Source organism: Deinococcus frigens DSM 12807, assembly GCF_000701425.1.
In the GTDB taxonomy this organism is placed as follows: domain Bacteria; phylum Deinococcota; class Deinococci; order Deinococcales; family Deinococcaceae; genus Deinococcus; species Deinococcus frigens.
In genome coordinates this window covers 1-50,450 of record NZ_JNIW01000028.1, presented here as the reverse complement: position 1 = coordinate 50,450, position 50,450 = coordinate 1, and the positions used below count along the sequence as shown (strand labels likewise).

The window sequence follows — 50,450 nt, the reverse complement described above, 5'->3', positions numbered from 1 at the left end:
CCTGGGCTACACACGTGCTACAATGGATGGTACAACGCGCAGCCAACTCGCGAGAGTGAGCGAATCGCCAAAAGCCATCCCCAGTTCAGATCGGAGTCTGCAACTCGACTCCGTGAAGTTGGAATCGCTAGTAATCGCGGGTCAGCATACCGCGGTGAATACGTTCCCGGGCCTTGTACACACCGCCCGTCACACCACGGGAGTATATTGCAGCTCAAACCGCCGGGAGCTTTACGGCAGGCGTCTAGGCTGTGGTACATGACTGGGGTGAAGTCGTAACAAGGTAACTGTACCGGAAGGTGCGGTTGGATCACCTCCTTTACACGGTTCCGCACTGCGTTCATCATGATTCGTGAGAATCTTTATCTCATCTGCCCCAGCGCCCCCAACGAAAGTTGGGGGCGCTTCCTTGTGTGTGCTGGTGTCAGTTGTGTGGGTTCTCATTCCAGGCACGGTCAAGAAAGTGCTGGACCGCCCTGGCATTCTGATCGGTCAGGCCGCCCACCTCCTGCTCCAGGAGTTTGATGGCGCGCCGGAAAGCTTGTCGGTCCAGGTCGGGCAGGCCGCGTTTTATGTTCCAGCGCCGCAACTCGCAGGTGAGGACCGCCAGCTCCAGGGGTCTGCCGCTGGCGATGATCTCGGTGACCAGGCGTTGCCGGGCGGCCCACTGGCGCGGCAGATCTAGACTGCTGTCCTGAAGCTGAGCCAGCAGTTCGGGCAGGTCGCTCTCGGTCAGGGCGGCGCGCATGCCAGCGTTTTGTGGGGCGGCTACCGGGACGTAGGCGCGGCTGGCCGTATGGGCAAATTGTAACTCATAATAGGCGTGGGTTTGCTGGCCCACCGGACGCTGGCAGGTGCCGCTGATTACATCGATGCCGTACGGGGGCAGGACCACGCGGTCGCCAGGTTCAAAAGCCATCTGATTCAAGGTTTCACCCCTTAATCTGCTGCCCGGCCAAGGTCTGTCGAGCACTGCCAGGCGTCCTGTCCAGAAAGCCGGGTCCAGCAAGTCGGGGCCACGCCGCAGATCAACCACGCCGCAAGTTGTCCTGGAAAGTTGCCCTGGACAAAACCCAGTGGTGGTGCATGAATCCAAGATTATCCGAAAACGGTTAGAAATGCACATTGGGGTCTTGGCGCGAGGGGTCGCCTGGGGCGTTCAGTGGCAGGGCAGCGAGCAGGAGACAACGTAAGCCGTTAGAGAATTAAAAAATCCAGCCGACGCCATCGCTGGGCCGGCTGGAAGTTTGAGTTTGCAGCTCTGGGCGCGGCACCTGGCTCAGAGGGTGCCCTTGAGGGTGCTGGCCACCTTGTAGCGAATTTTCTTGCCTGCGGGAATGGTGATCTTCTGGCTGGTGCCAGGGCGCACGCCGGTCCGGGCCGCCGTCTGGGTGACGCTCAGGGTGCCCAGGCCAGGCAGGCCCACGCTCTTGCCGCCCTGTAGTGCGTTCACTACGCTGCTCAGCATCGCGGCCACAGCTTCGCCCGCCTGCTTTTTATTCAGGCTGGTCTTCTCGGCCACCATGTCGATGATCTGGGTTTTGGCGATCTTGTGACTCGCGGCTTTCGCGGGCGAAGCCTTGGCGACAGATTTCTTCGCGGCGGGTTTGGTGCTCTTGGCCATGTGCAAACCTCCAGAATTTGAATTGAGCGGACTGCAGCTCAAATGAACGTTAACATACATTTACTTGTCGTCAAGACCTGGAATCTGCGCTGCCAACTGCTTCTCTAAAGTCATGTGCTGTTCCTCTCAGGACAAAAAAGCTACAATAATGAAAAGAATACCGTCCTGGACATCTTTCTATATGAATATTACATGAGCATTTAATCAAGAAGAGGTCAGGACTACTGACTTGAGGGTCAGCAGGCGAACGCGTCCAGGCAGGGCTTCATAGATCCACAATCGGCCCCGCAAGGGTTCACCCACACCTCCCAAAACCTTGAGCGCTTCCTGGGCCATCACGCCGCCCACCACCTGTGGTAGCGGACCCAGCACGCCGGTCTCGTCGCAGGAGGGCGCGTCGCCGGGAGTGGGAAACAGGTCACGCAGGCCCAGGTGGGGACCGAACACGCTGACCATGCCGCTGCTGCCGCTGGCCGCGCCCCAGACCCATTCGTGCCCAGTCTTCTGGCAGGCGTCGGCAATCGCGTACCGCGTCTCAAAATTGTCGGTGGCGTCTACGACGAGCGTCATTCCGTCTATGGCGCGTTGCAGCGCCTCCGGTTGCTCCAATCTGGGCGCAGTCTGAACGTGCACGAAAGGATTGATCGCCTGCGCCCGCGCCGCCGCCACCTCAGCCTTGGCACGGCCCACGTCGGCAGAGGTGAAGTGCGTCTGGCGGTGAAGGTTGCTGGGGCTGACCGTGTCACCGTCTGCAACGACCAGTCGGCCCACCCCGGCCCCCGCCAGCAGCATGACCACCGGGCCGCCCAGCCCGCCCGCGCCCACCACCAGCACGCTTGAACGCCGCAGCCGCTCCTGCGCCCCGGCGTCCAGCCATTCCGGAACCAGCAGTTGCCGCGAGTAGCGCCGCAATTCTTCGTGGGACAGGTCCTCATGGGAGCGGTCCTCATTTGTCTCCCGCGCCTGCCCCCTGCCTTGACTGGTGATCATCGTTCCGAGTGTAGAGGAGGGCCGTGGCGAGAGTTCCCGATCAATCCACAGTCCTCCATTCCAGGGCCGTTGGCGGGCCTCTGGCGCCGACCATCCAGCGGCCCCTGGCATCACAGCGGGCCGTGACCGTTCCACAGGCGATACGCCTATCCAGCCCGGTGGCCCCGGAACCCGCTTCCCCCTCTTTCACAGCGGCCCTGCCCTACAATGCGGCGCGTATGCTGCCCCTGCTGGTCGCCCTTCTCTCCTACCTGCTGGGATCACTGGTCACGGGCGTGCTGTATTCGCGGGCGCGTGGGGCGGACATCCGGGGGCGCGATCTGCCGGGGGGCAGCGGCACCTACCGGCAGTTTGGGCGGAGCGCCGCCATGCTGGTGACCGCCGGAGACATCCTGAAGGGGATGCTGGCCGTGCTGCTGGCCCGCGCGCTGACGCCGGAGCTGACCTGGCTGGCCACCCTGGCGGTGGTGCTGGGGCACTGCTACCCGGTGTTCTTCCGTTTTCGGGGCGGCAGCGGCATCGCGCCGTTTATGGGGGCCTTGCTGGTGGCGGCCCCACTGGCGTTGCTGGGCACGCTGGCCGTCGCGCTGGCCCTGATCCCGCTGTACCGGGCCACGCTGCAACCCCGCCTGAAACTGAACGCCGTGCCCTTCGCCACTGCCGTCGCCATGCCGCTGGCCCTGCTGCTGGGCCTGCGCTACGGTGGCCTGAGCGATGTGCTGGCGGGCGGCGCGGCGATGGCGCTGCGGGCCGTTCACCTGCTGGCTGTTCCGGTGGGGCCGGAGAGCCAGGCGTGAGGCAGGGCCAACGTGTGAGGCAGGGCCAAGGTGTGATGCGGGGCAAATCCGTCCTCCTGCGTCCTGTCCTCGCCCTCGCGCTGGCCCTGGCCTGGAGTGCCCCGGCGGGGGCCGCGCCGGTGCTGGAAGGCCGCACCCTGCGCTATGAGAACGGCCCGGAGCTGGTGTGGCAGCGCAGTTTCCCGGCGGCGCTGGGCGAGCTGAGCGGTCCGCTGGAGGTGGGCGGCGTGACGTATCTGGGTGTGGGGCCGGAGGTTTATGCCTACACCACGCGGGGCCGGGTGCTGGGCCGCGCCGATCTGCCGGGGCCAGTCAGCTCGCTGGACGCCTCCGGGGGTGTGGTGCGTGTGACCACTGGGGGAGACGGCTACGCCGAGCGCTTCACACTGGCCACGGGTGCGTCTGGTCCCAGCGTGCAGGAACGGGTGGTCTTTCCGCCGGACCCCGCCGTGACCGGCTGGCTGCTGCGCGCCGCCCAGGCGGTACCGGAGGCCGATGTTCAGGCGGCAGCGAGCGAGGACCCCACCAATCCCTTTTTGCTGCTCCGGCTGGCCGAGCAGCGCCGGGCGGCGGGCGACAGCTACGCGGCCCTGAGCACCGTGCGGCGGGCGCTGGGGACCACGCTGCCGTTTCCGGCGTGGGTGCAACTGGCCGCGCGGCTGGACACGGCGGGGTACCCGGCAGCCGCCGATCTGGCGCTGGACCGCGCCCGCCGCGACGCCGCCGGGCGCGGGCTGGACCCCGACGTGCCGGTCAGCCGCACGGCCCTGCGCGCCTACGGCAACCCCAGCGCCTATCTGGGCACCCTGCTGGCGCAAAATCGCCTGGCCCGTGCCGAGTCTTGGATGGCCTACCTGCGCGAACTGCACCCCCGGTTCAAGGGCGGCCCGGCGCTGTACGCGCGCTACGCGGGCATCCTGGACGCCCAGGGCCGCGCGGGCGAGGCCGAGGAGTGGCGGCAGTTCGCGCGCTCGCTGCGGGCCGGAACCCTGTACAACCTGGGGCCGAGCGGTCTGAACAGCGTGCGCGACGCCGCGCGGCTGTCCACGCTGGCGCTGGCGCTGAGTCTTGTGGCGGCGGCGCTGGTTCTGATCGCCCGGGCGTGGCGGGCGCAGGGCCAGGCCACCCGGCCCCTGGGGGGGCGCTTTGGGTCGTGGCTGCGCCGTCCACTGGCGCGGGCGCGTTTCAGCTCGGTGGCCTACGCGTCCCTGAGCGAGCGCTTTTTGCTGACCCTGCTGCTGGCCGGGCTGCTGGCCTCGTTGGGCGGGTGGCAGTGGGCCAACCGGGCGGGCGCGGCGCTCCGGGATCCGGCGCTGAACATGGGCACCTACGGCGGGGGCTGGGGTGGGGCGGGCCTGGGTGACCTGAACCTGCGCCCCGGTCCCGACAGCGTCCTGCTGATCGGTCTGGCCTCGCAACTGGACGGCGACGATTCGGCAGCCCGCCAGATCTACACGTCGGCGCTGCCCGACGCCTGCGCCCTGAACAACCTGGGCGTGATCTCGCAGGCCCGCGGCGACGAGGCCCAGGCCCGCGAGCAGTACCGCGCCGCGCTGTCTGCCCGCCCCGATCTGAGCGCCGCCGCCTTCAATCTGGGCCTGAATCCTGCTGGCCCCGACGCTAGCTTCCAGCGGACCTACCGCCCCGGTCAGCCCCGGCTGTGCTACCCGGACCAGCGCAGCCTGACCCGCGCCGTGACCGGTGACCTGAGCGTGACCCTGCGGGGGTCGCTGCTGAACCCGGTCCAGGTGCTGAGCGCCGCGCCGGGCCGCAGCCCGCGCCTGGGCTGGGCGCTGCTGGGCACGGCGCTGCTGGGCGCGCTGCTGCTGCTCTCGCTGCTGCTGCCGCGCGCGGCCCAGACCCCGGCCCAGGCGCGCACGCTGCTGGTGCGGGCACTGACCGTGCTGCTGCCCGGCACTGGCCTGATGAACAGCCCCTGGGGCGGCATGCTGCTGCTGTCCTGGGCGGCGGCCCTCGCGGCGCTGACCCCCCGCAGCGGCCTGGTCAATTTTCCAGAGCTGTCCCTGCTGGCCTCCGGCACCCTGCAAACCGGACTGCAAACCAGCCTGATCGCCGCGCTGGCCGTGATCTACATTCTCAACGCGGTCATTTTGCTGACCGCCGGGTTCCGTCAGGTCCGCCAGCAACGCTGGGAGGAGCGGGCCGAGAGCTGAGGGTGGGGGGCTGAGGGTAGGGGAGGGGTTCCGCCCATGTCCCGCCTCTCCGATAAAGTGACCGCTGAAGTGACCGCACTCGGTTCAAGCCGTGTGGTTGGCCACAAGAGGGTCTCTGCTCACCGCGCTCCACCGCCCGTGCGGACTTCTGATAAAAGCCGTGCTGGCCAACGTTTCGATCCTCCTGGCCGCCAATGAGGGGAGCAGATTGAGGGGTTGGCCGCGCGTCCATTGCCGTGACGCCGACCTCGCGGTCACCCTGCGCCTTTCTGCCTATCACTGCGCCGTTTTACGAGATGCGTTAGACTCGGGGGCGTGTTTTTCTCTGCGGTGAATGTGGTGGTCCTCTGGTCAGCGGCGCTGTGGCGGGTGGGGGGATGAAGCTCAGTCGCCTGCCGCCGGGCTTTGGGCTGGATACGGCGGCGCAGGGGCTGGCGCTGCGCCAGGAGGCCGTTCAGAATGTGCGGCGCGACTGGACCGAGGCGGGCTGGCGGGCGCAGGGCACCGTGAGCGAGGGCGGGGTGGACTACGAGGCGTCGGTGGAACTGCTGCCCCCCCCGGACCCGCAACTGCGCGCGTCGTCGTGTACCTGCGGGCGCTACCGCTGCCGCCATGTGGCCGCGCTGGTGCTGGCCACCGATCCGCCCGAGGGGCCGCGCCCGCACACCTCTCCCGCCGCCGGACCGGTGCAGGCCGAGGAAGCCCTGGACGCCCGCACCCAGCAGTGGCTGGCGGGCTTCGGCGCGTGCGGGCGCAGCGCGTCGCGTGGGCGGCAGTTCGAGCTGCGCTACGTGCTGCGGCGGCTGCCGCCGTCCAATGGCACGTCCTCGGCGCGGCGGGTGGCCCTGCGGGTGGTCCGCCTGCCGGTGCGCGGCGAGGTGCCCGACCTACGGGCTGCCGAAACCTACGCCGCGCCGCGCAGCCTGTCCACCGCGCCCGCCTTCGTGCGCCGCGACGCCGATCTGCTGCGCCTGCTGGACCTGGCCACCGACTCCGCCCGCGAACCGGGCCGCTACGCCGAGGAGCTGCACGCGCTGGGCGGCCACCCGGCGGGAGACCTGCTGATCGAATCGCTGCTGGACAGCGGGCGGCTGTGCTGGGAGCGCCCCGAACACCCCCTGACGCGCGGCCCGGACCTGGGCGGCTCGCTGACCTGGACCTCCGACGAGCGCGGGGCGCAGTCGCCGTCGCTGGCGATCACGGACGCGCCAGACGCCGTGCTGCTGCCCACGCCCAAACCCTGGGCGGTGCAGCCCGCATCCGGCCTGCTGTCGCGGGTGGTGGCCGACGCCCCGCCCGAACAGGCCGCCCGCTTTCTGTCTGGCCCCACGCTGCAACCCGCCCAGGCCACGGCGTTGGCGCACGCGATTACCGCCTCGGGCCTGGGCCTGCCGATCCCACAGACCGTCAAGGTGCGCGAGGAAACCCTGCCATACACGCCGCAACTGCACCTGCTGGCCCGCGTAGGCACCGTCTACGTCCCGGACCGCTGGATGGTGCGCGAGGAGGAGCAAACCCTGGCGGTGGCCGAGCTGAAACACGCCTACGGCGGCCTGCTGGTTCCCGACTCGCCCGGCACCCTGTCCGAGACGCCCAATCCCACCGTCTACCGCGACGGCGTGCTGACCCGCATTCCGCGTGACCGGGTGCTGGAGCGCGAGGCCGAACGTGCCCTGCACCGGGCAGGCTTCGACACCCTGAACGAGACCTTTGGCGACTACGCCTTTTCCCCCGAGATGCGGGACCTGCTGACCCTGGGTGACGAGGAATCGTGGATGGACTTCATGCGCGGCGGGCGCGCGGCCCTGGAGGAGCGCGGCTTCACCCTGCACATCCACCCCGATTTTCCCCTGAATTTTGCCGAGATCAGCGACTGGTACGGCGAGGCCGACGACTCTTTTGGTGGCTGGTTCACCCTGGACCTGGGCATCGTGGTGGACGGCGAACGCGTCAGCCTGATCCCCGTGCTGGCGGACCTGATCGCCCGCCAGCCCGAGCTGTTCTCCCCGGAGGCGCTGGCCGCGCTGGAGGACGATGAAACGCTGTTCGCCGCGCTGGGTGATGGCCGCCGCGTGGCCCTGCCCGCCGGACGCATCCGCGCCATTCTGGGCGTGCTGGTGGAGCTGAATCTGCGCGATCTGCCCGCCGGACCGCTGCGCCTGCCCCTGCTGGACGCCGCCCGCCTGGCCGAACTGGAAAGCGCGTTGCGTGCCCGCTGGGTGGGTGCGGAAAGATTGCTGGAGCTGGGGCGCAAGCTGCGCGACTTCGGCGGTATCCAGCCGGTAGAGCCGCCCGCTGGCCTGAACGCCGAGCTGCGCCCGTACCAGTTGCAGGGCCTGGCCTGGCTGCAATTCCTGCGCGAGTACGAGCTGGGCGGCATTCTGGCCGACGACATGGGGCTGGGTAAAGCGCAACCGCTGGACGCTGGTGTGCTGACCCCAGACGGCTGGCGAACGATGGGTGAGCTGGAGGTGGGCGATCATGTAATGGGCCGTGACGGATTACCCACCCATGTGATCGGCGTCTATCCGCAAGGCCAGCGCCCGATCTACTGCGTCACCCTGACCGACGGCGCGAGTGTGGAAGTGGACGGGGAACATCTGTGGGCCGTGAACACCCCGGTTCGCAAGCGTCGCGGTCTGTCAGAGCGGGTGCTGACCACCGCGCAGATCATGACCGATCTGGCGGACGCCGCAGGAAATCTCAAGCACTATCTGCCCGTTGTAGACGCTGTGCAGTTCGCGCCGCGTGAGCTGCCCGTTGACCCTTACACGCTGGGCGCGCTGCTAGGCGACGGCGGAATGAAGCACGGCATCAACATCACATCCGAAGATGAGCTGGTGGGAGCATTGGCGCTGCCCGCGCCCGTTTACGCTCAGCACGCCGAACGCCTCAATCCTAAAGTCAGCACCTGCCGTCTGGTTTCGCCGGGACAGTGGACGGCCAATCCGCTCAAGGACGCATTACGGACTCTGGGTCTGCACGGGCTGGGCGGACACGACAAATTTATTCCTGCTGCCTACCTGCTGGGCAGCCCCGAACAGCGCCTCGCCGTGTTACAGGGCTTGCTGGACACCGACGGACACGCGGGCGTGGTGGTGGAATACACCAGTGTCTCGGAGGCCCTGGCGCGTGGCGTCGTGGAGCTAGTGCAGTCGCTGGGCGGCACGGCCCGCATCCGGCGCAAGCTGACCACGCATGTCTATCAGGGGGAGCGCCGCTATGGAGCAACCTGGCGCGTCCCCCTCAAGTTGCCGCCGCATCTCGATCCGTTCAGGCTCTCGGAGAAGCTGGCAGCGTACCGTCGGCCCACCAACTGTGTTGTTGAAAACGGGCTGCCGAGTCGGGGGATCAAACAGATCGAATACGTCGGGATGAAGCCCGCGCAGTGCATTGCTGTGGCCGCCTCAGACCGCCTGTATGTCACCGAGCAATACATCGTCACGCACAACACCGTGCAGACCCTGGCCCACCTCCTGATTGAAAAGGATGCGGGCCGCGCGGACCGTCCCAGCCTGGTCATCGCTCCCACCTCCGTGATCGGCAACTGGCAGGCCGAGGCGGCGAAATTTGCGCCCAGCCTGAAAGTGCTGACCCTGCACGGCAAGGAGCGGCGCGAGCTGTTCAGCGAGATCGAGGAGCATGACCTGATTCTCAGCACCTACCCCTTGTTGCCACGCGATCTGGATGAACTCCGCAAATTTCAGTACCACATGCTGATCCTGGACGAGGCGCAGAACATCAAGAACAACAAGACGGCGGCGGCCAAGGCGGCGGGCAGCGTGGACGCCCGCCACCGATTGTGCCTGACCGGCACGCCGCTGGAAAACCACCTGGGCGAGCTGTGGTCCCAGTTTAATTTCCTGTCGCCGGGCCTGCTGCACGATGAAAAGACCTTCCGCGAGCTGTACCGCACCCCCATCGAGAAACGCGGGGACGCGGGCCGCCGCGCCGCGCTGGCCGCCCGCGTGCGCCCCTTTATCCTGCGCCGCGAGAAACGCGACGTGGCCCGCGAGCTGCCCCCTAAGACCGAGATTCCGGTGCGCGTGACCCTGGACGGCGATCAGCGTGACCTGTACGAAACCGTGCGCGTGACGATGGAAAGCCGGGTGCGCGAGGAATTGCAGGCGCGTGGACTGGCCCGCAGCACCATTGCCATCCTCGACGCCCTGCTAAAGCTGCGCCAGGCCGTCACCGATCCGCGTCTGGTCAAGCTGGAGGCGGCCAAGAAGGTGCAGGGCAACGCCAAGTTCGACTGGCTTCAGGGCCACCTGCCGCAGATGATCGAGGAGGGCCGCCGGGTGCTGATCTTCAGCGGTTTTGCCACGCTGCTGGGGCATCTGGAGACGTGGGTGGAGGAGCAGGGCATCCCGTATTCGATGATCACCGGCCAGACCCAGGACCGCCAGTCGCAGATCGACGCCTTCCAGCGCGGCGATACCCACGTCTTTTTAATCACCCTGAAGGCCGGGGGCGTGGGCCTGAACCTGACGGCTGCCGATACCGTGATCCATTACGATCCGTGGTGGAACCCTGCCGCCGAGGACCAGGCCACCGACCGCGCCTACCGCATCGGGCAGGACAAGCCGGTGTTCGTGTACAAGCTGATCGCGGCGGGCAGCGTGGAGGAACGCATTCTGGAGTTGCAGGCCCGCAAGGCCAGCCTGGCGCGCGGCATCCTGGACGGCGGCCTCAGCGAGGCGACCCAGCTCACGGCGCACGATCTGGACCGCCTGTTCGCCCCGCTGGAAAACGAGGAGGAAGAGGAAGGGGTGGGGGCGTGAGACAGGCGCAGGGGTGAACCCACGGGCAGCTTTCGCCGCTCTCTTTTCCTTGAACGTGAGTCTGGTGCCGCTGGGCAGGCCGGGCAGAGTGGAAGTGAACCGTTTGGCTTCGGCGTCACACCTGTGGCCCTGTCTGGGGAGCGTCAGCTCTATCCTGAACTCTTGCCCCTTCCATTCTGAGGCTGCTCGATGCCCATTTTGAGGCTGCTCAATGCCCCGTCATATCCATGTCCATCTGCGGCGCGGGCAGCGGCTCAGCCTCCCGCTCGCTCAGCATGTCGGTCATCACCCGGATCTCGGCCCCCTGCGTGGCCTCGATCTGACGGGCCAGCGCCTGCACCTCGGGGCGCACGCCTGCGCCCAGGGCGGGCTTGGCCATGATTAGCGCGCCCTGGTGGTGGCGGGTCATCAGTTGCAGGAAGGTCACCCCGGCCTGTGCGGGGGGCAGGGTGTCCAAGCTGGCCATCTGCTGCGGGGTGGCCATGCCCATGCTGACTGCGTGTTCCCCGGTCATGCCCGCACCCCCCCACGGACGCCCCCAGAGGGTCAGCCAGCCGTGCATCTGCCCGATCTGCTCCTGCTGCGACAGCATGATGTCCAGCGCCAGCGTGCGGACGGCGGGCGTCGTGCCGCGCTCGCGGATGCGGGTTGCCAGGTCCACCGCCTGCGCGTGGTGCTGGATCATCTGGCGCACGAAGCGGACCTCGGGGCCGCCCTCGGCGGGGCCGCTGCCCCCTCCCAGGCCCAGGCGGGGCAGGATCAGCAGCGCGGCGAGGGCCACGGCCAGCAGCAGTAAAACGGTGGACAGGACCGTCCGGCGGTTGGTGTTGCTGGGGGCGTTCAGGCGGCGCATGCCGGGCAGTATACGGACGCCCCGGTGTCCCGCCGTAAACTGTGCGCGATGGCAAATGAAGTCGATACCTTCCGCCTACTGGGCGTGGACACCATCTCCAGCACCGTGGGCAAAGCCTGGGCCGATGTGGCGCGGACCGCCGCGCAGTACGGCCCGACGCTGCTGCTGGCGCTGGCGCTGGTGGCGCTGTATTCGGTGGTGTTCTGGGGAATCTCGCGGTTGCTGCACGGCGCGGTGAGGCGCGTCGTGCCGCCCGAGGCCCGCCCCATCACGCACCGCAGTCTGCGGCTGGTGCTGCGGCTGACCTTGCTGATGCTGGTGCTGGTGTCGGTCACGGCGCTGTTTTCGCCGCTGGCAAAGTATGGCCCGGCCATCTTCCGGGTGTACGCCCTGCTGCTGCTGCTGTACGTGGGCTGGAACGTGCTGGACTTCCTGCTGCACCGCCAGACCGTGCGCTGGGGCCTGGACGCCAGCCTGGAACTGCTGTTGAAGAACGTCGTCCGGGTGGTCTGGGCCATGAGCGGCATCTATCTGGTGTTCGAGCAGTTCAACGTGAACTTGCTGCCGATCCTGGGCGGGCTGGGCGTGCTGGGACTGGCGGTGGGTTTTGCCGCGCAGGACATCCTGGCCAACTTGATCAGCGGCGTGACCCTGCTGCTGGACCGGCCCTTTCGCATCGGCGACTGGATCCGGGTGGAGGACCAGGAAGGCCAGGTCAGCGGCCTGACCCTGCGGACCACCCGCATCCGCACCCGCGACAACGAATTCGTGTCCATTCCCAACAAGGACGTGGCCGGGGCGGTGGTGGTCAACCTCTCGGCGGGCGGCCCACTCCGGTTGAACGTGATGATCGGCGTGGAGTACAGGGAGCGGGTAGACGACGTGCGCCGCGTGTTGCTGGAGGTGATGGCCGCGCATCCCAAAGTCGAGAAGCAGCCTGCTCCACTGCTGCTGGTCCAGGAGTTAAACGCGTCCAGCGTGGACGTGATCATGCGGTTCTGGGTCAGCGAGGCCAACATCGCCTCCTACCCGGTGATTTCCATGCAGGTGACCGAGGCGGCCAAGGAGGCCTTACAGGCCAGCGGCATGGACATTCCCTTTCCGCACCTGCAACTGCATATCGACGGCGCGAAGGGGCTGGAAGCAATTCTGCCTGCCGCCCTAGACCGTCCGGCACTGCCCCGGCGTGAGGAGCATTGACCCGGCTCATCCCGGCCCGCGCCCGCCCCGGCTCCCGGTCTGTCTGGCCCGGAGTGCTGGGCGGCGCGGCCACCGGCGCGGCGCTGGGCGTTCTGGCCGCCTTTCTCGGTCAGGTCCGTGCGCCCGGGAGTCTGCTCTTGCTGCTGGTTGTGGCCGGCGGGCTGGCCGGAGCCTTTGCCCTGAGCCGCCGAATTCTCCAGCTCGGTGCTGGAGTCGTGAGCCTGCTGCTTGCTCTTTGCCTGATCACGCCCGTGTTGCGCGGGCCGCTGAACGCGCTGACGCTCTCGCAACCGCCGCAGAAAGCCGACGCCATCGTGATCCTGGGCGGCGGCGTGCAGTGCGGCACATCGGCGCTGGAAGCGGCCAGCGTGAGTCGGCTGCTGGCGGGCCTGCGGCTGTGGCGGGCCGGCTACGCGCCCGTCGTGACCGTCTCCGAGCAGTCCGATGTCTTCTCGGCCACCTGTCCCAAGATGAGCGCCATCGAGCGCGAGACCGTTCGGGCGCTGTATCCGCAGGGCGGCCCGGAAGTCGTGACCCTCGCCAACGTCACCACCACCCGCGACGAGGCCGCCCGCGTGCGCGATCTGGCGGCAGCGCGAGGCTGGACACAGATTCTGCTCGTCACCAGTCCCAGCCATTCGCGCCGCGCGGCAGAGATTTTCGCCTCGCAGGGTATGAAAGTCATCAGCGTGCCCGCCCCCGAGACGCGCTTCGATTTCACGCTGCCGCTGCCCTCGGACCGGCTGCTGGCCCTTCAGGTGGTGCTGTACGAGTGGCTCTCGCGCGTCAAGCAGGACGTGGGCGGCACGCCGGAGCGGTAAGTATTGGTTTCTTTGACAGGGCGGGCAACCCCTTCAGCCGCCGCGCCCGGCCACAAAGACCATGACCCGGCTCTCTGAAGTCACCGGGCCGCGCTGCCAGTCGCCATAAACGTCTGTGATGGTGAAGCCCACCTCCTCCAGAGAATCAGCGATCTCGCGCTGACTGTGAAAGCGCAGTTCGCTGTCCACCACCACATTCTCGCCCGTCTGAAGAAAGACGTTGTGACCGACAAAATGCACCCGGCCCGGCTGCACGTCCACCACCTCCAGCCAGCTTTCCAGCGGGCCGTGGATGGAATCGCCGCGCTCGTGGGTGGCCGCGCGGGTCCAGCCCTCCCAGGCCCGCGCCTCCGGGCGGCGGCTATCGAAAGCCAGATGGCCGCCGGGACGCAGCGCCGCGTGCAGGTGACGCAGGGTGCCGTTCCACTCTGCGTCGTCGAGAAAAACCTGGGCGACATTGCCGGTCATGACCGCCAGATCGGCCCCCGGCGTGCCGAGAGCGCTCGAATTCCCCTCTACCCAGCGCACGCGCTCCGCTCCCGGTTGCTGCCGGGCATGGGCGAGCATGGAGGGCGCGGGGTCCACGCCGCTCACCTGCCTCCCTGCCACTGCCGCCAGTTTGCGGGTCAGAACGCCCGTGCCACAGCCCAGATCGAGGATGCAACTGGCCTCCAGATCAGCCGCCAGTTGCAGGTAAAATTCGGTGTCCTCGGCGCCGGGGTTGTTGCCGTCGTACAGCGCCACCAGGCGCGGATCGACGTAGTGCTGATCGAGTTTCATGCGGTCAATCTAGCCGGCAAGTGGAGTGGCTTCCTTCCATCACCCTTTCGCAACCAGCCCTCCCCTAAACTGCCTTCCATGACCACTTCTCCCATAATCACCGTGATCGGCGCGGGCCTGGCCGGGTCCGAGGCCGCGCTGGCCGCCGCCAGCCAGGGCGTGCGCGTGCGCCTGCATGAGATGCGGCCCGTGAAAATGACCCCCGCCCACCGTTCGGGCGGTTTTGCCGAACTGGTGTGCAGCAACTCGCTGGGCGGCGAGGGCGAACGCCAGAGCAAGGGCCTGCTGCAAGCCGAACTGAGAAGCGTGGGCGGCGGCATCGTCACGGCGGCGGACGCCTCCAGGCTGCCTGCCGGGAACGCCCTGGCCGTCGAGCGCGACGAATTCAGCGCGCGCGTGACGAAAGCGGTGCGCGAACATCCCCTGATTGAGGTGATCGAGGGCGAGGTGGAGGCCGTGCCCGAGGGCGTCACCGTGATCGCCTCCGGCCCGCTGACCAGCGACGCGCTGGCCGCCGATGTAGCGCGGCTGACCGGCAGCGAGCGCCTGAGCTTCTACGACGCTGCCGCCCCGGTGATCGCCTTCGAGAGCATCGACATGGAGGTGTGCTGGCGGGCCGGGCGCTATGACCAGAGCGCGGATTACATCAACTGCCCGTTGACTAAAGACGAGTACCTGACCTTTTTCGCTGCGCTGGAACAGGCCCGCGCCCATACGCCGCACGACTGGGAAAAGCTGGAATTCTTCGAGGGCTGCATGCCCATCGAGGAAATTGCGCGCCGGGGCGTGGATACCCCGCGCTTCGGCCCGATGTCGCCCAAGGGTCTGGACGATCCGCGCACCGGGCGCTGGCCCTACGCGGCGGCGCAGCTTCGCCAGGAGGACCGCGAGGGCCGCCTGTGGTCCCTGGTGGGCTTCCAGACCGGCCTGAAGTGGGGTGATCAGAAGGCGGTCGTTCAGCTCATTCCCGGCCTCCAGGGTGCCGAGATCGTCCGCTACGGCGTGATGCACCGCAACACCTATCTGAACGCGCCGCAGGTGCTGGACTCGACGTTGCAACTGCGCGCCGACCCGCACAAGTTGGTGGCGGGCGTGCTGGCCGGAACCGAGGGTTATCTGGAATCGGCGGCCACCGGCTGGCTGGCCGGGACCAACGCGGCGCGGCTGGCGCTGGGGTCGACGCCGCTCACGCCGCCCGCTGAATCCATGCTGGGCGGGCTGGTGCGCTACCTCGCCAGCGCCAACCCCAGGAATTTCCAGCCCATGAACGTCAACTGGGCGCTGGTCCCCGAACTGCCTGCGTCCCAGCCGGGGCCAAACGGCAAGGTCCGCAAGCTGGGCAAGCACGAGAAACGCCCGGTGCTGTTCCGGCGCGGCCTGAACGCCTTCATGGCCTGGGCCGGGGAGGAAGCCGGATTGCAGGTCACGCCGCCGCCGGTTCCTCATCAGCAGGAGAGTGCGGAAGCGCAGGCCCAGCCGGTGCTGCGCTAGCGACTATTTTCTCTCTACTCCTGTGCGAGAGGTCCGGGGTGAGGGGGCGCGTGATCAGCGCCTCTGACCAGTGGCGAGGATGAATGCCCTTTTCTAGAGTGTTTGTCAGGAGAGCTGTTCTGCCCAAGACCGTGAGTGGATTTGGCCGAGGATGTGGGACTGGCACAACTCCGCAGGCGAGAATGGAAACATCAGAGGTCTCCCTTCCCGACGCTGTCATTCGGACACATGCTTCAGATCGTCGTGCGAATGCGCGCCGCCAGCATGTCCAGCGCGGGTTCGTTCATGCCGCCGTGGGGGATGATCACGTCCGCGTAACGCTTGGTGGGTTCCACGAAACTGAGGTGCATGGGGCGCACGAACTCCAGATACTGCGAGATCACGCTCTCGGGGGTGCGTCCACGCTCGCCGGTATCGCGCAGCAGCCGCCGAATAAAGCGCACGTCGGCGTCGGCGTCCACGAAGACTTTCAGGTGCATGCGCTTCCTGAGTTCCTCGTCGTACAGCGCAAAAAAGCCCTCCAGCACCACCACGCTGCCGGGCAGGACGGTGGTGGTCCGCGCCGAGCGGGTGTGCTGCGTGAAGTCGTATTCGGGCATGTCGATGGGCACCCCTGCCAGCAGCGCGTCCACATGCGAGCGCAACAGCGCCCAGTCGAAGGCCGCCGGGTGATCGTAATTGGTCGTCAGCCGCGTCTCGAAAGGAATCTCGTCCTGGCTGCGGTAATAGTTGTCCTGCGCCAGCACCGCCACGCCCTGCTCGCCCACCGTTTCCATCACCCGCCGCGTCACGGTGGTCTTGCCGCTGCCCGAGCCGCCCGCCACGCCGATGACAAAGGGGGAGGTCATGGGGTGCCTCTTGGGATGCCCCTGACCGGGTGGTCTGAAGGTCTGAAGGTCTGGCGGTCTGAAAGACGCGGGAGGCCAATTTCTAACATCATGACCCTCACGCGCGTCCCAGGCTGCCGATCAGTTCAATCCGGCGCTCGGCCATGCGGCGGGCGACGACGCTGGGGGGTTTGCTGTACTGCTCGGCCACATGGGTAATGCGGCTGACGGTCTGGTAGACCTGCTCGGCTGCCGCGTTCATGTCCGCCCCGGTGGCGGCGGCGATGAGTCCCGCCGAGTTGATGGCGAAGTCGGGCATGTACACGATTCCGGCTTCCTTGACGGCCTCCTCGCCCCGGCGTGACAGCGGGTGGTGCTCGCCCCCGGCGATCAGGCGGCATTGCAGGCGGGGCACGTCGGCGCTGTGGACGCTGTGGCCAAAACCGCAGGGAGCGAGAATGTCGCCGGGCACGTCCAGCGCGCTGCCGCAGGTCACGACGTCCACGCCGCTGAGGCTCTCGGCCAGCGCCTGGGCGCGCTCCGGGCGCTCGTCGGCCACGGTCAGTTTCGCGCCCTCGCGGTGCAGGTGTCCGGCCAGCGCGCGGCCCACGGCTCCAACGCCGATGATCACCACCCGCACGCCGCGCATGCTCTCCGCGCCCAGCGCGAAGCGGGCGGCGGCCTTCATGCCCCGGTAGACGCCGTAGCCGGTGACGCTACTGGTGTCGGTGTTCATGCCCAGCGTGGCCGGAGTTTCCTGCGCCACAAAGGCGATATCGGTGGGCGTGACCCCGATGTCCTCGGTCAGCACCGCGCGTGACGCCAGCGGCCTGACCTGACGGCCCAGCGCCCGGAACAGCGCCTCGCGGGTGTGCGGGTCGTCCACCCCGGCCTCGGGCATCATGATCACGCAGGCCCCGCCGCCGTAATTCAGCCCGGCCAGCGCCGCTTTCAGGGTCAGGCTCTCGGACAGGGCCAGCGCGCCGCGCACGGCCAGTTCTTCATCCTGCTCGCGCAGCCGCACGCCCGCGATGGCTGGTCCCAGCACCGTGGAATGCACCGCCAGCGCCGCGCGCAAACCGCTGGGGGCGTGCTGGAGCAGCGTCAGGCTCTCGTGGCCGCGGGCCTGCATCTCTTCGAGTATCAACATGGCAGCTCCTGTGGCCGCGCCCTGCGGGCGCTCGTGGCCCACCCTGGCCCACCTCTGCCGGGCCAACATCTGTCCCACGGGGGCGGCGACACGGGCCGTAGCCTAGCACCCTGCCCTGCCTTTCCCCCATTGTGTGCCCGCGCGCCACGGGGACCGTGCAGGACGGCTTTTGCCGTGTGCCGGGGCGGGGAAGGCCGCGCCCGGGTGGAGGCCCGCACGCCAACGGTCTGGCCGGGAACGAACGCTGGTAGACTGGGCGCGCCACCCTGCGTCCATGACCCTGCCCGCGCCTGTCCTGCCTTTTCCCCTGGACGGGGGGGACGGGGCGAGCGGGCGGCACGGACGCCCATGAACCTTGACATGGGCGCGCAAAGGGGGACGGATATGGAACAAATCACTCCGCTCGCCAGGATCCTGGCAGAGGCGAACGGCATCGACTGGCAGCAGTTGCGGGGGTCCGGTTCGGGCAGCACGGTCGTCGAGCAGGACATCCTGAATTACCTGTCGCGTGTCATGAGCGGCGAGGAGGAGCCGCCCGCCCCCCCGGTCGACGAGATGCCCGGAGGCTGGGCCGACGATGGGCAGCCCCCCGCCGGGATGTTCAGCGCTGGCATGCTCAGTCAGGCCGGAATCGACAGCGGCATCGCCGATCTTGTCATGCCGCCCCGCGCGCCGGAGGCCCCGGCTGCCAGCGCCGCCCACGGCAGCATGGAATTCGGGCCAGGCGACGACCTGGCCGATCTGAACGCCCCGCCGGTCGCCGAGCCGCAGCCCAGCGCCACCGACTGGTCCTTCGCCCCGCCCCAGACCCACGCGGCCCAGATTCCTGAGATCCAGGCCCCTGAAATTCAGGACGCCCCGCAGCCCAGCCCCAGCCATCCCCCCAGCCACAGCGATATCGCGGCGGACGGGGGCCTGAGCGGCCTGCTCGCGCGCCTGTACCGCAAGGACAGGAGGGATGAGGCCACGCCTATTCCTGAGACCATGCCTCAAGTCCAGCCTGCGCCAATCGCCGGGTGGACCAGTGGCTCCGCCGCAGAACTCAGCGCGCCGGAATTCGAGGTCCAGACCCCCACCGACATCCCGCTGGCCGAGGTTTCAGCCGCCGAACCCCAGGTCGACCAGAAAGTCTATGCCGCCGAGGTGACCGCCCCGGAAGTGCAGATTCCGGAAATGGAAGCCCCGGAACTCGGACCTCCAGAACTCGGACCTCCAGAACTCGGAGGCCCAGAAGTCAAAGGCCATATCGCTCCCGCAGTCATGGCCGGGCAGGAGGCCGCGCCGCAGCCCGTCGCCCAGCCGCAGCTTCGGCAGCCAGCAGTCCAGCCCGTGACCACCGCTGCCCGCGCGGACAGACCTGCCAGCGCCGTGTGGTTCGGTACCTACCTGCGCCGCGACGCCGGAGTGGGCGCGGCGGACGAGCTGCGCGCCCAGCTCTCCAAGGCCCTGGGCAAGGACATCTCGCTGGCCTTCCTGGTGGCCCGCGCCGCCCAGCGCCACGCCGACGCCCTGGGTCCGGACCTGGGCCGCGTGGCCCTGCAAGGCGCAGACGGTCACAATCAGCCGATCACCGGCGGAGCGCTGCGCGACGCCGTGAACGCCCTGCGCGGCGGCCAGGACAGCGCCCCCGATCTGCTGGTCACCGACGCCGGGGCGCTGGGCATGGACGATCTGCATTACCCGCACACCCTGACCCTCAGCCTGGGCCGCGTGCAGGATGGCCGCGCCGCCCTGAGCCTGAATGGTGACGTCGACCCCCGCCAGGCCGCGCAGTTTCTGACCCGCGTGGCCGAGGCCCTGGAAAGACCCATCGCCCTGGTGCTGTAGGGGCAGCGTTGCAAGCGTGCCGCATCACACCAGAGGCCCATTCCCGCAGATGTCGGGGATGGTTTTCGCGTCCTGAACTGTGCCAGGGCGTCACGCGCCAGGCTGGCTTCACGGAAACGGCGCTTTGCCTGCCGTCCATCCACCTTCCGGTCCCCCTGCCCAGTGCCACTCGCCGCCTGCCTGCTGGCCCGGATGCCCCTGGAGGGCCGCCCGGACCGCGTCCAGCGGTACGCGGCGGGCAAAACGGGTGCGGGCGTGCCAGCCCGCCAGAAAAGCCGACGCCTGCGCCGACGTCAGGTCGCTGGAGGGGAACCCGCGCAATGCGGCCCAGGCGCGGTTGACTGCCAGATCGAACAGGGCGGGCGGCGCGGCGGCGGCGTTTTGTTCACCCTGCGGGCGGGCCTCGGTCAGAAAGGGGCGTTCTTCGGGCATGCCGCCCCTACGCCAGCCGGGCAGGATTGGCCAGTGCGGCGATCTGCCCGGCGTGCCAGGCGGTGTGGCGGGCGTTCAGACGCAGCAATTCGGAGACGGTCATGCTCTCGTCGCTGTGCGTGAGGCGGGTTTGCAGCGCGTCGGCGCTGAGGGCGCGGGCGGCGTCTACCTCCCAGGCCATCAGGCGGGTCAGGCCCGCCGCGTCGTCGGGGGCGGGGGTCCCCGTGGCGGCGGCGACCAGGGTCCAGTAGTCGCGCTTGGTGGCGCTCAGGTGACCCGTCAGCCAGCCCACGCGCGGGTGCGGCTGACCGTCGATGGTGGCCAGGGCGGCGCGCACGCTTTCCCAGGGGGCGTGGTTGGCCTCGTCCAGCAGGGTGGCCAGGTCATCGGCGCTGAAAGTCATGAGCGGCCCCCCGGCTGCGCCGCGCCAGCTTGCAGCGAGAACGCCTCGCCGTCCCGCCTCAGTCTTCCCAGTTCCAGCATGCGGGCGGTCACGGCGTGGGCCTGCGTCTCGTCCAGCGGGCTGCTCTCGGCCAGGTCTTTCAGAGTGAACACGCCCCCCTTGCGCCACGCCAGACGGTAGACCATGCGCTCCTGCACGTCGGGGCGGCCCTCTTGCGTCTGCCTGCGCCCGAAGACGCGCCACACCGCGTAGCCCGCCACCAGCCCGACGAGCAGCGCCAGCGGGATCAGGCGGGCGGCCAGCGCCGGATCGCCCACCTGCGCGCCCAGCGTCCGCAGTGCGTCGTGGGCCGCCGCCACCGCTCCGGCGTCTGCGCCGCTCTCGGTCAGCCTGCGCAGCGCGCCTCTGGCCCGCAGGTAGCCCATGATCCCGCCCATGTCGCCGCGCACGAAGATGACGCTGTAGGCCACCAGCGTAGCCGCGAAACCCGCCAGGGCGGAGAGAATCAGCCGTAATCCGTTCACATCCTCATGCTAGGCCAAACGTGGAAGCGCAATGGTGCGCGAGGGCGAAAAGAACACGACTTGAATTCGTCAGGAAAATCCACTATAAAATTCTTATGACTACTATAGTAGATAAAACGGAGGCGCAGATTGCCACGAGAATTCGTTTGGAGCGGGACGCCCGTGGGTGGTCTCAGGCAGAGCTGGCCGCCCACTCTGGAGTCGCGAAGGCCACCGTCAGCAAGATTGAGCGCCAGGAAATGAGTCCCACTGCTATCACGCTGCTGCGGCTGGCCGGGGCCTTTGACCTGACGCTGGCGGGCCTGCTGCTACGGGCCGAGGGAGGCGGTGCAGACGGCCAGCTCTCGCGGGCGCAAGATCAGCCTGTCTGGCGCGATCCTCAAAGCGGTTACCACCGGAAGCAGGTCTTCATGCGCCCGGACCATCCGCTGGAACTGGTACAGGTGGGATTGCCCGCCGGTCAGCGGGTCAACCTGCCTGCTTCCTCTTACGCGCAGATTCGGCAGGTGGTGTGGGTGCAGACGGGGCAACTGGTCATTGAGCAGGGCAGGGAGCGGGCCGTGCTGGGCGAGGGCGATTGCTTGGGCTTCGGGCCACCTACAGCCACCGCGCTGGCAAATGAAACAGACCGCGTCTGCACCTACCTCGTCGCGCTGGCCCGGCGGTGAGCGGCGTGCCTGATCTCCAGATCAAACTGTTGAGCGCCGCGCCCGACACCCGCGCGCAACTGGCCGCCATGCTGGTGGAAACGGTGGCCCAGGGTGGCTCGGTGGGTTTCATGCACCCGCTGACGCCAGAGGACGCCGCCACTTTCTGGGACGGGGCGCAGGCCGCCGCAGAGCGCGGTGAACGGATTATTCTGGGCGGCTGGAACGGCCCACAGCTCATCGGCACCGTCACCCTGATTCTGAACACCCCACCCAACCAGCCCCACCGCGCCGAGATCGCCAAGATGATGACCCGCCCGGAGTGGCGCGGTCAGGGCGTGGCGACGGCGCTCCTGGGCAGAGCCGAGGCGCTGGCTGTGGAACACGGGCGCACCCTACTGGTGCTCGACACCGCCTCCGACGAGGGGACGGCGGGCCTGTACGAGAGCGCGGGCTACAGCTTCGCCGGAGAGCTGCCTGGCTACGCCCTCAAGCCGCACGGTGGCCTGACCGGAACGTGGCTGTACTGGAAACGAGTCGGGGGGGCGGCGCAAGGGTAACGGGCGCAGACGCCGCAATCCATCAGCCCTCTACCACTTGTCGTCGTCCAGCACCTCCTCGCGGCCATCGCGCCTGGCCTTGCGGCGGGCTTCCTTGCCCCCCTTGCGCTTGGGGCGGGGCGGCAGGGCCAGTTCATAGACGCGCGACCCATCGCAGGGAGCCGGGTACTCGCCCAGCGACTCGCCGGGGTCCGCCATCCGCAGGTTTCCGGCGATGTGCAGGTGGCGCTCGCCGCAGTACGGGCAGTCGTCCACCACCCAGAACATGACGCGGGTGCCGGGCATATCGCGCAGCGACGCGAAGGCCAGGCGCGGAGTATTACGGTCTTTCTTGCCCATAGGAGCGCAGGCTAGCGCGGGGACGGGGCGCTTTCTGTAGTGCCCCTCAGCCTTGAGATTTTCAGCGTTGAAACCACTGCGCGTCTTTCTGGATCACGCAGAAATGATTGCCGTCCGGGTCCGCCAGCACCACGTAATCGGCCCCGGTTCGTAGCGCCAGTCGGCCCGTGTGGCCCCCAGCGCCAGCAGCCGCGCCACCTCCGCCGCCCCGTCCCCGGCGTACAGGTCCAGATGGTGCCGCCGGGCGGACGCGGACGTGACCCGTTTGAGCGCCAGTTGGACGCCGGAACCCGCGCGAGGAATCAGCACCACCCAGTCCTCGTCCGGGTCCTCACGCGGGGCGTAATCCAGCGCCGCTGTCCAGAACGCGGTGGCCCGCGCCATGTCGCGCACGCCCCAGACGACGGAACCGATCTTCAGCATAGGGGCAGTGTAGAGGCTCAGCGGTCCAGCCTGCGCCCCATGACCAGCATGGACCGGATGTCGGTGCTGGCCTCAAAGCCCGGTCTGGAGCTGGACGTGACCGAGAGCATCAGGCCGCGTGAGAAACCCGCAAAATCCCGGTGGGGTCGCACTTTCAAAGCTTGCGCGGGCCTTCTCGTTCAGGTGGATGTCGCCCACCTCAATGCCTATGTTCTTGAACACAGGCGCGTCTCTGCAATTCAGAGGCGTCCAGGGGGAGTGGGGTTGCATGGTGACCAGACTCCGGGTCAGCCGTTCAATCCGGGCGGCACCGCTGCGTCCGCCGCTCTAAACTGTCGGCTGATGTCCGTCTTTCTCTCCATCCCACAGGGGGCACCGTGACCGCCCCGGACCAGACCCACGGGCCAGGCCCCCATCTGGAGCGGGGGCGCAAGCTGCTGCACCTGTACCGCCGGGGCGTGGGCGGCGAGCGCAGCAACGCCGGACGTCTGCTGCTCACGCACCTCAAGGCCCATGACCTGACGCTGTATGACCTGGACGCCAGCCTGCCGGTGTCGCAGGACCTGGCGGACCTGGACAACTGGCGCGAGAGCGCGGCGCTGCTGGCCCAGATCGGCAAACCCGAACACGACGACGTCCTGACCCGGCTGGTGGACGCCACGGACCTGACCGAAACTGAGCTGGCCAGGCTGCTCAGGGCCGTGGACACCGAAACCCTGGTGGACGTGCGCGCCGACGGCTGGGCCTACGCCCACGGCGGCAACGCCGACGAGTACCGCCGCGCCGCCCGGCAGGTCACGCCCGCCGTGCTGCTGGCGGGGCGGGGTTCGCTGGCGGACCGACTGCTGGCCGCCACCCTGCACCGGCATCACCTCCTGACCCACCCCGAACGCAATATCCGCGCGCCGGACGAGCTGCAAAAGCGCGTGCTGCTGGGCCTGATCGCTGGCCTGACCGGACACCGCGCCGAGGCCACGGCGCAGGGCGTGCGCGCGTGGCTGAACGCCGACCAACTGGCCCGCGTGCGGGCGCTGCTGGCCGGGCACGGCGAACGCCTGAAAGCCGAGGCCCTGCGCCGCGCCGAGGAACTTGGGGCGGAGGTGGGGCGCGGGGGGTAGGGAGGTTGCTGGTGGGGTTAAAGCGTGGGGACCACCGGGAAGACCCGTTTTGCTCCCTTCCGGCTCAAGTCTGACTGATCCCCACCGTGGCCCATCGTTCCTCTTTCCCCACATGCCATCAGCCGGAGCCACCCCATGAATGTCCTGTTCACCAAGAACTTCAGTGTCACCGCCGCCCAGATCCAGGCCCTGGACGGCACGCGCTACGCGGTCTGGGCCAGCCACACGGACCCCGCCCACCGGATGCTGACGGCGGCGGCCCACACCTTTGTGGAACCGCGCGGGCTGCTGGGCGACGGCTACGCGGCGTGGTTGCTGGACGCCTGCGTGGGCCGCCGCATAGAGCTGGTCATTCCCGGCAAGGAGCGCGAACGGCTGGCGAGCTGGCAGACCCGTTTTGCGGCGGCAGGCATCACCCTGATCACGCCCGCCAGCGAGGCCACGCAGCGCCTGCTGGAGCACAAGGACGAGTTTTTACGGGACTGGGACACGGCCATTCTGCCGATTCCACCGTGGACCACCTTTGACAGCCTGCGGGGATTCGACAGCGGCGTGGCCCGCCTGCGTCAGCAGGGTGTGCGCCTGTGCATGAAGCCTGCCAAGGGGATGTACGCCAGCGGGTTCCGGGTCCTGCTGGATACCCCGGACCTGAAATCGTTTTTAAGGGGCCAGATGTTCCAGATCAGCGTGGCGGCGGCGCGCGAGCTGTTTGCCGATCAGGAGCTGCCGCCTATGCTGCTGATGCATACGCTCGAAGGCGTGGAGCGCAGCATCGACTGTGTGGCGTGGCAGGGCGAATTGCTGCGCGCCGTGGTGCGCCGCAAGGGCGGCCCGAACACTGATGGGGGTCAGCTCATCGAGGACCGCCCGGACCTGGTGCAGGCCGCCCGCCGGATCAGTGCCCGCTACGGCCTGAGCGGCATCTTTAATTTTCAGACCAAGGACGGGCCGGGCGAGGTGGCCCACATGCTGGAAATCAACGCCCGCGCCTCCGGGGGCCTGCGCTACAGCATGGCGGCGGGGGTCAATTTCGCGCTGCTGCTGCTGGACGCCGCCACAGGCGTGCTGGACCGCGCGGCCATCCCCCCGGTTCAGACGGGCCTGCGCGTGGCCGAGGACCCGGTGATCCGCGTGATCCATGGGCCAGCGCCGGGGCTGGACCCGGCAGACTAAGCCAGGTTTCGCCTGACCTTCAAAACACGGCGGTCCACAGCGGCCCACAGCAATCTTTTATGCGAAGCGTTCCAGTTCCGGGTGGTCCTTGAGCTGCTGCACCACGCGTTTGATGTCCTGGGTGCGGTCCTTGCGGACCACCAGCGTGACCTCGTTGGCGCGCACCACCACCACGTCGTCTAGGCCAATCGTGGCGATCAGGTCGTCGCCGTTGGTGGTGTACAGAATTGCGCCGCCGGTGTCCAGGCCCACATGACGGCCCACCGCGACGTTCTCGCCCTCGCCCTTGAGCAGCCGCTCCAGCGCGTTCCAGTCGCCCAGATCGTCCCAGCCGAACTCGGCGGGAATCACGCTGACCGCGCCTGACTTTTCCAGAATCGCGTAGTCGATGCTGATCTTGGGCAACTGCGGAAAGGTCTCGCGCAGGGCGCGGTGGGTCAGGCCGTGGGCGTCGGCGTCCATGGCTGCGCTGAGCGGCCCGAACAGGTCCGGCTGATACTCCTGGAAGGCGTCCAGAATGGCCGAGACCTTCCATACAAAAATCCCGCTGTTCCAGGCGTAGCCGCCGTCCTCTAGAAAGCCCTGCGCCGTCTCCGAGTCGGGCTTCTCGGTAAAGCGCGTGACCGCGTAGGCCGTGAACTCCTCAGCGCCTGCCATCTCCTGACCGCGCTGGATGTAACCGTAGCCGGTGGCCGGAAAGGTGGGCGTGATGCCGATGGTGACCAGCCGCCCGCTGCGGGCCGCCAGCGCGACGGCCTGCCGGACCACCCGCCCGAAGGTCTGTGGGTCAGACACCCGGTGGTCGGCGGGGAATACACCCATCACGGCGTCCGGCTGCGTGCGCGCGATCCGCAGGGCTGCGTACAGCACGGCGGGGGCGGTGTCGCGGGCGGCGGGTTCCACCAGCAGGTTTTCCAGCGGCATGTCCGGGAGCTGCTCCAGCACCTGCGAGCGGTAGTCGTTGCCGGTGACCACCATCAGGCCCTCGGGTTCGCCGCACAGCGTCACCAGGCGGTCACTGGTGGCCTGAAGCAGGCTGCGCCCCGAATCGTCGAGGGTCAGAAACTGCTTGGGGCGGTGGCGGCGCGACAGCGGCCAGAAGCGTTCGCCGCTGCCGCCCGCCAGGATCACCGGAACGAACGGGGCGGTCTCCGGGAGCGGGGTCTGGCCTGGGCTGGTCTGGGCGGTCTGCATGGTTGGACTCTAGCGTGCCAGGAATTTTACAGTGCCAGGAATTCTACAGTGCCAGAAAAGGGCGTTGCTGCGCCTTGTGCTTCCGGGGGGTGGGGGAGAGGCGACCTGTGTCCGGCGGACCTGCCGCCTCGCCGGCGTGGCCCCGGTTCGGTGTGGCCCCGGTTTCGGGCGGCCAGCGCCCGGCAGAGACCCTGGAGCCTTAAGCTCAGGTCAGCCCCCGCATGAGGAGTCCCAAGGAAGTGCCAGAGAGAAGACAAGGGGCAGCCTCTAGACTGCGGGATATGAAGGCCATCATTCCCGCCGCAGGACTGGGCACCCGCCTACGTCCGCTGACGTTTACCCGCCCCAAACCCGTGCTGCGCGTGGCCGGGCAGCCGATCATCCGCCACGCCATCCACACCCTGACGGCGGCGGGGATCACCGACATCGGCATCGTGGTCTCGGACATCACGCGCGGCGAGATCCAGCACGCCGTGCGGGAAATGTCGGGCGTGCAGCTCACGCTGATCAACCAGCACGAGCAACTGGGCCTGGGCCACGCGGTTTTAACCGCCCGCGAGTGGGTGGGCGACTCGGATTTCTGCGTGTACCTGGGCGACAACCTCTTCGAGTTCGGTGCAAAGCCCTTTGTGGAGCGCTTTCTACAGGAAAAACCGGCGGCCTTGATCGCCCTGGTGGAAGTCGAGGACCCCACCTCTTTCGGCGTGGCCGAGTTGGATGGCGAGCGCATCACCCGGCTGGTGGAAAAGCCGAAGAATCCGACCAGCAACCTGGCGGTGGCCGGGCTGTACTGCTTCACGCCGCAGATTTTCGGGGTGCTGGAACACATGCCGCCCTCGGCGCGCGGCGAGTACGAGATCACCGACGGCATCCAGGGGCTGATCGACGGCGGACAGGCGGTGCTGGGCCAGGCCGTCAAAGGCTGGTGGAAGGACACCGGACGCCCGGACGATCTGCTGGACGCCAACCGCCTGCTGCTGGAAAACATCGAGGCCAGCGTCCTGGGTACCGTCGAGAATTCGCGTATCTCGGGCCGGGTGGTGGTTCCGGCCACGGCGCGGGTGATCCGCAGCACCATCGTGGGACCGGTGATGCTGTCCGAGGACGTGGTCATCGAGGACGCCTACATCGGTCCCTTTACCAGTGTCGGGCGCGGTAGCGTAATTCGCAATGCGGAAGTCGAACACAGCGTCATCGACGCCGAGGCGGTGATCGAGAACACCTACCGCCGCCTTCAGGACTGCCTGATCGGCGTGCGGGCGCAGGTGCGCGGGGGCCGTGAGATGCCGCGTACCCTCAAGATGACCATCTCGGATGCCAGCGTGGTGGAACTGGTGTGACTGGGCCAGGTCAGAGCGGGCCAGGTCAGAGCGGGCCTGCTGGGAGTGGGCTGGACCGCCTGCCGGAGGGTCTGGTGGCCCCGCAGGACGACGGGGCCTGTGACCATCTGCCGGGGCTGAGGCTGCCCGTACTGATTCTGCCCGCCACCGGGGGGCCGCCTATGGACCTTTCGGCCCTGCCCGGCCTGACCGTGCTGTATGCCTATCCGCGCACGGGCCAGCCGGACCAGCCCTTGCCCACCGACTGGGACATCATTCCAGGGGCGCGGGGCTGCACCCCGCAGTCGTGCGCCTTCCGCGATCATTACGCGGAACTGGCGGCGGCTGGGGCGCGCGTCTTTGGCCTCAGCACGCAGGACACGGCGGACCAGGCCGAGGCGGCGGGGCGGTTGCACCTGCCTTTCCCGCTGCTCTCGGACGCCGAGTTGAGGCTGGCCCACGCGCTGAAGCTGCCCACATTCGAGGTGGACGGCCTGACCCTGCTGCGGCGCGTGACCCTGATCGTTCGTGACGGCGTGATCCACAAGGTCTTTTATCCGGTCTTTCCGCCGGATCAGAACGCGGCGCAGGTGCTGGCGTGGCTGGGGTCATGACATCCCTCACCCACCGCTGGCGCGGCACTCCTCCCGTGATAGACGGTTGGGAACTCCGAGACGACAGGTCAGCGCCGCTCCCCTCCAGGTCCCCACGCCACAGGCCACTTGACTTAGGCTCTACCGTGCGCGTGACGCGGTTGCCCGGCCCCACGCGCCCTATCATCAGGCCATGAGCGATTCTCCCCTGATTCACCTGGGTTCCCTGCTGCGGTCCACCGAGGACGCGCACGCCGAGGGCCAGCTTGATTACCTGAACTACGAGCAGGGCGGCCAGGCGCAGACCCTGACTTTCTCCGAACCCGCCCCCTACGAGATCAGCGTCAACGCGCTGAGCGGCAACGAGATGTACCTGCAAGGCAGCTTTGAACCCACCGTCACGATGGACTGCGCCCGCTGCCTGCGGAATGTGGAGGTGCCGCTGGAACTGACCCTGGGCACCCTGCTGCGCTACGAGCCGTCCGCCGACGCGCCGTATCTGGAGGAGGCCGAGACCGGCGAGGAGGTGCTGGTCTTTGGCGATCCCACCCTGGACCTCAGCGGCTACCTGGCCGAGATCACGCTGCTGGCCTCGCCCCTGAGCGTGCTGCACGCGCCCGACTGCAAGGGGCTGTGCCAGGTCTGCGGCCATGACCTGAACGACGGTCCCTGCGAACACATGGCGGCGGTGCCGGTTGAGGAAATCGACGACGATCTGGGCATTCCCCTGGGCAGCGTCCACGCCAAGCAGACGCCGTTTGCCGCCCTGCGTGATCTGAAGCTGCCGGAGGACTGAGGGTGGCAGACGCGCCTGAGCTGACGCACTTCCGTGACGGCCTGCCGCGCATGGTGGACGTGACCGACAAGGCCCCCACCACTCGCACCGCCACCGCCGAAGCCTGGGTGCGCCTGCCCCCGGAGGCCCGCGCAGCGCTGGAGGCCGGCACCAATCCCAAGGGCGAGCCGCTGACGGTGGCGCGGCTGGCGGGGCTGGCGGGCAGCAAGCGCACGGCGGACCTGATTCTGCTGTGCCACCCCATTCCCGTGACTGGCGCGGACGTGCAGGTCACGCTGGAAGACGCGGGCGTGTACATCACCGCCACCGTCCGCACCACCGCCCCGACGGGCGTGGAGATGGAAGCCCTGACCGCCGCCAGCGTCGCCGCCCTGAACGTGTACGACATGCTCAAGGCCGCCAGCAAGGCGCTGGAAATCACGGGCATTCGGCTGCTGAGCAAGACGGGCGGCAAGAGCGGCGACTACTCTGCCGCCCAATCCCTCTAAACACAGTCACCCTAGACAGCCGCCGGGAACTTTCTGGAATCCTCTATCGTAGAGGAACAGTATGGGCATGGAGCGAGACAACCGGGGCGAGGGGTCTATGGCTGACCCGTCCGGCTGGCTGGATCTGCTTCACCGCGAGGCTGAGGGCGAGTTGACTCCCGCCGAGATGGAAGCGTTGCGTTCGCTGCCCGATCAGGAGAAAGTGGCACAGCAAAGGCGTCGGCTGGCTGACACCACTGCCCACCTGAGTGCCCTGCCGCCGCCCCGCCTGCCCGCGAGTGTGGCGCAGAACGTGGCCGCCGAAGTGGCCTGGAGCGTGCGCCTGGGTGCATCTCAGCCAGAACTGCTGCATTCGCTGGCTGGCGCTGTGGTGGCAGACATCGCTGTTGCGCGTCATCTGCAAGACCAATCTGTTCCACTCATGCCCCACAGTCTCGCGGCGGGAGTGGTGAGCGACATTCGGGCAGCGCGTCAGCTTGGGGCAACTCCACCTCTCCTACCGTCCAGCGTGGCCGCAGCCGTCGCCTCCGATATCGCTTGGGCGGGACGGGTCCACATCCCTGCGCCCACGCTGCCGCGTTCGGTGGCTGGGGCGGTGGTGGCCCGGATCGCTCAGCCAGAAGCGGAGGGCGTCTCAGTACCTCCACCCAGCCTTGCCCCCATTTCACCTGCTGCAAACGGTTTTATGCCCCTACTCAAGCCCCGGCACAATCCGGCCCCACTGGCGCTGGTGGTGGCGCTGATGGCCGGGCTGACCCTGCTGGCGGTCACCACCGTCTGGCCCAATCTGGCCGCCGGGGCGCTGGTGCTGCGGACGCTGCTGGCCCAGGTCTCGCCGCTGGCCGGGGTGGGACTGGCGCTGCTGCTGCTGACGAGCGCCCTGGTCAGTTGGCGGCCCGGTCCGGTGATGCAGCGGATGGGCGCGGGGGCCTTCGCCCTGAGCGCGGTGTTGACCCTGCCCGCGCTGTACAGTCTGGCCGCCCACGGGGACGTGCGTTTCGGGCAGAACATCGTGGTGAGTGGCCCGGTGGACGGCAACGTGATCGCGGTGGGCGGCCATGTGCGGCTGGAGGCGGGCGCACGCGTGAACGGCGAGGTGGTCACGCTGCTGGGCGACGTGCGCCGCGATCCGGGCGCGCAGGTCAGTGGGCGGGTCAACGCGCTGCTGGGCCACGCGCCGGATGATCTGGACGCGCTGGAAACGGCCCCGCCGCAGGGCATCGGCATTGCCACCGCCGCCGCCTTCAGGCCGCTGCTGGGATGGCTGGGGAGCGCCGCGTGGCCGCAGATTTTCGTCACGTTGACGGGCGGCGCGTTGCTGCTGCTGTTCGTGGCGGGCATGGCCCCCACCCTGGCCCGCCGCCAGCGCCACGCCCCCATGCGGACGCTGGCGCTGGGGGTGCTGGCGCTGACCGCCCTGGGTGGCCCTGCGCTGGCCCTGGCGCTGGCTGGGCTGCTGGGGCCTGCGCTGGTGGCCGCCGCGCTGGCCGTGGTGATCCTGGCCGTGGGCCTCAGCGTCAGCGCCTATGACCTAGGCCGCGCTCTGGCCCGCCGCCTGCGCCTGCCGGTTCCCGACGCGGTGGGGGCCTTGCTGGGCCTCAGCGCCGTGGCCGCCAGCCTCAGCGAGCCGCCGCTGGCCTTTGGGCTGGCGCTGATCGGCGGCGCGTGGGGCGCAGGAACGCTGCTTTTGGCGCGTGGTGGAGTTCAGACCGTTTAAGATGGTGGTGTGAATACATTCACGACACGTCGGGCCACGTTGCAGGATGTGGGCAGTCTGGTTTCTCTGATTCTGGAAGCAGCGCGGCAGAATTCGTTTATTGAGCCGAGCCTCTGGCCTATGCATGTTGAAGCGGAGGGACGTGTACAGATAGCGCTGGAACGGGACCTAGCCACTCCCGAGCGCCGCGCCTGGTTTCTGGCAGAGGCAGGCGGAGAGGCCGTGGGGGCTGTGGAAGTCGGCCTGAATCCGGCCCCGCCCGTGTATGAATTGGGGGGTCAGCCTGCTGGACTCGTTGGCGAAACGTTTTACGCCCGTGTGCCAGACGCCTCGCCCGCGCTGTTGGACGCTGCCGAAGCGTTCGTGCGCGAACACGGCGCGGCGGTGACGGTAGCGACCTGTCCCGCCCAGGACACGCGGCGGCTGGCGCTGTTACAGGAGCGCGGCTACTGTCCGCTGACCCTCTGGATGATTAAAGCCGTCAACACGAGAGCCGACTTCTCTCCAGCTATCCGGCCCGCAGCGGAGACTGACTTATCCTCGTTGGTGCGCCTCAACCGGCAGGCCCAGGAGGAGAAGCGCCGTGCCAACGCCCGCTTCTGGACACCCCACCCCGATGCGCCCGCCCGCTTTGAGGGCTGGATGCGCCACTCGTTGACGCTGGCAGACCGCGAGCTGCTGGTCAGTCCGGCAAATGGCGGGGCGCGCGGCTTCGCGGTGGCGCAGCCCGCAGGCTTGCCGCCCGCCCACGACGCGGCGGGGCTGGGGCTGCTCGACGATCTGGCGGCGGACGACTGGGCTACTTTCGCAGATTTGCTGAACGCTGCCCAGATTGCCTTCGCTCGGCAGGGCCGAACCACCGTTCAGGCTGTCTGCCCCGCCGACTGGCCAGAACGTCGCGAGGCGCTGGAGGCCGCAGGCTTCCGCACCGCCAACCTGTGGCTGATCCTGGAAGAATGAAAAAAGCCAGAGAACCACGTCTCCGGCCTTCTTCTGTACATCCTCAATCAGTTCAGGATGCGCTTGAGGTGCAGGTAAATCTCGTACCAGTCGCCCTTGTCGCGCGGACGCTTGCCGCGCAGTTCAATGCGCGACAGGGTCTGCACCCAGTCGGGCGTGATCTGCGGCCCCAGCGTGGGATCGGCCACCAGATCGGCCAGTCCCTTGGGCATGGACCCCTCGGTGGACGCGCCGTAAAATTCGACGCCCTCCAGCAGATCATGAACCGTGATGGCGTAGGACGCCGCCAGGGTTTGCAGGGTTTCCAGGCTGGGGTTGGTGCGGCCACGTTCCAGATCGCTGAGGTACGGGACGCTGATCCCGGCAGTCTCGGCGACGTCTTTGAGCCGCAGCCCGCGTTCGCTACGGAGTTCGCGGAGTCTTTCGTGCAATTTCATGTGTCACCTCCTTGGCTGCGGCTGGGCCTCACTGCCTCTGTAAATTCGCGTGCTGAGCGCGGGAGATACAGACGCGGCGTGCCGCCTGGGACTACAGCTTTTGCCCCTGGTTTGACCCCGAGAAGGGCGTTTGCCTGTGGACAGAATCGAGCAGCCTTGGTTGGAGTGTAACACCCATTTTCACTACGGTCAATACAGAATGCGGGGGGTAGAGTTCTTGCACAGCCGCCCGCCGCTCTGCTATCATCGTAATCAGCAAGAGGTTTTCTCCGAAATTTGTCTCCCACCCATCCCCCTCGTGGCCCCCTCGGGCTGGAAGGAGTCTTCGCTTATGCGCGCACTGGACACGATTGCCGAGAGTATCCGCGTGGGGTACGTTCACCCCACCACCGTCCTGAATACCCTGATCGAAGTCGAGAACGACGGCGGCCTGCTGGCCGTGCGCCGCGTCGAGCGTCAACTGTGCCTGGGCACCCACGCCCTGCGCGAGCGCGGTCACCCCAACACCGCCCTGGCCCAGAGCTGGCTGGGGGCGGCCCGTGCCTATCTGGTCACGCAGGCGGAGCGCAAACAGGCGGTCTGAAAAAAGAGACAGGGAAAAAGAGGCAGGGAACCGGCCCAGAACTCAGTGTCTGGGCCGCTTTTCTGTTCCTCTGTTCCTAGCTTTCCTCCAGCCCGTAGATCTCGCCGTACTTGCGGTGCAGGTACGCCACGTACGGATCGGCGCTCAGCGGGCGTCCGGTGGCGCGTTCGGTAATCTGGGTGGGGGTCAGGCTGCGCCCGAACCTGTAGACGTTCTCGGTCAGCCACGCCAGCAGCGGCGCGTATTCGGCGTTCTGGATACCCTCGGTAATAGTTGCGTCTTCCTGCGCCGCCTCCAGCAGTTGCACGCTCAGCAGGTTGCCCAGCGCGTAGGTGGGAAAGTACCCGATCAGCCCGGCGGACCAGTGAACATCCTGCAACACGCCCTGCGCGTCGTTGGGCGGGGTCAGGCCCAGGTCTTCCCCCATCCTGGCGTTCCAGGCTTCGGGCAGCTCCGAAACCTTCAGCGTGCCCTCCAGCAGCGCCAGTTCCAGCTCGAAGCGCAGCATGATATGGAAGTTGTAGGTGACCTCGTCGGCCTCCACGCGGATCATGCTGGGATTGACGCGGTTGACGGCGCGGTAGAGGCCAGCGGCGTCCAGCCCGGCGGTGACCTCCGGCGCGGCCTGGACCAGTTGCGGGAAGTAGCGTTCCCAGAACGGCAGGCTGCGGCCCAGCAGGTTCTCGAACAGGCGCGACTGACTTTCATGGACGCCCAGACTCGCGCCGCCCGACACCGGGGTGCGTTCCCAGCGCTCGGAGACGCCGCGCTCGTACATGGCGTGGCCGGTCTCGTGCCACGTTCCGAACAGGCAGGCGGGCCAGTACAGCTCCACCCGCGTGGTGATCCGCAGATCGCTGCGGCTGAAATTGGTCATGAAGGGATGCGCGCTCTCGTCCTGGCGGGCAAAATCACCGTTCAGCCCGAACGCCTCGCCCGCCACCCGCCACGCGAAGGCTTTCTGCGCCTCGGCGGGAAAGGGGCGCGTCAGCACGCTGTAATCCGCCGCGTCGTCCGCCGCCGCAATGCGCCTGAGCAGCGGCAGGGTACGGTTCCGCAGATCCGCGAAGATGGTCCCCACCGCCCCCGCGCGCATCCCCGGCTGGTAGTTGTCCAGCAGGGCGTCGTAGGGGTGTTCTTGAAAGCCGCGCAAGTCGGCCTCGCGGCGGGCCAGGTCCAGCATGCGCTCCAGGTGCGGGGCGAAGGTGGCAAAGTCGCTGCCCTTACGCGCCGCGATCCAGGCGTGGTGGGCCTCGTTCTGGGCGCGGGTGCGTTCCTCCACGAACTCGGTGGGCAGTTTGGTGGCCTTCCCAAAATCACGCCGGGTCACGCGCACGATGGCCTGATCCGTTTCACTATCGGGGGCGGCGGCGTCCAGCAGTTCCCCCGTCTTGTCGTCCGTAAACATCGCGTGGGTCAGGCCCGCCAGGGTGGACAGTTGCAGGCCCCGCACGCGGGCGGCCTCGTCGGGCATGCTGGTTTCCTGCTCCCAGGACATCAGGGCTTCCGCCGCGCCCAGATCGGACACCTGGCCCAGACGGCGGCGCAGTTCGGTCATGGGTTGCTCAATCGGGGCGTCGGGCGTGGATTCGCTGGTGGTCATGCTTCAGGGTAACGCCAGAATCAGCGCTTGAGGCACAATCCTGGACTCCTCAAGCCCCGTCCCAGCGCTTCACCTCCAGCACGCTGCCTTCCTGACCGATCACCTGGCCGATGACGCTCACCGCGTCGCCGGGGTGCAGCCAGTTGCGTGACCTGTCTGGAGACGGTCACGGCCACACGGCCCGGACCGCTGCTGACCTCGTGGCGCGTGCGGGCCAGCCGGAACAGCTACGCCGTGAAACCGCCCACCGCCAGCCCGCAGTCCAGCGCCACGGCGAACTGCCCGGCCCCCGAAACGCCAGTCGAGCCGCCCGGTACCCCGGACAGTCCAAAAAACGTGGAGAAATGGATCAGGGCGCGCAGCGTGAACCACGAGGCGGTAGCGCCCGCGCCGGGGTGGTTTGCGGTCACGTCATAGCCACCCAGATCACGTCCAGCGCCGCCCAACAGGAGCAGCCCAGGCCGCACGCCGCATCAGAAAGATGCCCGGCAACGTTCACCCCCTCTGGGGCAGATTACGCGGCCAGAGGGGGCGAAGTTGCCGGGGGAAAGCGGTTCAGTTCCTGGCGACTCCGGTGGCCCAGCGCAGGCGGCCCACCAGTTTCAGGGTCTGGCGGTTTTCCTCGGCCAGCAGGGCGCGGGTCAGACTTTCCGGGCAGGTCTGAAGCGGCTGGACTCGCAGGGACTGGGCCTCCAGGGTCTGGGTTGCCAGGCCGGGGTGAGACCCATCCAGTTCAGGACTGGTCAGCACCGTCCTATTCTGAAGGTTCCACTGCTGGCCTGAATCAAAGGACCTGATCATGGAAGGGAGTCTAGGAGACGGTCTGGCACAACGCTCTGACGGGGCGGGCCGCCGTGCCCGGCTCCAGTCTCGTTTAAAGAATGGGGGCAATGGCGCTGGATTCGGGTCAGATCTGGGGCGTGGGTGCGGCCTGCCTCCTGGCCTGGGGTGGGCGCTATGCTCCTGGGGACTGTTCCAGATCGCCTGTCCCGGCTCCCTCACCCCCACCCCCACGGAGGTTTCCCATGCCCACTCCCCTGACCGAAATGCCCACCTGGACGGCCTTAACCGAACATCATCGGACGATGAAGGACACCCGGCTGAGTGACCTCTTCGGGGGCGATGATCGGCGCGGCGAGCGCCTGAACGCCGAGGGTGCGGGTCTTTATCTGGACTACAGCAAGAACCGTGTGACAGACGAGACCCTGCAACTGCTGCTTCAGTTGGCGCGCGAGACCGGCGTGGAGGCCAGGCGCGACGCCATGTTCGCTGGGGAACGCATCAATGTCACCGAGAACCGCGCCGTGTTGCATACCGCCCTGCGTCAGCCAAAGGGCGCGACAGTTGTGGTAGATGGCCGGAACGTCGTCCCGGACGTGCATGAAGTGCTGGACCGTATGGCGGCGTTTGCCAATTCGCTCAGGGGCGGGCAGTGGGCGGGCTTTACCGGCAAACCCATTAAGAACATCGTGAACATCGGCATCGGCGGCAGCGATCTGGGGCCGGTGATGGCCTACGAAGCCCTCAAGCATTACACCCAGCGTGACCTGACGGTGCGCTTCGTGTCCAACGTGGACGGCACCGATCTGGTGGAAAAGACCCGCGATCTGGACCCGGCAGAAACGCTGTTTATTGTGTCCAGCAAGACCTTTACCACGCAGGAAACGATGGCGAACGCGTCTTCGGCCCGCGCGTGGCTGCTGGCCGCCTTGAAGGACGAGGCCGCCGTCGCCCGCCATTTCGTCGCCGTGTCCACCAACGCCGACGCCGTGCAGAAGTTCGGCATCGACACGGCCAACATGTTCGGCTTCTGGGACTGGGTGGGCGGGCGCTACAGCATGGACAGCGCGATTGGCCTGAGCCTGATGCTGGCCATCGGCCCCGACGGCTTCACGGAGCTGCTGGCCGGATTTCACGAGATGGACGAGCATTTCCGCACCACGCCGCTGGAGAAAAACCTTCCAGTCCTGATGGGCCTGCTGGGCGTGTGGTACAACAATTTCTTCGATGCACAGTCCCACGCTGTGCTGCCGTATGACCAGTACCTGCAATACTTCCCGGCTTACCTGCAACAACTGGACATGGAGAGCAACGGCAAGCACATCACCCTGGACGGTCAGGCGGTGGATTACCAGACCGGACAGGTGATCTGGGGGCAACCGGGGACCAACGGCCAGCACGCCTTTTACCAGCTCATCCATCAGGGGACCAAGCTGATTCCCTGCGACTTCATTGGTTTCTGCCAGACCCTCAACCCGCTGCCCACGCCAGATGGCCCGCCGCACCACGATCTGCTGATGGCTAACGTCTTCGCGCAGACCGAGGCGCTGGCCTTCGGCAAGTCGCTGGACGCTGTGCTGGCCGAGGGGGTAGACGCCGCGCTGGCCCCGCACCGCGTCTTCGACGGCAACCGGCCCACCAATACCATCCTGGCCGATAAACTGACGCCGCGCACGCTGGGTGCATTGATCGCCCTCTACGAACACAAGGTTTTTGTACAGGGGGCCGTGTGGAACATCAATTCCTTTGACCAGTGGGGCGTGGAGCTGGGCAAGGTGCTGGCAGGGAAGATCGTGCCGGAGCTGAAGGCGGGCGCGGAGCCGGAGCTGGCGCATGACAGCAGCACCAATACGCTGATCCGGCGCTACCGGGAACGGCGTTAGATTTCCCCGAAGCTGTTCAGATCAGCCGGGAGAGTTCGGCCAATCGCTGAATCTGTGGCACTCCCGCCAGTGGCGGAGTCCTCTCCTCCCGGTTAAACCAGAGGGCACGCAGACCAGCCTTCAGCGCGCGATCCTGCGGGGAAGCGCCCGGTCAGCAGAGAAGGCCGGGAATCTGCGGATTGTTTGCGCCCATGCGCTGTCCGCCTGCTGGCAGGTGGAAGGGGAGCTGGAGAAATTGCGGGCGCTCCTGACCGGGCGCTGAGGCCCTCGCCTACACCCGCATTCGCAGGCCCAGCAAAAAGCCCGCCGTGAACGCCCCGGCAAAAGGTAGATTCGCCAGCAGCACGCGCTGGAACCACGCGGCTCCCTGTTCGCTGCCCTGCTTCAGGGCGGGTTCGGCCACCGATTGCAGATGCAGCCAGTTGATGCTGATCAGGTCAAAATATGACAGCAGTTGCAGCGCGATGAACAGCAACCCCACCACGATCAGCACGATGCGCCCCACCGCCTTGAGGGCCAGCGCGGTGGCAAAGCCCAGCAGCGCGCCTACACTCAGGTCCGGCAGCAGCGGGCGCAGGGCATCCAGGAAGCCGGGGTCAGTGGAGGGTGCGGGGGCTGTGGTCATCAAAAAGTGTCATCACGGAAGGGGTGTGGCCGGGGGCCTGTCGGTGTGGCATGCTAGCGCGAATGCCCCGAAGGAATCTGAGGGTCTGGCCCGCTCAGGAAGACGGTCTGCCCCCTGACTGTTCCACGGCTGGATGCTGAGCCGATCCACGCTGGGCCGGTCCATAAGTGGGATGCCCTGATCCCCGCCGGGACGGTATGGTGTGCAGGACGTGACCTCGCCGCCCGATCCTGCCGCTGTACCCACCCCCGCTGCCGATGTGGTTTCGCCGGAGTTGCTGGGACGGCTGACGTCGGGCGATGAGGCCGCGTGGTACGCCTTCGTGCAGGAGTACGAGGGCCGCATGTACGGTTACCTGTACCGTCTGGAGGGCAACAGTGAAGACGCCCTGGACCTGACCCAGGAAGTGTTTTACCGCGCCTGGCGCAGCATCCGCACCTTTCGGCCCGGCGAGCGGGTGCTGCCGTGGCTGTATCAGGTGGCGCGCAACACCCAGATCGAGTCGCACCGCCGCAAGCAGCTTCAGCGCTTCAGCCTGGAGCAGGCGCGCGAGGACGTGGGCTTCGAGGTCACCTCTGAAGCGCGTTCCCCGGTGCGGGCCGCCGAGAGCGCCGACGCCCAGGACCGTGTACAGCGCGCCCTGCTGAAGCTGCCCGAGGACTACCGCGAGGCCGTGGTGCTGCGCTTCTTGGAGGACCTGCCCTACGAGGACATCGCCCGCATTCAGGGCGTGGCGGTGGGCACGGCCAAGAGCCGCGTCTTCCGCGCCAAGGAGCAACTGGCCGAGTTGCTGGCCGACGTGGCCGACGTGAATTAGGGCGGCCAGAGCAGGCCATCTGCCCGCCCACCCAACGGCTGTCCCGCACCGCAGGCAGATCGGCTCTGGTGCGGGCCATCGCCGCCCCCATACTGCTCCCATTTATGGAGCTTTGCTCAAGCGCGCGTCAGCGGAAAGCCAAGCCCGATTTCAGCATCCGGGCCGCCGCATTCACGACACTGCGGAATGAGGCCGTGGAAGCGGACCAATCATCTTGTTCTTTACAGGAGGACCACCATGGGAACCATTCAAAGCGTGATCGAGGATGTCAAGGAGAGCGTGCAGGACTCCGCCCACCGTCTGGAGGGCCGGGCCGCCATCGAGGCCAGTAAGGCGTTCGTCAAGCAGCAGCAGAAAATGTCGGCGCTGCTGGCCGATCAGCAAAAGGACCTGAAAGATATTCGCCAGGAGCTGCAAAAGGTCCGCAAGCAGCGCTCTTCCGGCGGCGGCTTTCCGTGGATGCTGGTGCTGCTGGCGGGCGGAGCCTACGCGCTGTACCGCAGCAATCCGGGCGTCCGCGATCAGATCGATGGTCTGCTGGTCCGGGTGGACCCCGGCGTCAAGGGCAATCTGGCCCGCGCGGGCGACGCCGTGAAGGGCGCGGCCTCGGACCTACTGGACGGCCAAAGCCCCAGCGACGCGGTCAAGCGCGCGGGCGGCGAGTTGCAGCGCGCGGGTGAAAAGGCCGTGGACGCGGCTAGGGACGCCGCTGCCGACCTGAAACAGGACGCGCAGGTCAAAGCCAAGGATCTCAGGGACGACGCCCAGGCTGCCAGTAAAGGCAACTAAGCACGCTCCCCAAACCGGAGCCAGCCAGGACCTGTTCCTCGGCTGGTTCTGTTCTGTTTTTGCGCTCTACACGACGGTGTGCGCCAGTTCACGGCGCAGGTCAGCCTGCGATCATGGTGGGGGGGCACTCTCGGGCCATGAAACCTTCCCCCTCGCCCATCAATTTGACACTGCCCAACTTGACACTGCCCAACTTGACATTGCCCAAGATCGCCCTTGGCCTCAGCGTTGTGCTGGTGGCTGGCCTGGGCGGACCCGCCCTCGCCGCGCCCAAGATCAGCGCCCAGAGCATCATCGTCAATCCGGTGCCGACGACAGTGGACGTCAAGGTCTGGACGGACCGCGACAGCAGCGGCACGCGCACACCGTCGTACCGACCCGGCGACCGGATTCGCCTGTACGCCAGCGTGTCGCAGGACGCCCACGTCTACCTGTTCAATGTCGATCCCAACGGTCAGGTGGACCTGATTCTGCCCAACAAGTACCAGGGCGGCGCGAACTTTTTAAAGGCCAACACCGTCAAGGTCTTCCCGGCGGCGGGCGATCCCTTTACCTTTGACATCGCCGCGCCCTACGGCCTGAACAAGGTGCTGGCGCTGGCGAGCAAGACCGAACTGGACCTCAAGCAGATTGCCACCTTTAAAAGCGGGCAGAACAGCTTTGCGGACGTGAATGTCAAGGGGCAGCAGGGGCTGGCACAGGCGCTGAGCATCGTGGTCACGCCGGTGCCGCAGAACACCTGGGACAGCGCCACGGCGTTCTATCAGGTGGTGGCCCGCACGGCTGCGGCGGTTCCCGCCGTGCCCACGCAGCCCGCCAACCCCTGGGGCAACGCCCGCAAATGGCAGGGCGTGGTGGGCGTCCCTTCTGACCTGCGCGCCCTGCATGACAGCTACGCCGCGCGCCTGAAGGCTGAGGGCTACGTGCAGACCAAATTGCAAATCAAGCAGGGCGAGATCAAGAGCGAGTACCGCCGGGGCGACGACGAGGCCACGCTCAAGGTGGAGCGCAAGGGCAAAGGTGTGGAGATCAAGCTGGAACGCGACTGAGCAGACTGACCATCTGAAATTGAGAGGAGGCCTTGCGGGGCCTCTTTTCCTCTTTTTCTGACCCTGTGCAGGTGCTGAAGCGTCCAACGCTGCCGGAGTCATCTGCTAGGCTAGACAGACACTGATTTTCCCCACTGGAGCTTTCTGACGATGCCCCTGCCTGCCAATGTGAACCGACTGCTCAACCAGCGCCGCGCGCCCTGAGTATTGGCGTGGCTGCCGTCCCCGTGTGTCCGGGCGGCCCTCTCGCCTTCGTCCCCCAGCGTTCACCGGAGGTTGTATGACCCGTTCCAAATCCAAGCCGAAAACCACACCTGCACCACCACCTCCAGACGCCGCCTTTGATGCCGCTGCCGCCGCCTACGAGCAGGCCGGGAATATGTTCCAGCTCATCGCGCCAGACGGCACCAGCACGGGCGCGGGCGAGTTGCCGAACCCCGAGACCCGCCTGCGCCTGTACCACGAGATGCGCCGGGCGCGGCATTTTGACGAACGCGGCTGGGTGCTGTACCGCCAGGGCCGCCTGGGTGTCTTTCCGCCCTTTGGCGGGATGGAAGCCAGTCAGGTGGGCACGGCTGCCGCTCTGACCGCCGACGACTGGCTGTTCCCCACCTACCGCGACACGGGGGCGGCCCTGACGCTGGGCCTGCCAATTGCGCGGGCGCTGGCATACTGGCGGACCTCGCCGCACGGCTGGGCCATGCCAGAGAACCTGAAAGTGCTGCCCTTCTACATCCCGATTGCCACCCAGTACCCACACGCGGTGGGCGCGGCGCTGGCCGAGAAGCGCAAGGGGACGAACAACGTGGCGATGGCCTACATCGGCGACGGCGGCAGCTCTGAGGGTGACTTTCACGAGGCGCTGAACTTTGCCGGGGCGCTGGAAGCTCCCTGTGTGTTCATTCTCCAGAACAACGGCTGGGCCATCAGCGTGCCGACGCGCTCGCAGACCAGGGCCACCAACCTATCTAAACGCGCCGAGGGCTACGGCATCCCCGGCGTGCGCGTGGACGGCAACGACGTGCTGGCGACGTATCACGTCACGCGCGAGGCGGTGGAGCGGGCGCGTAGAGGCGAGGGTCCAACCCTGATTGAAACCGTCACCTACCGTGTCAAGCCGCACACCGTGGCCGACGATCCCAGCCGCTACCGTACGGACGCCGACAACGAGGGTTGGGACGCCAAGGACCCGGTCTTGAGGCTGCAAACCCACCTGATGAACGAGGGGTTGCTGACTGGGGACTCCGAGGCCGCGCTGCTGGAAGAGGTGGCCGACGAGTTTGAAGCCGCCCTGAAGGAAGCCGACGCCTACCCGGACCCCGAACCCGCCGAGATTCTGGACCATGTGTTTGCCGAGCCGACACCGCAGCTCCGGCGGCAGCGCGAACAGATCTTGAATGAACAGGGCCTGAGCGAGGAAAACGCATGACCGCCACCGCATCTAAAAGCGACACTCCCGCCGACACCAAGACCATGACCATGATCGCCGCCATCAACAACGCGCTGGATCTGGCGCTGGAGCAGGACGACGCCGTGCATATCTTCGGTGAGGACGTGGGCGTGATGGGCGGCGTCTTCCGCGCCACCGATGGCTTGCAGGCCAAATACGGCGCGGACCGCGTGTTCGACACCCCGCTGGCCGAGGCCGCGATTGTGGGCATGGGCATCGGCATGGGGCTGGCCGGGTTAAAGCCCGTGGCCGAAATCCAGTTCGCGGGCTTCCTATACCCGGCGCTGGATCAGGTGCTGTCCCACCTGGGGCGCTACCGCCACCGCACCCGCAGCCGCTATCACCTGCCGATGGTGGTCCGCGCTCCCTACGGCGGCGGCGTGCATACCCCCGAACAGCACGCCGACAGCCCCGAAGCCATCCTGGCGCACACCCCCGGCATCAAGGTGGTCATTCCCAGCACTCCCGCCGATGCCAAGGGCCTACTGCTCTCGGCCATCCATGACCCGGACCCGGTGTTCTTCTTTGAGGCCATCAAGCTGTACCGCAGCGTCAAGGAAGCTGTGCCGACTGGCGATTACCGCATTCCGCTGGGTCAGGCCAGAATCGTGACCGAGGGCGACGACGTGACCGTGATCTGCTACGGCGGCATGGTGGAGGTGGCCCAGAAAGCCGCCGCCGCCGCCCAGAGTGCCGGAATTGGCGTGGAGGTCATTGACCTGCGGACCCTGGTGCCGCTGGACACCGACACCATTCTGGCCAGCGTGCAGAAGACGGGCCGCGCCGTGGTGGTCACCGAGGCTCCGCGCACCGGAGGCTTTCACAGCGAGATCAGCGCCACCATTGCCGAGGAAGCCATCGAATACCTGCGTGCGCCGATTGTCCGCGTGACTGGCTTTGACGCGCCGTATCCGCCCTTCACCGCTATTGAAGATGTATACCGCCCGAATGCGGTGCGGGTGGCAAGGGCGATTAAAGCGGTGATGGGGTACTGAGGTTTTTAATCCCGGAGGGAGCCGCAAAGTGGCGGAAGGGTGAGGGAGCCACCGGGCAGGCCCAGAAAAACTCGCCCTTTCAGCCTTCTTCGCCCTCCACAACCCTATACAAAACAGCCGTGCGCCACACGCTCAGGCCGCAGCCGAAGAAATGTTTGTCTTCCGTCCAGATGTCCGCATCCAGCGCGAGAGCCAACGCTGCTGTCGGCCAGTCGTCGGGATCGCCGGGAACACGGCGGCGGGCTTCGGCCTTAAAGGGGAGAAATGTTACCTCTGACATCACCGTGACACGGTGCTGAAGGAGCCACATCGCTCTGAGCAACCATGCCTGCTTCGCCTCATCTGAATAACCTGCACGCTGGGCCACAGGTTCCAGGCGACGTTTTAATTCATGGGCCGCCTCACTGGCAACGCGCGGGGTCATGAACATCTGGGCGGACAGAACTTCAAACCGCTCCTGCCCTCGCCGCCTCAGCAATTCCCCCACCACAACATTCGCGTCCAGAACAAGCTTCAGGGCCGACCTGCTGGAGCCGCAGCAGAATCAGGGCCAAATAGCTCGTCTTCCAACGCTTCCACGCTCAGGCCGAGTTTTGCGGCCAGTTCTTCCATCTGGGTGTTGAAAATGTCCTGTGCTTCCCTCAACTGAGCGGCATTGGCGGCGACAATAGGGGTGTAAAAGCCTACTGGCTTCCCATGCCGCTCCACCACAAACGGCTCGTCTGCGGCCAACAGTTGCGTCGCCCGGTCCTTGAATTCCTTAATGCCCACGCGCCGGGGCGAGGTGGACGGGGTTTCAGATTTGGGTTTTTTGGCGGTAACAGTCATGAGTTTGCCTCCACAGATTTAACTAAGTGGCTACCAGTATAGCCAGAATTGAGATTGGGAATAGATACGGAGGCGGATTTACTCCCTTGCCTCAGCCTCGGCCCGTCCCATGATTCCCCGCACCAATTCCGCCTTCCCGGCCTGATACCTGCCCAACTGGTCTGGATACGCCGCTACCAGTTCCAGTTTGAGTTGCCCATAAGCAGCAGCGTCTGCCGGGTGACGGCGCAGGTGGTCACGGAAAAGAAGATGCTCCTTCCAGTGGGAACTGTCCTCCTCAACGATGTGCAGGTGAAAGCCACGCTGCCGCCCTTCCCACGCCTTGAGATAGATGCGCCACCTGGGATTGGGAGCTTTGTAAAAGTGGAATCCAACGGTGCGGAGCCTCTCGTGCAACTGTTCCGGCCAGGGCCACAGGGCCGCCGCTGTAATCAGATCAATCGTCGGTTTGGCGACCAGACCGGGGACGGCGGTGCTTCCAAAATGCTCGGCGGCGGAGAGGGCAGAGCCAAGTGTGCGACAAAGCAGGTCAAGCTCAGTGGACGCTCGCACCAGCCAGTCCGGGCCATGTGGCTGGACTTCGGCGGTCTGGATGGCCGAACCTAGACCATTCAACTTCATGCCCGGAGTTTATCTGCCGCCTCCCTCACCTACCCAAACCCCCCGCCCCCCATCCTCACCCGTGACATACTTCTTCTCTGGAATGCCCAAGCGTACTGACCTGAACACGATCCTTATTCTCGGCAGCGGCCCCATCCAGATTGGGCAGGCCGCCGAATTCGACTATTCTGGGACGCAGGCGCTCAAAGCCCTGAAGAAAGAGGGCTACCGTGTGGTGCTGGTCAACAGCAACCCGGCGACCATCATGACCGACCCGGACCTGGCCGACGCGACCTATCTGGAACCGCTGACCCCCGAATTTGTGGAGAAGGTGATTGCTAAGGAAAAGCCCGACGCCCTGCTGCCCACGCTGGGCGGCCAGACCGCGCTGAACCTGGCGATGCAACTTCACGAGCGCGGCACGCTTGCCAAGTACGGTGTGGAGCTGATCGGCGCGGGCGTGGAGGCCATCAACAAGGGCGAGGACCGCGAACTGTTTCAGGCCGCCATGAAGAAGATCGGCATTGAAACGGCTAAGGGCAAGATGGTTCACAGCATGGCCGAGGCCACCGAGTACCAGAAGGAACTGGGCCTGCCGGTGGTGATCCGGCCCTCCTTCACCCTCGGCGGCACAGGCGGCGGCATCGCGCACAGCTACGAGGAATTTCTGAGCATCACCGAGGGCGGCCTGCGCGACAGCCCCGTGACCTCGGTGCTGCTGGAAGAAAGCATCCTGGGCTGGAAGGAATACGAGCTGGAGGTGATGCGCGACACCGCCGACACGGTCATCATCATCACCAGCATCGAGAACTTTGACCCGATGGGCGTGCATACCGGCGACAGCATCACGGTGGCCCCGGCGCAGACCCTCAGCGACGTGGAATACCAGCGCCTGCGCGATATGTCGCTGGCGATCATCCGCGAGATCGGCGTGGCGACGGGCGGCAGCAACATTCAGTTCGCGGTCAATCCGAACGACGGGCGCGTGATTGTGATCGAGATGAACCCGCGTGTGTCGCGCAGCTCAGCGCTGGCGAGCAAGGCCACCGGCTATCCAATTGCCAAAATTGCCGCGCTGCTGGCGGTGGGCTACACGCTGGACGAGCTGCCCAACGACATCACCCGCGTCACCCCCGCCGCCTTTGAACCCAGCATCGATTATGTGGTCACCAAGATTCCGCGCTTTGCCTTCGAGAAATTCCCCGGCAGTTCCGATCACCTGGGAACGCAGATGCGCTCGGTGGGCGAGGTCATGGCGATTGGGCGCACCTTCAAGGAGTCGCTGCAAAAGGCTATGCGAAGTGTGGAGAGCGACGTGCGCGGGGTGTTTGCCGCCCTATCGCCGGACGAACTGCGCGGCCTCCTCTACCCCAATCCGCGCCGCCTGGAAGCGGTGATTGAACTGCTGCGGCGCGGCGAGACGACTGCACAATTGTTCGACGCCACCAAAATTGACCCGTGGTTTCTGAGCCAGCTCCACGAGATCGTGGCCGCCGAGGGCGAGATTCTGGAGCTGGGACCGATCACCGGGTGGAAATACGAGTACTGGCGCGAGGTCAAGCGGCTGGGCTTCAGTGACGCCCGCATTGGCGAGATCATGGGCCTCGGGGAGCTGGAAGTCCGCGCCCTGCGTAAGGAGGCCAAAGCCACCCCGGTCTACAAGACGGTGGACACCTGCGCCGCCGAGTTCGAGGCGCACACGCCGTACCACTACAGCACCTACGAGTGGGAGGACGAGGTCACGCTCACAGACCGGCCCAAGGTAGTCATCCTGGGCAGCGGCCCCAACCGCATCGGGCAGGGGGTGGAGTTCGATTACGCCACCGTCCACGCGGTCTGGGCCTTGCAGGAAGCGGGGTTTGAAACGATCATGATCAACTCCAACCCGGAGACGGTCAGCACCGATTACGACACGGCGGACCGGCTGTACTTCGAGCCGCTGACCTTTGAAGACGTGATGAACATCGTCGATCACGAGAAGCCCGTGGGCGTGATCGTGCAACTGGGCGGGCAGACGCCGCTGAAGCTGGCGCGGCGGCTGGAAGCGGCGGGCGCACCCATCATCGGCACCAGCCCGGACGCCATCGACGAGGCCGAGGACCGCGCCAGTTTCAACGCGCTGTGCGAACGCCTGGGCCTGCCGCAGCCACGCGGACTGGTGGCAGAAACGCCGAACGAGGCGCAGGCGCTGGCCGAGAAGCTGGGCTTTCCGCTGATGGCCCGCCCAAGCTACGTGCTGGGGGGCCGCGCCATGCGGACGGTTCGCAGCATGGATGAATTGACCACCTATCTGGACGAGGTGTACGCCGCCGTGGAAGGGCAGCCCAGCATCCTCCTCGATCAGTTTCTGGAAGGGGCGCTGGAGCTGGACGTGGATACCCTGTGCGACGGCCAGGTGGCTGTGGTGGCCGGGATCATGGAGCATGTGGAGGCTGCCGGGATTCACAGCGGCGACAGCGCCTGCGTGCTGCCCCCGGTCAGCCTGTCTGCCGAACTGCTGGCCCGCGTGAAGGCCGACACCGAGCGGCTGGCGCTGGCGCTGGGCGTGCGCGGGCTGATGAACGTGCAGTGGGCGGTCAAGGACGACGTGGCGTACATCCTGGAGGCCAACCCCCGCGCCAGCCGCACCGTTCCCTTCGTGAGCAAGGCCGTGAACCATCCCCTCGCCAAGAGTGCCGCCCGCATTGCCGTGGGCCACACGCTGGAGCAGATCGGGCTGCTGGAGACCCCGGTTCCCCCCATGTACAGCGTCAAGGAAGTTCACCTGCCCTTCCTGAAGTTCGCGGGCGTGTTGCCCATCCTGGGGCCGGAGATGAAAAGCACCGGCGAGAGCATGGGCATCGACGCAGACCCGTATCTGGCGTTCTACCGGGCGCAACTGGGGGCCAAGAACAACCTGCCCTTAAGCGGCACCGCCCTGCTGCTGGGCGACGGCCTGGACGATATGGCCGCCACGCTGGAGGGCGCGGGCCTACGCGTGATCCGCGAACAGGACGGCGATAAGTTGCCTGACCTGCTGATTGATGCCACCGAAAGCCGCCTGCTGAGAACGGCGCTGGAACGGGGCGTTCCCATCGTGAGTACGCGCGAGGCCGCCGAGTGGACGGCGAAGGCGATTGCAGGCGCTGTGAGGGCAGGAGAGTTGGGAGTTACGAGTTTGCAGGAGTGGGTTGGGAATCTGTCTGGTAATGTAAGCGACAAATGACAGCCAAAGTGAAGAGAAGAAATAAGCGCTCCGAAACTCGTGCGCGTTACCATATTAGATTAGAAGCAGAGAGGCGTGGATGGAACGTTAGACATTGGGATAACGGGGGGGATTTCTTAGAAGAAAACGAAATACTAGCTAGTCTTGGCGATGTTGGACTAGGCTTGGATCGTCCAGATTTCTTAATAGCCTTAAATGGTGATCCCATAATGGTTGTTGAGGCGAAAAATAATTTGTCTCTTATTAATCTAGCTATCAAGGAAGCAGTTGAATATGCCGATACTATTAACAGCGATGGAAAATATAAAATTAAGATAGCCGTAGGTGCGGCGGGTGATGACGACGATGGTTTCGCTGTTGAGGTGCGCTTCTTTGATGGATCTGCATGGGCAGAACTGAAGTCTCATGGCTATGCTCTTACAAATATTCCATCGAGGAAAGAAGTTGAGCTTGCGGTGAGTGCTGGAGACGCTACTACTTCTGTTTCCATTCCCACAACCTCTGAATTTATTAGCTCCGCCATCGAAATTAGTGAGTTATTGAGACTTGCTAAAGTTGAGGCTCCCCTTCGGCCCAAGGTCATTGGTGCATTGACGCTAGCTTTGTATAATTCAGACGTAAATCCGAGTTCTGAGAATATTCTTGAAGAAATCAACGCACATGTTGATGAAGCCATTAATTTGGCCTCTCGGATTGAGGTAAGTAAAAAGAAGCGATTGATTGAGAATCTAATTTTAACTGGTAGTGACTACGATAGACTCGAGCCATTTGCCAGAAGAATTATTTTATCACTCAAAAAATTAAATATAAGATCGGTCATTCAAACGGATGCCGATTTTTTAGGAATGTTCTATGAGGCGTTTCTCAGGTATGGTTATGACAACAATGCCCTGGGAATCGTATTCACACCTAGACATATAACAAAATTTTGTATTGATCTAGTTCGTTTGAATTCAACCGACAAGGTTATTGATATTGCGTCAGGAACTGGCGGATTTCTTGTTTCGTCATTTGATGACATGATGCAAAAAGCTAAAAGTGAAGCCACTAAAGATAGTATTAAAAAATCTATCTATGGCTACGATACAAATCCCACTATATGGGCGCTTGCATCTTTAAATATGTTTTTTCGTGGCGATGGTAAAAGTAATATAGAGTTTGGCAATAGTTTAGATGAGTCTTCCAAGGATAAAATTGCTGGTAAATTTGATAAGGCATTTCTTAACCCGCCATTCTCGCAAGAAGGTGAGCCAGAACGCCGTTTCATTGATGCAGCTTTAGATGCCTTAAAACCGGAAGGTATGGCTGTAGTTCTCGTAAAAGCTGGTATTTTTTGCGACGAGGATCATGCCGATTGGCGCAAGAATCTTCTAAAATCGCATAGCTTAATTGGCATAATAAGTATGCCCGATGATTTGTTTTATCCGACTGCTGCTCCTACATCAATAGTAATTTTACAAGCGCATATTCCACAATCTCAGACCGAGAATATCTTCATTTCGCGAATATTTAATGATGGCTATGTCAAACTTAAAGGCAAGAGAGTGGAAACCACAGGTAGTCAACTTGAAGCTGTTAAACATTCATTTCATGACTTTATTGATAAAGTAGTAAATCCTTCTGATGTTGCCCACACCATTGCTGCTAGTCTGATTGCGGGTGGCGAGGACTGGAGTCCTCAAAAATGGCTTCCTCAACCAGAGATAGACGATCTAACACTGAATAATTTCCAAAGAGAGGTATATAAATCTATTTATCAAGCAGCAGTGGAGTTTCCAGAGCTATCGGAGATTGCGTTGGATGATTTTGGAGGTGAGTGGAGTACCTTACCGCCTTTACCACTAAATACTCGTATGCCACTTGACCATTTCTTCACCATATCTAATGGCAGTTCATCTGGCGAGAAAAACTACATAGAGGGTCACTTACCATATATTTCAAGTGGAGATCCAAATAATAGTATAGTCAGGTTAATTGAACCTATAGAATCGGAAGTTTTCATCTCTGGAGGCATAACTATTACTGCTTTTGGCAGAGCCTCATTACAACCATGGCCGTTTATGGCAAGAGGAAATGGTGGTAGTGCCGTTCGGGTGCTGACACCTAAATTTGCAATGACTAAAAGAGATATGGCTTGGTTCGTTGCGCAAATTAATTTACAGAGATGGAGATTTTTTTATGGACGTATGGCAATCAAAGGTAGATTGAAAGAATTATATGTTGATAGTCCAGAAAATAGTCTAAATGATAACATCGATATTCTTGGTAACTTACAGAAAATCAGTAAAGATGTTGAGAAATATAGCGATATAGGTTAAATAAATAGAAGTAGCAAATCTAGGCTTTCCCAAGCTCCCGCTTCGGCTTTCGCCCGTGGTGGGGACAGGCGCTGTGTTGGGGTTATACGGATTCCGCTTAATTCCTTAACTCTCCGGGAAAGCGCCGGAGAGTTAATCCACCCCGTTTAGGGCTTGAGTCAGAGTAGATTTTCCCGCTCCCAGACGATAAAAATTGAGACGATATGGCTAGATATCGTCTCCACCACAGTTTAGGCCGTCGGCGCAACATTCGCACCCTTCACCGCTGGGCCAAAACGCACTTCAGCGATCACAAAAAGTGTCGTCATCAGAAAGTCACCGACGCCATGCTCATTGCTCTCTTGCTGGCACGCTTGATCTACAAGCAGGCGTATCCCTCGGTCTGGTGGAGTGATCTGAGGGCAGACCGCCCCGGTCTGCCCTCGTACACGCAAGCCTTCAACCGGGCTAATCGTCTGCTTGAAACGCTGGAACAGGTCTGTAC

Annotated in this window: 48 protein-coding genes, 1 rRNA gene and 1 pseudogene; 28 read left to right on the top strand and 22 right to left on the bottom strand. The window is 65.6% G+C overall.

Features of this window, described 5'->3' with window-relative positions; all coding sequences use genetic code 11:
- Positions 1-321: ribosomal RNA gene (locus Q322_RS0111290) — 16S ribosomal RNA — on the top strand; the annotation flags it as partial.
- Positions 322-424: 103 nt separating this feature from the next.
- On the opposite strand, the gene Q322_RS0111285 is transcribed toward Q322_RS0111290, so the two are convergent.
- From Q322_RS0111285 to Q322_RS0111265, 3 genes are all read right to left on the bottom strand, one after another.
- Positions 425-919, bottom strand: a complete 495-nt coding sequence (locus tag Q322_RS0111285) for a CarD family transcriptional regulator (protein ID WP_034418374.1) — start codon at positions 917-919, stop codon at positions 425-427.
- A 360-nt stretch (positions 920-1,279) separates the two neighbouring features.
- The gene (locus Q322_RS0111275) at positions 1,280-1,624 is read right to left on the bottom strand and encodes an HU family DNA-binding protein (RefSeq protein ID WP_029478017.1); all 345 of its coding nucleotides are present in this window, start codon (positions 1,622-1,624) and stop codon (positions 1,280-1,282) included.
- 204 nt (positions 1,625-1,828) lie between these two features.
- On the bottom strand, positions 1,829-2,614 hold the full coding sequence (locus Q322_RS0111265; RefSeq protein WP_084147944.1) for a HesA/MoeB/ThiF family protein: 786 nt from the start codon (positions 2,612-2,614) through the stop codon (positions 1,829-1,831).
- Between the two features lie 218 nt (positions 2,615-2,832).
- Here Q322_RS0111265 and Q322_RS0111260 point away from each other — a divergent pair, with 218 nt between their 5' ends.
- From Q322_RS0111260 to Q322_RS0111250, 3 genes are all read left to right on the top strand, one after another.
- Positions 2,833-3,411: a glycerol-3-phosphate acyltransferase gene (locus tag Q322_RS0111260; RefSeq protein ID WP_029478015.1), complete on the top strand. Its 579-nt coding sequence runs from the start codon at positions 2,833-2,835 to the stop codon at positions 3,409-3,411.
- Positions 3,412-3,446: 35 nt separating this feature from the next.
- Positions 3,447-5,585, top strand: coding sequence for a tetratricopeptide repeat protein (locus tag Q322_RS0111255; RefSeq protein WP_245593230.1), 2,139 nt, complete (start codon positions 3,447-3,449; stop codon positions 5,583-5,585).
- A gap of 377 nt (positions 5,586-5,962) precedes the next feature.
- Positions 5,963-10,369: an SNF2-related protein gene (locus tag Q322_RS0111250; RefSeq protein WP_029478013.1), complete on the top strand. Its 4,407-nt coding sequence runs from the start codon at positions 5,963-5,965 to the stop codon at positions 10,367-10,369.
- Positions 10,370-10,577: 208 nt separating this feature from the next.
- Here the strand turns inward: Q322_RS0111250 and Q322_RS0111245 are convergent, their stop codons facing one another.
- Positions 10,578-11,222, bottom strand: a complete 645-nt coding sequence (locus Q322_RS0111245) for a DUF305 domain-containing protein (RefSeq protein WP_029478012.1) — start codon at positions 11,220-11,222, stop codon at positions 10,578-10,580.
- Between the two features lie 48 nt (positions 11,223-11,270).
- Between Q322_RS0111245 and Q322_RS0111240 the strand changes: the two genes are divergently transcribed.
- Both Q322_RS0111240 and Q322_RS0111235 read left to right on the top strand, forming a co-directional pair.
- Positions 11,271-12,422: a mechanosensitive ion channel family protein gene (locus Q322_RS0111240; RefSeq protein WP_051668462.1), complete on the top strand. Its 1,152-nt coding sequence runs from the start codon at positions 11,271-11,273 to the stop codon at positions 12,420-12,422.
- On the top strand, positions 12,419-13,243 hold the full coding sequence (locus Q322_RS0111235; RefSeq protein WP_029478010.1) for a YdcF family protein: 825 nt from the start codon (positions 12,419-12,421) through the stop codon (positions 13,241-13,243). The genes Q322_RS0111240 and Q322_RS0111235 overlap by 4 nt, the downstream gene beginning before the upstream one ends.
- A gap of 33 nt (positions 13,244-13,276) precedes the next feature.
- On the opposite strand, the gene Q322_RS0111230 is transcribed toward Q322_RS0111235, so the two are convergent.
- Positions 13,277-14,023 (bottom strand): class I SAM-dependent methyltransferase, encoded by a 747-nt coding sequence (locus Q322_RS0111230; RefSeq protein WP_029478009.1) that lies wholly within the window; start codon positions 14,021-14,023, stop codon positions 13,277-13,279.
- A 78-nt stretch (positions 14,024-14,101) separates the two neighbouring features.
- Between Q322_RS0111230 and trmFO the strand changes: the two genes are divergently transcribed.
- Entirely contained in the window at positions 14,102-15,514 is a 1,413-nt protein-coding gene (gene trmFO, locus Q322_RS0111225; RefSeq protein ID WP_034418371.1) for a methylenetetrahydrofolate--tRNA-(uracil(54)-C(5))-methyltransferase (FADH(2)-oxidizing) TrmFO, read from the top strand.
- Positions 15,515-15,747: 233 nt separating this feature from the next.
- Here the strand turns inward: trmFO and udk are convergent, their stop codons facing one another.
- The gene (gene udk / locus Q322_RS0111220) at positions 15,748-16,362 is read right to left on the bottom strand and encodes a uridine kinase (protein WP_029478007.1); all 615 of its coding nucleotides are present in this window, start codon (positions 16,360-16,362) and stop codon (positions 15,748-15,750) included.
- Positions 16,363-16,459: 97 nt separating this feature from the next.
- Positions 16,460-17,491, bottom strand: coding sequence for a Glu/Leu/Phe/Val dehydrogenase family protein (locus Q322_RS0111215; protein WP_029478006.1), 1,032 nt, complete (start codon positions 17,489-17,491; stop codon positions 16,460-16,462).
- Between the two features lie 384 nt (positions 17,492-17,875).
- Here Q322_RS0111215 and Q322_RS0111210 point away from each other — a divergent pair, with 384 nt between their 5' ends.
- The gene (locus tag Q322_RS0111210) at positions 17,876-19,318 is read left to right on the top strand and encodes an E3 binding domain-containing protein (protein ID WP_029478005.1); all 1,443 of its coding nucleotides are present in this window, start codon (positions 17,876-17,878) and stop codon (positions 19,316-19,318) included.
- A 108-nt stretch (positions 19,319-19,426) separates the two neighbouring features.
- Here Q322_RS0111210 and Q322_RS0111205 read toward each other — a convergent pair whose 3' ends face one another.
- Genes Q322_RS0111205 through Q322_RS0111195 form a run of 3 tightly spaced genes read right to left on the bottom strand, consistent with a single transcriptional unit; the run spans position 19,427 to position 20,677 of the window.
- Positions 19,427-19,750 carry a hypothetical protein gene (locus Q322_RS0111205; protein WP_029478004.1) on the bottom strand — a complete coding sequence of 108 codons (324 nt, stop codon included), beginning with the start codon at positions 19,748-19,750 and terminating at the stop codon, positions 19,427-19,429.
- Positions 19,751-19,757: 7 nt separating this feature from the next.
- Entirely contained in the window at positions 19,758-20,153 is a 396-nt protein-coding gene (locus tag Q322_RS0111200) for a DinB family protein (protein WP_029478003.1), read from the bottom strand.
- A complete protein-coding gene (locus tag Q322_RS0111195) occupies positions 20,150-20,677 on the bottom strand; it encodes a hypothetical protein (protein ID WP_029478002.1) in 528 nt (175 codons plus the stop codon). The genes Q322_RS0111200 and Q322_RS0111195 overlap by 4 nt, the downstream gene beginning before the upstream one ends.
- A 95-nt stretch (positions 20,678-20,772) precedes the next feature.
- On the opposite strand from Q322_RS0111195, the gene Q322_RS0111190 reads away from it, so the two are divergent.
- A complete protein-coding gene (locus Q322_RS0111190; protein ID WP_029478001.1) occupies positions 20,773-21,345 on the top strand; it encodes a helix-turn-helix domain-containing protein in 573 nt (190 codons plus the stop codon).
- A gap of 5 nt (positions 21,346-21,350) precedes the next feature.
- On the top strand, positions 21,351-21,884 hold the full coding sequence (locus Q322_RS0111185) for a GNAT family N-acetyltransferase (protein ID WP_029478000.1): 534 nt from the start codon (positions 21,351-21,353) through the stop codon (positions 21,882-21,884).
- Between the two features lie 30 nt (positions 21,885-21,914).
- Here Q322_RS0111185 and Q322_RS0111180 read toward each other — a convergent pair whose 3' ends face one another.
- From Q322_RS0111180 to Q322_RS24795, 3 genes are all read right to left on the bottom strand, one after another.
- Positions 21,915-22,223, bottom strand: a complete 309-nt coding sequence (locus tag Q322_RS0111180) for a hypothetical protein (protein WP_029477999.1) — start codon at positions 22,221-22,223, stop codon at positions 21,915-21,917.
- A gap of 93 nt (positions 22,224-22,316) precedes the next feature.
- Positions 22,317-22,646, bottom strand: coding sequence for a VOC family protein (locus tag Q322_RS20925; RefSeq protein ID WP_245593229.1), 330 nt, complete (start codon positions 22,644-22,646; stop codon positions 22,317-22,319).
- A 17-nt stretch (positions 22,647-22,663) separates the two neighbouring features.
- Positions 22,664-22,798 carry a hypothetical protein gene (locus Q322_RS24795; protein ID WP_281173643.1) on the bottom strand — a complete coding sequence of 45 codons (135 nt, stop codon included), beginning with the start codon at positions 22,796-22,798 and terminating at the stop codon, positions 22,664-22,666.
- A gap of 225 nt (positions 22,799-23,023) precedes the next feature.
- Between Q322_RS24795 and Q322_RS0111165 the strand changes: the two genes are divergently transcribed.
- Positions 23,024-23,764, top strand: coding sequence for a hypothetical protein (locus Q322_RS0111165; RefSeq protein ID WP_245593228.1), 741 nt, complete (start codon positions 23,024-23,026; stop codon positions 23,762-23,764).
- A 135-nt stretch (positions 23,765-23,899) separates the two neighbouring features.
- On the top strand, positions 23,900-24,937 hold the full coding sequence (locus Q322_RS0111160; RefSeq protein ID WP_029477996.1) for an ATP-grasp domain-containing protein: 1,038 nt from the start codon (positions 23,900-23,902) through the stop codon (positions 24,935-24,937).
- Positions 24,938-24,994: 57 nt separating this feature from the next.
- Here Q322_RS0111160 and Q322_RS0111155 read toward each other — a convergent pair whose 3' ends face one another.
- Positions 24,995-26,131: a mannose-1-phosphate guanylyltransferase gene (locus Q322_RS0111155; protein WP_051668461.1), complete on the bottom strand. Its 1,137-nt coding sequence runs from the start codon at positions 26,129-26,131 to the stop codon at positions 24,995-24,997.
- Between the two features lie 281 nt (positions 26,132-26,412).
- Here Q322_RS0111155 and Q322_RS0111150 point away from each other — a divergent pair, with 281 nt between their 5' ends.
- From Q322_RS0111150 to Q322_RS0111125, 6 genes are all read left to right on the top strand, one after another.
- Positions 26,413-27,471 (top strand): glucose-1-phosphate thymidylyltransferase, encoded by a 1,059-nt coding sequence (locus tag Q322_RS0111150; protein ID WP_029477994.1) that lies wholly within the window; start codon positions 26,413-26,415, stop codon positions 27,469-27,471.
- The gene (locus Q322_RS0111145) at positions 27,468-28,064 is read left to right on the top strand and encodes a peroxiredoxin (protein WP_084147943.1); all 597 of its coding nucleotides are present in this window, start codon (positions 27,468-27,470) and stop codon (positions 28,062-28,064) included. The genes Q322_RS0111150 and Q322_RS0111145 overlap by 4 nt, the downstream gene beginning before the upstream one ends.
- 172 nt (positions 28,065-28,236) lie before the next feature.
- Positions 28,237-28,839, top strand: coding sequence for a DUF177 domain-containing protein (locus Q322_RS0111140; protein ID WP_029477992.1), 603 nt, complete (start codon positions 28,237-28,239; stop codon positions 28,837-28,839).
- Between the two features lie 2 nt (positions 28,840-28,841).
- The gene (moaC, locus tag Q322_RS0111135; protein ID WP_029477991.1) at positions 28,842-29,327 is read left to right on the top strand and encodes a cyclic pyranopterin monophosphate synthase MoaC; all 486 of its coding nucleotides are present in this window, start codon (positions 28,842-28,844) and stop codon (positions 29,325-29,327) included.
- Positions 29,328-29,424: 97 nt separating this feature from the next.
- The gene (locus tag Q322_RS23860) at positions 29,425-31,044 is read left to right on the top strand and encodes a bactofilin family protein (RefSeq protein ID WP_169739082.1); all 1,620 of its coding nucleotides are present in this window, start codon (positions 29,425-29,427) and stop codon (positions 31,042-31,044) included.
- A gap of 9 nt (positions 31,045-31,053) precedes the next feature.
- Positions 31,054-32,004 (top strand): GNAT family N-acetyltransferase, encoded by a 951-nt coding sequence (locus tag Q322_RS0111125; protein ID WP_156953011.1) that lies wholly within the window; start codon positions 31,054-31,056, stop codon positions 32,002-32,004.
- Positions 32,005-32,051: 47 nt separating this feature from the next.
- Here Q322_RS0111125 and Q322_RS0111120 read toward each other — a convergent pair whose 3' ends face one another.
- The gene (locus Q322_RS0111120) at positions 32,052-32,441 is read right to left on the bottom strand and encodes a helix-turn-helix domain-containing protein (RefSeq protein ID WP_029477988.1); all 390 of its coding nucleotides are present in this window, start codon (positions 32,439-32,441) and stop codon (positions 32,052-32,054) included.
- Positions 32,442-32,772: 331 nt separating this feature from the next.
- Here Q322_RS0111120 and Q322_RS0111115 point away from each other — a divergent pair, with 331 nt between their 5' ends.
- Positions 32,773-33,024, top strand: coding sequence for a hypothetical protein (locus tag Q322_RS0111115; protein ID WP_029477987.1), 252 nt, complete (start codon positions 32,773-32,775; stop codon positions 33,022-33,024).
- Between the two features lie 76 nt (positions 33,025-33,100).
- Here Q322_RS0111115 and Q322_RS0111110 read toward each other — a convergent pair whose 3' ends face one another.
- The 3 genes from Q322_RS0111110 to Q322_RS21750 all read right to left on the bottom strand — a co-directional run bounded on the left by Q322_RS0111110 (position 33,101) and on the right by Q322_RS21750 (position 35,428).
- Positions 33,101-34,627, bottom strand: a complete 1,527-nt coding sequence (locus Q322_RS0111110) for a carboxypeptidase M32 (protein ID WP_051668460.1) — start codon at positions 34,625-34,627, stop codon at positions 33,101-33,103.
- Between the two features lie 227 nt (positions 34,628-34,854).
- Complete coding sequence (locus tag Q322_RS23350; protein WP_156953010.1) at positions 34,855-35,037, bottom strand: hypothetical protein; 183 nt, start codon at positions 35,035-35,037, stop codon at positions 34,855-34,857.
- A 145-nt stretch (positions 35,038-35,182) separates the two neighbouring features.
- Positions 35,183-35,428 (bottom strand): hypothetical protein, encoded by a 246-nt coding sequence (locus tag Q322_RS21750; protein ID WP_029477984.1) that lies wholly within the window; start codon positions 35,426-35,428, stop codon positions 35,183-35,185.
- Between the two features lie 224 nt (positions 35,429-35,652).
- On the opposite strand from Q322_RS21750, the gene pgi reads away from it, so the two are divergent.
- Positions 35,653-37,290: a glucose-6-phosphate isomerase gene (gene pgi / locus Q322_RS0111095; protein WP_029477983.1), complete on the top strand. Its 1,638-nt coding sequence runs from the start codon at positions 35,653-35,655 to the stop codon at positions 37,288-37,290.
- A gap of 271 nt (positions 37,291-37,561) precedes the next feature.
- On the opposite strand, the gene Q322_RS0111090 is transcribed toward pgi, so the two are convergent.
- A complete protein-coding gene (locus Q322_RS0111090) occupies positions 37,562-37,915 on the bottom strand; it encodes an FUN14 domain-containing protein (protein WP_029477982.1) in 354 nt (117 codons plus the stop codon).
- Between the two features lie 259 nt (positions 37,916-38,174).
- Here Q322_RS0111090 and Q322_RS0111085 point away from each other — a divergent pair, with 259 nt between their 5' ends.
- The 5 genes from Q322_RS0111085 to Q322_RS0111065 all read left to right on the top strand — a co-directional run bounded on the left by Q322_RS0111085 (position 38,175) and on the right by Q322_RS0111065 (position 43,015).
- Positions 38,175-38,732: an RNA polymerase sigma factor gene (locus tag Q322_RS0111085; RefSeq protein WP_034418380.1), complete on the top strand. Its 558-nt coding sequence runs from the start codon at positions 38,175-38,177 to the stop codon at positions 38,730-38,732.
- A gap of 237 nt (positions 38,733-38,969) precedes the next feature.
- A complete protein-coding gene (locus Q322_RS20915) occupies positions 38,970-39,521 on the top strand; it encodes a hypothetical protein (RefSeq protein ID WP_034418376.1) in 552 nt (183 codons plus the stop codon).
- A gap of 137 nt (positions 39,522-39,658) precedes the next feature.
- Complete coding sequence (locus Q322_RS0111075) at positions 39,659-40,570, top strand: DUF4384 domain-containing protein (RefSeq protein ID WP_084147941.1); 912 nt, start codon at positions 39,659-39,661, stop codon at positions 40,568-40,570.
- A 280-nt stretch (positions 40,571-40,850) separates the two neighbouring features.
- Positions 40,851-41,999 carry a pyruvate dehydrogenase (acetyl-transferring) E1 component subunit alpha gene (pdhA, locus tag Q322_RS0111070; protein WP_034418365.1) on the top strand — a complete coding sequence of 383 codons (1,149 nt, stop codon included), beginning with the start codon at positions 40,851-40,853 and terminating at the stop codon, positions 41,997-41,999.
- Positions 41,996-43,015, top strand: coding sequence for an alpha-ketoacid dehydrogenase subunit beta (locus tag Q322_RS0111065; protein WP_029477977.1), 1,020 nt, complete (start codon positions 41,996-41,998; stop codon positions 43,013-43,015). The genes pdhA and Q322_RS0111065 overlap by 4 nt, the downstream gene beginning before the upstream one ends.
- 79 nt (positions 43,016-43,094) lie before the next feature.
- Here the strand turns inward: Q322_RS0111065 and Q322_RS0111060 are convergent, their stop codons facing one another.
- The 3 genes from Q322_RS0111060 to Q322_RS0111050 form a co-directional block, all read right to left on the bottom strand.
- The gene (locus Q322_RS0111060) at positions 43,095-43,520 is read right to left on the bottom strand and encodes a PIN domain-containing protein (RefSeq protein ID WP_281173644.1); all 426 of its coding nucleotides are present in this window, start codon (positions 43,518-43,520) and stop codon (positions 43,095-43,097) included.
- A gap of 8 nt (positions 43,521-43,528) precedes the next feature.
- Positions 43,529-43,843, bottom strand: coding sequence for a hypothetical protein (locus tag Q322_RS20910; protein WP_034418360.1), 315 nt, complete (start codon positions 43,841-43,843; stop codon positions 43,529-43,531).
- Between the two features lie 78 nt (positions 43,844-43,921).
- Positions 43,922-44,464, bottom strand: a complete 543-nt coding sequence (locus Q322_RS0111050) for a GrpB family protein (protein WP_051668457.1) — start codon at positions 44,462-44,464, stop codon at positions 43,922-43,924.
- An 82-nt stretch (positions 44,465-44,546) separates the two neighbouring features.
- Here Q322_RS0111050 and carB point away from each other — a divergent pair, with 82 nt between their 5' ends.
- The 3 genes and pseudogenes from carB to Q322_RS22440 all read left to right on the top strand — a co-directional run.
- The gene (gene carB / locus Q322_RS0111045; RefSeq protein WP_029477974.1) at positions 44,547-47,648 is read left to right on the top strand and encodes a carbamoyl-phosphate synthase large subunit; all 3,102 of its coding nucleotides are present in this window, start codon (positions 44,547-44,549) and stop codon (positions 47,646-47,648) included.
- Positions 47,645-49,966, top strand: coding sequence for an HsdM family class I SAM-dependent methyltransferase (locus tag Q322_RS22445; protein ID WP_084147940.1), 2,322 nt, complete (start codon positions 47,645-47,647; stop codon positions 49,964-49,966). The genes carB and Q322_RS22445 overlap by 4 nt, the downstream gene beginning before the upstream one ends.
- Before the next feature lie 203 nt (positions 49,967-50,169).
- Positions 50,170-50,450: pseudogene (locus Q322_RS22440) on the top strand (IS982 family transposase); the annotation flags it as partial.

Excerpts from the sequence above, each read along its gene's own strand:
- Q322_RS0111075 (WP_084147941.1), top strand. The coding sequence starts at position 39,659 with ATGAAACCTTCCCCCTCGCCCATCAATTTGACACTGCCCAACTTGACA.
- Q322_RS0111065 (WP_029477977.1), top strand. The coding sequence starts at position 41,996 with ATGACCGCCACCGCATCTAAAAGCGACACTCCCGCCGACACCAAGACC.
- Q322_RS0111245 (WP_029478012.1), bottom strand. The coding sequence starts at position 11,222 with ATGCGCCGCCTGAACGCCCCCAGCAACACCAACCGCCGGACGGTCCTG.
- Q322_RS0111200 (WP_029478003.1), bottom strand. The coding sequence starts at position 20,153 with ATGACTTTCAGCGCCGATGACCTGGCCACCCTGCTGGACGAGGCCAAC.
- Q322_RS0111155 (WP_051668461.1), bottom strand. The coding sequence starts at position 26,131 with ATGCAGACCGCCCAGACCAGCCCAGGCCAGACCCCGCTCCCGGAGACC.
- Q322_RS0111160 (WP_029477996.1), top strand. The coding sequence starts at position 23,900 with ATGAATGTCCTGTTCACCAAGAACTTCAGTGTCACCGCCGCCCAGATC.
- Q322_RS0111240 (WP_051668462.1), top strand. The coding sequence starts at position 11,271 with ATGGCAAATGAAGTCGATACCTTCCGCCTACTGGGCGTGGACACCATC.
- Q322_RS23860 (WP_169739082.1), top strand. The coding sequence starts at position 29,425 with ATGGCTGACCCGTCCGGCTGGCTGGATCTGCTTCACCGCGAGGCTGAG.
- Q322_RS0111230 (WP_029478009.1), bottom strand. The coding sequence starts at position 14,023 with ATGAAACTCGATCAGCACTACGTCGATCCGCGCCTGGTGGCGCTGTAC.
- Q322_RS0111215 (WP_029478006.1), bottom strand. The coding sequence starts at position 17,491 with ATGTTGATACTCGAAGAGATGCAGGCCCGCGGCCACGAGAGCCTGACG.
- Q322_RS0111115 (WP_029477987.1), top strand. The coding sequence starts at position 32,773 with ATGCGCGCACTGGACACGATTGCCGAGAGTATCCGCGTGGGGTACGTT.
- Q322_RS0111190 (WP_029478001.1), top strand. The coding sequence starts at position 20,773 with ATGACTACTATAGTAGATAAAACGGAGGCGCAGATTGCCACGAGAATT.
- pdhA (WP_034418365.1), top strand. The coding sequence starts at position 40,851 with ATGACCCGTTCCAAATCCAAGCCGAAAACCACACCTGCACCACCACCT.
- Q322_RS20925 (WP_245593229.1), bottom strand. The coding sequence starts at position 22,646 with ATGCTGAAGATCGGTTCCGTCGTCTGGGGCGTGCGCGACATGGCGCGG.
- udk (WP_029478007.1), bottom strand. The coding sequence starts at position 16,362 with ATGACCTCCCCCTTTGTCATCGGCGTGGCGGGCGGCTCGGGCAGCGGC.
- trmFO (WP_034418371.1), top strand. The coding sequence starts at position 14,102 with ATGACCACTTCTCCCATAATCACCGTGATCGGCGCGGGCCTGGCCGGG.
- Q322_RS0111255 (WP_245593230.1), top strand. The coding sequence starts at position 3,447 with ATGCGGGGCAAATCCGTCCTCCTGCGTCCTGTCCTCGCCCTCGCGCTG.
- Q322_RS22445 (WP_084147940.1), top strand. The coding sequence starts at position 47,645 with ATGACAGCCAAAGTGAAGAGAAGAAATAAGCGCTCCGAAACTCGTGCG.
- Q322_RS20910 (WP_034418360.1), bottom strand. The coding sequence starts at position 43,843 with ATGACTGTTACCGCCAAAAAACCCAAATCTGAAACCCCGTCCACCTCG.
- Q322_RS0111285 (WP_034418374.1), bottom strand. The coding sequence starts at position 919 with ATGGCTTTTGAACCTGGCGACCGCGTGGTCCTGCCCCCGTACGGCATC.
- Q322_RS0111205 (WP_029478004.1), bottom strand. The coding sequence starts at position 19,750 with ATGCCCGAAGAACGCCCCTTTCTGACCGAGGCCCGCCCGCAGGGTGAA.
- Q322_RS0111260 (WP_029478015.1), top strand. The coding sequence starts at position 2,833 with ATGCTGCCCCTGCTGGTCGCCCTTCTCTCCTACCTGCTGGGATCACTG.
- Q322_RS0111110 (WP_051668460.1), bottom strand. The coding sequence starts at position 34,627 with ATGACCACCAGCGAATCCACGCCCGACGCCCCGATTGAGCAACCCATG.
- pgi (WP_029477983.1), top strand. The coding sequence starts at position 35,653 with ATGCCCACTCCCCTGACCGAAATGCCCACCTGGACGGCCTTAACCGAA.
- Q322_RS20915 (WP_034418376.1), top strand. The coding sequence starts at position 38,970 with ATGGGAACCATTCAAAGCGTGATCGAGGATGTCAAGGAGAGCGTGCAG.
- Q322_RS0111275 (WP_029478017.1), bottom strand. The coding sequence starts at position 1,624 with ATGGCCAAGAGCACCAAACCCGCCGCGAAGAAATCTGTCGCCAAGGCT.
- Q322_RS0111090 (WP_029477982.1), bottom strand. The coding sequence starts at position 37,915 with ATGACCACAGCCCCCGCACCCTCCACTGACCCCGGCTTCCTGGATGCC.
- Q322_RS0111180 (WP_029477999.1), bottom strand. The coding sequence starts at position 22,223 with ATGGGCAAGAAAGACCGTAATACTCCGCGCCTGGCCTTCGCGTCGCTG.
- Q322_RS0111120 (WP_029477988.1), bottom strand. The coding sequence starts at position 32,441 with ATGAAATTGCACGAAAGACTCCGCGAACTCCGTAGCGAACGCGGGCTG.
- Q322_RS0111150 (WP_029477994.1), top strand. The coding sequence starts at position 26,413 with ATGAAGGCCATCATTCCCGCCGCAGGACTGGGCACCCGCCTACGTCCG.
- Q322_RS0111210 (WP_029478005.1), top strand. The coding sequence starts at position 17,876 with ATGGAACAAATCACTCCGCTCGCCAGGATCCTGGCAGAGGCGAACGGC.
- Q322_RS21750 (WP_029477984.1), bottom strand. The coding sequence starts at position 35,428 with ATGATCAGGTCCTTTGATTCAGGCCAGCAGTGGAACCTTCAGAATAGG.
- Q322_RS0111050 (WP_051668457.1), bottom strand. The coding sequence starts at position 44,464 with ATGAAGTTGAATGGTCTAGGTTCGGCCATCCAGACCGCCGAAGTCCAG.
- Q322_RS0111140 (WP_029477992.1), top strand. The coding sequence starts at position 28,237 with ATGAGCGATTCTCCCCTGATTCACCTGGGTTCCCTGCTGCGGTCCACC.
- carB (WP_029477974.1), top strand. The coding sequence starts at position 44,547 with ATGCCCAAGCGTACTGACCTGAACACGATCCTTATTCTCGGCAGCGGC.
- Q322_RS0111265 (WP_084147944.1), bottom strand. The coding sequence starts at position 2,614 with ATGATCACCAGTCAAGGCAGGGGGCAGGCGCGGGAGACAAATGAGGAC.
- Q322_RS0111250 (WP_029478013.1), top strand. The coding sequence starts at position 5,963 with ATGAAGCTCAGTCGCCTGCCGCCGGGCTTTGGGCTGGATACGGCGGCG.